Below are 56460 nucleotides of genomic sequence, written 5' to 3'. Positions count from 1 at the left end.
GCGTGATGCTGGCGCTGTACACGCTGCGCTCGGAGATCGCGTTCGCCATCCCGACCGGGGAGATCGCACGGCAGTTCGCGGCCGCCGCCGCGATGGCCGGCGTCGTCGTCGGGGGCGAAACCGTCGTTCGGACGGTGATCGGTCTGAACCACAACTTCGCGACCGTGGTCCTGCTCGTCGCCGTCGGCGCCGCGACGTACTTTGCGGTCCTGTTCGGAATCTCCGAAACCTTCCGCTCGACCGTTTTTGATAACAGCCCTCTCTGACGCCCCCGGTGTGCCACGACGGCGTCGTCGCTCGGGTCACTGCTGGGCCGTCGTGGGTGTCTTATTGTTCTTCCTGACCAGGGACGTCCCGAAGCACCGTCTCACCCGGCCGTATCCCCGCGCCGCTTGCGACTTTCACGCCCGCGTTTAGACTCACGTTGATGCCGGTTTTCACGCCGTCTCCGAGCACGACGCCCAGTTTCCGCCGTCCGGTATCGACGCGCTCGCCCTTCACGGTCATCTCCACCGACGCGTCGTCGTGTCGCAGGTTCGCGACCTTCGTTCCGGCACCCAGGTTCACGTCCCGTCCAAGTATCGAGTCGCCGACGTAGGAGAGGTGCGGCACCGCCGCGTCCGACATCAGAATCGAATTTTTCACTTCGACACCGTGACCGACGTGTGCGCTCGGTCCCACGACGGTCGCCCCCCGGACGTACGCGTTCGGGCCGACCTCCGCGCCGGACATAATCACTGCCGGCCCCTCGACGTGGACGCCGTCGCGGACGGTCGCACCCTCCTCGACGACGACATCACCGCCCAGTTGCGCTCCTTCGGCGACTGTCCCTCGCACGTCGCCGTCGACCTCCGCCAGCAGCAACTCGTTCGCCCGCAACAACTCCCAGGGGCGGCCGACGTCGAGCCACCGACCCTCGTACTCGACGACCGAGATGTCACGCCCGGCAGAGAGCAACAGATCGAGCGTGTCGGTGATCTCGTACTCGCCGCGCTCGCTCTTTTCGGTCCCGTCGATGTACTCGAAGACCTCCGGTTCGAAGGCGTAACAGCCGACGTTCGCGAGGTTCGTCGGCGGATCCGACGGCTTCTCGACGATCGCCGAGAGCGAGCCCACAGAATCCACGGAGACGACGCCGTAGGAGCGCGGGTCCTCCACGGGTGTCGTCGCGATCGCGTGGCCCTCCGCGGTTGCGAGCGACGCCGGTAGTTCCGGGTCGACGAGGACGTCGCCGTTGAGGACGATGAAGCGGTCGTCGACGACTTCCCGGGCCTGCTCGATGGCGTGGGCGGTCCCCGCGGGGTCGGCCTGCTCGACGTAGCTGATCGGCGTCCCCCGATAGGCGTCGCCGAGGCGGTCGATCACGTCTGCCCCGCGATAGCCGATCACGACGACGAACTCGTCGACGACGTCGACGCAGGCGTCGAAGACGTGTTCGACGAGCGGGCGGCCGGCGGCGGGAAGCAGCGGTTTGGGTCGGTGATCCGTCAGCGGTCGCATCCGCGTTCCCTGTCCGGCCGCGAGCACGACTCCGTACATACCGAGGGGAAACGGGACACCGGCGTATAGAATCCTCGGTCGTGGCAGAGACTCACGGTATTGCGAATTCGATCGTCAGCGTTGGCCGTCTTTTGTACTGCTTCGATCACCAGTCCCGCCGCGTTCCGGTACCACTTTTATGCGCCCCCGACGCACTGCCTGCAATGGCATCGCTCGACGACGTCACCGTCCTCGTGCCCACCTACGACGAGGCCGAGACGATCGGCCGGGTGGTCGACGACTTCCACGAGGCCGGGTTCGACGACGTCCTCGTCGTCGACGGCGGCTCCGAGGACGGTACCGACGACATCGCCGCCGACCGCGGCGCGCGCGTCGTCTATCAGACCGGGTCGGGCAAGGGACAGGCCGTCCGCGAGGGCGTGCGCGAACACGTCCCTCGCGAGTACGTGCTGATGCTCGACGGCGACGCGACCTACCGAGCCGACGACGCCGAAGCGATGCTCGACCCGCTTCTCGAGGGCGAGGCCGAGCACGTCATCGGCGACCGCTTCGCGGACATGCGCGAGGGCGCGATGACGCGCTTCAATCGGATCGGCAACCGGCTCATCAACCGCGGCTTCGCGTACGTCCACGGCGAGAGTTTCGGCGACATCCTCTCGGGCTATCGGGCGTTCACGCGCGAGTCGTTCCTCCAGATGACACTCTCGGCGGACGGGTTCGGCATCGAAACCGAGATGGCCGTCGAGTGCGCCAAGCGCGACATTCCGACGGCTGTTGTCCCGATCACGTACCTGCCGCGGCCCTCCGGATCGGACACCAACCTCCGCCCGATCCGCGACGGCGGGATCATCTTCCTCGAACTGTACCGCCGCGCGAAGACCAACAACCCGCTCTTTTACTTCGGCAGCCTGGGCGTGCTATCGACCGTCACCGGCCTCCTCATCGCGGTCTACGTCGGGGTCGAGTGGATCACGGTGAACGTCTCCCACGAGGTGCTCGCGGTCGTCTCCGCGTTCGGGATCATCGTCGGCGTCCAACTGCTGATGTTCGGTGTCCTCGCGGACCTGATCCTGACGCTCCACCGCGACACGCTGCAGAAGATCGACGAGGAAACCTGATCGGGTCCCCTCGGTACCTCGACTCCAGCGCGGTGCAGTGGCGGGAAAGCGACTGGTATCACCGCCGACGAGCGGCCGGAGGCCGTGACGTCGGCAGCCTTTTTCCCTCTAGGTTTTTGCGCGGTGGGTTCCCGCAGCGAACGCAGTGAGCGAGGAAACCCACCGTGGAAAAAGGTAGATGGGACTTAGAACGGCAACAGCGCCCGCAGTTGCGAGAAGATCCCGCCGCCGGAGGCGCGATACTCCTCGAAGACGGGGTGCAGCGCGTCGAGCAGCTCCCGCTCGCTGTCGAACTGGCTCGGGCCGACCGCCGCGAGCGCCTCCGAGAGCGCGACCGAGTTCCCGTTTGCGTCGTAGGGAATCGCGGGATCGTTGAGCTCGCGGACGATCTCGTCGGTCGTCGCGGGGAAGGAGAGATCCGCCTCCGAGAGGTAGGGAGTGAGCGCCGCGATGCCGAACTCCAGGGAGTCGGGGTCGTCGCCGCCCTGCTGCGGTGGTCTGACAGCCATCGGAGACCGCTACGGCTCGGGGGATGGAAAAACCCCCGGCTCCCGTTCGAACGCGGAAGCGGCGGAGCCGCATCGCGGTGTCGACGCCGACTCCACAGGGTTTTGTTCGCGTGACGCCTCACACCGTCCAGACGATGACCGAGTACACGACCGTCTCGATCCCGAAGGACCTCGCCGAGCGGGTCGACGAGACCATCGAGGGGACCAGCTTTTCGAGCACCAGCGACCTCGTGCGCTTCCTCCTGCGGAGCATCGTCATTCAGTACCAGCGCGAGGGCGAGCTGACCGAGGCGGAGTTCGAGGACATCGCCGAACAGCTCGCGGACCTGGGGTATCTGGATCGGTAGCACTCCTACCCGGCGACGGTCTCCTCCGGCGGCTCGACGTCGAGCACGTCGAGGTCCAGTTCGCGGTCGTTGCGGTCGAACGCCGCACACGACGCCTCGTCCCACGGCGGCACCGCGACCACGAGCGCGGCGGCGAAGGTGTCCTCGCGCGTCGCTTCCAGCGGTCCCTGCGGATGCGAGACGAACCGCGCGCGCCCCCGACCGGCGGGCGTCCCGAGGTCGACCCCGAAGACGGCCGTCACGGAACCGCTCGCCTCCGGGAAGTAGAAATGGGTCAGGACCGGTGTCTCGGGGTCGAGCCCGAGGTCCGCCTCAAACTCGCCGGCCGGCGTCGACGCGAGCACGACGCTGACCCCCGACGGTTCCTCCGCGTCGGCCATCTCCAAGAGCGCGTCTAGGAGCCCGCGCGTGATGTAGACCACGACGGGGCTAACGGCCGCACGGGTCAAAACGCCGTCGGACGTCTGCGGTAGGTCCCTCGCGTCGTTGGCGGCCGACGAACCGTCGCCGGGGGAGCGTTCGCCTGCCTGAGCGCGACACTACGACAGCAACTCCCGCAACGCCCGACCGTACGCGCCCGGCAGATTCGACCGCGCGTTATCGAGCGCGTCCCGGAGCGCCGCTCCCGCTTCGGTGGACACGCCCGCCCCGTGGCCGACGAGGATCCGCTCGGGGTCGTATCCCGAGAGGGCGCGTCGGGGCGGGACCGGACGCAGCATCGGATGGACGCCGAGGCGTTCCCCGGGCGCGCAGAAGTACGAGACGGTCCCGACGGCCTCCGGAACCACGAGCGTTCCCTCGTCGGGGTGATAGAGACCGACCTCCTGCCACGGCGGGAGGTCGGAGTCGCGAATCCGGAACGCCTCGTAGCCCGAGTCGGCGAGTTCGCTTCCGAAGCGCTCGACTGGGGCGTCGAGTTCCGCCGCCACGCCGGTCATCCACTGCGGAACGTAGACGGAGACGTCGTGACGCTTCGCGAGCGCCGCCGCGTCGCGTTTGTGTCGGTCCAGACCGACGACGACGCCGGCGACGTCGCCGAACTCCGAGAGCAGCGCGTCGAGGTCGGGCGCGTCGACCGGATCCACTACCCAGAGGCCGCCGTCGTCGCCGAGGAGCGCGTGGCTGGCCCGTTGCATCGTCTCGCCGGGATGGGCGATCCAGCCGACGCCTCGCTCCCACCGGTCGATCTCGCGGTATCCGTCGGTGTCGCCGCCCTTCATCGGCATACCCGACACTCCGGGCGCGAACCGGATAAAACTCCTCGCCGAGGTGGATGTGCCTGGCAGCGGGGAACCTGATCGGGAGCGAGTCCGGCGGGGACGAATCGGTCGGGACGGGACCGACTGGAGCAATCCATTCCCCGAGGGTCGTGTAGCCGGGACATCTTTCAGGGGATCAGTCATACCTTGGGCCTGCACTATGTCTGACGCACGCTCTGATTCCCCCTCGATGCGTCGGGTTCACCGCTCGATGTACGACGTCGTCCGCGAGGCGTTCGTCTCCGGGCTCGCCGTCGTCGTCCCGCTCGTGATCACGATCGCGGTCTTTCTCTTCCTGTTCAACGCGGTCTATGGATATCTGAACCTGTTCTCGGAGGCCATCGTCGCGCTCCCAGTCGTTTCCCTCATTCCGGAGGTGCTGAACGTGAGTCCCGCGACGGTCATCGAAGCGGCGGCGCCTGTCGTCGTCTTCGGTGCTACCCTCGGAATCGGTCTCGTGGTGAACAGCTCGCGGTACGGCGAGCGCGCCGTCGAGTACTTCGACTACGTGATGGTGCAGATCCCGGGGATCGGCTCCGTCTACGAGAGCTTTCGCCGGATGAGCGACGTGGTGCTCGAGTCCGACGCCGAGAACTTCCAGGAGGTCAAACTGGTCGAGTTCCCGCACGAAGGTGCGTATACCATCGGCTTCGTGACGACGGAGACACCGGAGGTGCTGCGGTCGGCGGCGGGACACGAGGAGATGTACACGCTGTTTCTCCCGCTCGCGCCCAACCCCGTGATGGGCGGACACCTCGTCCACCTCCCCGAGAGCCGGGTGATGGACGTCGAGATGAGCGTCGAGGAGGGCGTCCAGGCGATCGTCACAAGCGGCGTCGCGATGACCGGGAGCGGCGACGACGGGCTCTCTCCGGAGGAGCTGAACTCGCTGTCTCCGGCCGATGTCGGAACCGCCGAGCGCGGCGCGGAACCGGCGGGTCGATACGACGACCGGGTCGATCCCGAACACGCCGAGACTCCGAGGGACCTGGTTCGCCGAGAGCGCTCCGACGAGGCCGACAGCGAGTGACCGGAAGACCCAGGCCCTCCGGACTCCCCTCGATACGTATGCCCTTCGAACTTCGCGAACACACCGCCGACATCGCCGTCGAGGCGACCGCTTCGACGCTCTCGACGCTGTTCGGCTCGGTCGCGGACGGACTCGCCGCGGCGTCTTGTGACGCCGTCGCCGAGCGCACCGCGGGATCGCCGGCGGACGAATCCGACGGTGCCGAGCCGACGCTCCCGGAGATCGACGCCGAGACGTTCGAGATCTCGGTCGCGTCCGAGGGACTGGAGGCGCTCCTGTTCGACTACCTCGACGAACTGATCTACGAACGGGACGTGCGCGGCGTCCTCCCGGTCGAAAACCGGGTCCGAATCGAGACGCCGGAGGGCGCGAGTGGAGACGACGAACCGATCGCAGACGTCGAGACCGACGGAGCGGACGTCGAGTGGCGGTTAGAAGCTGCCTACCGCGGTATCCCGCTGTCGGAAATCGACGCGAGAGAGGTGAAGGCCGTCACCTACTCGGAGATGAGAGTGGAGCGGACCGAAACCGGCGGCTGGGTCGCGTACGTCGTCTTCGACGTGTGAGTCGCCCGAACGTCGCACTTCGATCGACGAGTTTTCCCCGGCACGTCGCACTTTGTGTGAGTCGGTCTCGCCGTCGCCCGTTGATGCGTGACAGCTCTCGGCGAGTCGGACGTCCCGTCTCGGAAGTTGTTTGTGCCCCCCGCGTCGAGATGGCTACGAGATGACCGCCCGCGCAGCGCGCCTCGTCTGTGTCGCCCTCGTCGTCGTCGCCGTCGTCGGGGGCGTCGGTGCGACCGCACCGGGCGCGTCGGCGCAGACCACGGAGACGATCGCCGGGTCGCAGATCGCCCCGGACGACGTCTCGATGCGCATCGAACTCCGCTCGGACGGCTCCGCGGCGTGGACGGTCGAGTATCGAGTCCGCCTCGACGACGAGAACACGACCGAGGCGTTCGAGTCGCTCCGCGGTGACATCCGGGCGAACGAGTCCCAGTACACCGCCCAGTTCCGCGACCGAATGGCGTCGACGGCCGCCACCGCGGAGAACGCGACCGGGCGGGAGATGTCGGTCCGGAACGTCTCGGTCACCGCGACGCGACAGCAGCTCCCCCAGGACTACGGCGTCGTCACGTACACGTTCGAGTGGACGAACTTCGCCGTCGTCGAGGACGGCGAAATCCGCGCCGGCGACGCGCTCGCGGGGCTCTTCCTCGACGAGGAGACGTCGCTGCAGTTCGCGTGGCCGGAGGGATACGCACTCGACGCGGTTCAGCCCGACCCCGACGACACGCGGCTGTCCTCCCGCATCGTCGTCTGGAACGGCCCGCTGGACTTCGGGCCGAACGAGCCCACGCTCGTCGCTGCGGAACAGCCCTCGGGCGGTGACGGAGCGACCACGTCTCCCCCCACAGATGGCGCAGGGGGAGACGGCGGGGCGAACGACGCGCTCTTGATCGCCGCGCTCGTGCTCCTCGGGGGTGTCCTCGGCGCCGGCGGCTGGTTCCTCTATCGACGACGCGACGCGGGCGGGCGAGAGACCGCTTCCGATCCTGATACCACCGACGGAACCGCGGCAGGGGCGAGCGCCGGGACGCCCGCGGCGGACACAGACGCCCAGACGGCCCCGTCGGGAGCTGGCTCGGATGCAGGCGGTGTGACCACGGAATCCGCCGAATCCGACAGCCGGTCGGCTGCGGCTTCCACGTCGGCTGTCGGTGCCGGTGCGGACGCCGGAGCCGACGAGAGCGCCGCATCCGATAGCGCCGATGGCGACGGAGACGGAACCGCAGGTAGTGACAGGGCTGACGAGGGAGCGGCCGGACCGGGAACGGCCGTCTCCGAGGAACGGCCGTGGGAGGACGAACTCCTCAGCAACGAGGAGCGCGTGCTCGCCCTGGTCGAACACGAGGGCGGTCGGATGAAGCAACAGGAAGTCGCCGGCACGCTGGAGTGGACCGACGCGAAGACGAGTCAGGTGGTCCGGAAGATGCGCGACGAGGACAAGCTCGACGCGTTCCGACTCGGTCGCGAAAACGTGCTCGTCCTCCCGGGCGAGGGGCTCGGGCCCGACGACTCCGACGACGAGTAGGGGTTCGGACGGTCACCTCGCGATCTGCGCGAGTCCCGACGGCGTGGTGCGATACAATCCGGCTTAAACCGGCGAAAACCGGCGAAAGGATGTCGGAGGTATATGTGGATCGGGGATGTACCGACAGGTGAAATGCGACCAGCATCCACGCTCCTCGTCGCGCTCGTCGTCGTCGTCGCGGCCGTTCCGGTCGGCGTCGCTGCGACGACCGCCACCGACGGGTCGCTGTCGGCTACCGAGGGTTCGGTCGCGGCCCAGGTAGCGGACGACAGCACGGCGACGACGAACGCCACTGAGACGACGAACGGAACCGAGTCGTCGCCGACGGTGACGCCAGGTGAGAACACCTCTGCAGAGGCGGATTCGACGACGAACGACTCGACCGAGATCGCGCCGGGAGCGAAGCTCGCCGGCGTGGTGGCGGTCCAGCGGACGGAGATCGACAGCGAGGTCGACTCGCGTGCGTTCGGACAGCGAGTCGCCGCCGCGGCGACGAACCAGTCGAAGGCGGCGGTCATCGCAGAGAACGTCAACGACAGCCGAGAGCGGATCGAGACGCTTCGGGACCGACTCGCCGAACTGGAGCGCGCCCGGGAGTCCGGCCAGATCTCCGAGGGTCGATACCGCGCGCAGACCGCGCAGCTGACCGCGGAGATCAACTCGGTGGAACGCCGCCTCCAACAGGCGAACGAGTCGGCGTCGTCGGTACCGGAGCCGGTGCGGGAGTCGAACGGTATCAACGCGTCGAACATCGAGCGGCTCCGGACGGACGCGCGGAACCTCTCGGGGCCCGAAACCGCCGAGATCGCCCGGGAGGTCGCGGGCGACAACCCGGGACAGGGGATGGGCGGTCCGGGCGGCGCACCGGGACGGAGCGGTGAAGCACCGGGACGGAGCGATGAAGCCCCCGGACGAGACGGCGATTCACCGGGACAGAGCGGGGATGCGCCGGGGGAGGGAGACGGGCCAGCGGCGGGAGACGAGCCAGTGGCGGGAAACGGATCTGAGGACCGACCGCCCGAGGAAGCCGGGAACGGCGATGCCGCCCGACCGGACGGCTCGAACTCCGGCGCCGACGGTGACGGTGCTCCGGGTCGTTCCGGCGATCCCGCCGGGGACAACGATCGTCGTGAGAAGAACGAGGCCCGGAACGGGACCGATGATTCCTCTGCGGACGGATCCGACGGGTCTGGCGACAGCACCGCACACGACGGTGGGGGTGGCACGGGCGAGGGGCCCCCTGACGGCGCCTCCGGACAAGGCGAAGACGCGCCAGGACAGAGCGGGGACGCCCCCGGACGGGAGCGTGACGCGTAACATGAATTCCCGATGTTGAATGCGGCGGTCGACTTCACGGATTCAAATCTGATACTGAAGGGGTAGGGTTATCCCGATCCGGCTGGATTAGCCGACTGATGGAGTACGCGTACCCGATCGTCGGGTTCTTCGCTGGGATGGCGCTCGTCGCCACCAGCGTCTTCACGGCGTTCGTCTACACGCCGACGACGACCTCCACTGTCGACACCGTCATCACGGCCTTCACCGGCGTGACGCTCCAGGTGGGTGACTTCCTCGCCGTTGCCTCGGTGACCGCGCTCGTCTTCGACCTGCTCGCGACGCAGTTCGGTGTCCAATTCTCGCTTCCGATTCCGTTCGGTGTCGGCTATCTGTTCACGCACGTGATCATCTACTACTCGTCGCTGCGGATCACCGATGTCCAGGGCCAGCCGCTCGATCCGAATTTCGACATCCGGGAGAACCCGCTCCGGCTGGCCACCCTCTCGATTCCGGGCGCGTTGATCCTGCTACCCGCATCACGGCGTCGCTGAGCCGATAAGTGAAACAGCTCTTTGAGACAAGGTCGCCTTTACGTTGATCTCCCCCGTAGTGTCGAGTGCCCAGGTTGGGCCGCCCGCGATTCGGTCCCCGCCGACGCGATCACAGTCCGATTCCGGCTGCCTCCCCACCCCACCCCCTCCCCCCACCGTCGGATCGGTGGCCCACCGACTGGGCACCCCCGCTGACGCGTTCCCTCCCTCGCTTACGATACCCTGATCCGTGAGCCGTACGCTCGCGTCTCGGTGAAAGGGCGGACAATTCGAGATCTGCCGGGAGAGACATCGCACACGGTCACAATCGTGGCGGAGCGTCAGGGACTCGAACCAGAAATCACCAAGCCATTGCTCCGGCTCGGGTGTATGGCCCACAGTGATCCACGCGAGTCGGTCGACTGTGTCCGCGAATGACTCCGGACTGACGATCGCGACGCGTGCGCCGGACGATCGGCATCAGCGTGGTATCCGCGTAGACTCGCTCGGCGACGGCGTCGTAGCGGTCGTGCAAACCCACGCTGGGGATCCCCCGCCGCGTGGATCAGCGCGTACAGGACGGGGTGGATCGACAACGATTGGCGGTTGAGCCGGCGAATCCGTGACTGCACCCGCTCGAAACAGGCCTCCATATCGGGCTCAACCATCTCGCCGTCGAGCGCTGGCTTCCACGGCCGGAGCAACGACTCGACTTCGTGCGCCCGATCAGCAGTGTCTCGACAGGCCCGTCGGCGAAGAGGCTCGGGTCGACGATCACCCACGAACGGTGACGCAAACGGGAGATAAAAAAGGCCTGCCTCAGTTCCGGCTTGCTCAGAAAAGAGAGATGTCGTCGCTCAGACGCCGTCGGAGACCGCCCACCCGTCAGTATAACGCGACTGACCCGTTCCGAACTCTCCCCACGTCTGTGTGTGTCTGTTTCCTACGGTATGATGCGCCCGTGCCGGCGAGTGCCGAGACAAATGCGGGAACCCCGGCGTGGTCAGCGCCGGTGACTGGAGACAACAGTTTCCCGCAGGAGAAAATGGTTGTTGAGCGAAAAGAGCCTTGTGCTAGTTGACATCACGCCAAAAACACGAGTTTCTTGGTAGTACTCAGCTGTCGTAGCCGGGGTCACAGTTGAGAGCCGGGCGTCTGTGAGTCGCCCCGGTACGGGAACGGTATCGATCCCCGTTCCATCAATCACTCAGTTTTAGTTACTGCACGGTGAGTAGTTGTTGATGTTCTCGGTGATAGTTCCCTCTACTTTCCCACCATTATTTACAGTCACACTCCCACCAGCAGAGACATCACCGGTTACCGTTGTTCCTTGGTTAACGATCACCGAGCCACCTGCCTGAATATTTCCGTCTACCCCACCTCCTGAGTTCAAGGTTACACTACCCCCTGCAGTAATATCTCCAGTCACCTTTTTGTCGACATTGACGCTACCAGTGACAGCAATATCCCCGTTCACTTTTTCATTGACGTTTCGACTTCCAGTCTCACAGACCGGGTCTGGGGTCGGCTCTGGGGTCGGATCTTCATTATTTCCACCGGAATCCCCGGGAAGACCCGCACCTACTCCCTGCTTTGCAGCTGTTTGGCTCTCCGGGGCAGAGTCTATCCCAACAGTATTGAAATTGAGGGCATCGGCTTTGACAGTCAGTTCCACCCAGTAAATGCCTGACTCGCCAGGATATGGCTCAGTTCCACCGTACCACAGCGTGTCCGAATCCGTTGTATCGATTGCTTCATCCCAATACGTAGAGCCGTTTAACCGGCTGGGTATTTTGATCGTCACATTCCCCTCAAGGTCACTAGTATTGATGCGAGCACTCTTAGTTGGATATAGATCTAACGTCACTCTGCCAGTAGAGGAGACTCTGAAGTCGTTCTGTAATGCGGTCACACGGGCCGTATCGTTTCCAGTGACGATGTTTTGATCTTCATAAATTGCTATTCCTCCGCCGCTGTCCCGTTCATCAATATAAACAACTGAGTGTTCATACCATACCGGCCCGATATCTATTTCATTATACCCGTTTTGATATTCGAGAAATCGAGTTGAGACTGTCTCTAGACCATCACCGGATTGGTTTTCGATGGTAATATTATATGCTTGGCTCGTCTGTAATGTCCCAGAAGGCGGAGGAGGATTGACTGTGAATATCCGAGCCGGATACGTTGTTCCAAGTTTCACTGTTGGGTATTGGGACACGTCTGCTTGCCCCGCTGTAGAAATAGCACTCCGGACTTCCAGCATATCATTCCGCAGTTCTTGGAAATGCTGAAATTCAATTTCACTATTTTGTTGGGGAACCACCTGAGCTTGATAGCCTGCGAGTGCAACAATAAGAAAACCAAACAGTATGATGAATCCAATGAGCGGGGCGACCCCTCGATCGTCGTCGCTAAATGATGAATTAGACGGTGAGATCTGCATTTCAAATCGCCCCGCTATCTGCTGGTCTTTCCGCAGCGGTTAGGGCTACCCGGAAGTCTGCAGGACTCGGAAAGATATATAATAACCAATTGATCCCGATGAGGAAGTACAGATAGTATGGGTCAGCGTGCCGGAGTTGCTGCCAGAGGCCACTTCGGACAGCAACGACTGCGGCGATACCCCCGACAAATACTGGGGCAAGCGCAACGATTCGAAGTGCAGCCAAGGAAGGAGTCTCTTGAAAATCAAGACGGAGTCGAAATGGGACGTACGAAGTGCACTCAACTGACACTGGAGAGATAATTCGCGCAGCGACTAAATGCGTCATTTCGTGGAGTCCAAGCACAAGAACGGGCAAGCCAACAGTCAGAAAGAGGGCCTGGACGGTACCCATCATTATCGCTGTTTTAGTTTTCGCTTATTTAAATCCGATGTTGAAATATCACACACGATACAGATACTAGTGATCGGTATCAGCTGCCCGTGCCACTTGCTTCGTCACGCTGCTACGTCACCGTACAACTGGGGCAGTATCGATAGTGATTCTCTCTCAGCACCTTTTTACGCTACGGGGGAGACCGATCACGCATCGCGGGACCGCTGGGTGATACCATTGAGACGGGTGACTGACGGCCGGCTGCACACAATCGTGGTTGTGTTCGTCGGCGCGATAGTTCTGCTGTCAGTCAGTGCGCCCGCAGTTGCGGCCACAACAACACCGACGGAGCCGAACGTCACGTTCGTCGAATCCGGAATTGCGACGGACACAACGTGGACGCCGGCCGATGGACCGTATCGGATCATCCAGGACATCGAGGTCGAACCCGGTGCGACGCTAACTGTCGAGCCGGGAACGAGGATCGAAATCGCCGAGAACATCACCGTCTCCGTGAGCGGGTCGTTCCGAACGAACGGGACAGCCGCCCGCCCGGTGGAGATCACGCGGTCCGACGGTGCAGCAGCGGATCGTCGGTGGGAAAGCCTCCAGTACAACGGGACGGACCGGAGTTTCCTCAAACTCCATCACACAACGCTTGAGGGCGGTACTGCGGGAGTCACTGTGGCGAGCAGTGAGGGGACGGTCGAGGTTGTCGACTCCACGATGCGTGATTTCACCACGGCCGGCCTCGAAGTCACGGAGACGACCGCCTCACCGCGGATCACGGTCAGGCGCTCGACGTTTCGTACCATCGGAGACCACGCAATACAGGCAAGTCCGGGCGCCGGGACGACTGATCGGGTCTCGCTGACAGCCACGCCGGACACGATCGGCGCGAACGCAGATCACACGCTCACATTACAGCCCGGTGCTGGCGTTTCGCTGGATTCGATCCACGTGGAGTATCGTTCTGATGGATCCGTCGCGTCGGTCGGCAGCGAAGACATCGAACGGATCGGCCTCGACCGGGATCGAGACGGTAGCATCGAGCGGTCGTTCGCCGGGTCGGTGGCGTCCGTGTCGGCGACGGAGGCTCAGTTGGAGATCTCCCTCTCGGGATCCGTCGAGATTCCAAGTGAGGGACAGCTGATCGTCGAATACGGGAACGCGGTAAACCCGACGACACGCGGGATCTATCCCGTCGAGGTCCAACTCCGAGAAGAGTCGGTCTCGCAGCTCTCCGCGGGTGTCGAAGCCCCGTTCGTCGTCGGAGACGTGACGTCGCCGACCGACGTGGATATGGGGCCCGACCAGCCCGCGACACGGGTGCGCGGACTCGCGGTTCTGGACTCGACGTTCCGTGAGATCGATGGCGCAGGAGTGTTCGTCGACGCCGACCGCGTCAGGCGGATTCAAGCGTCTCGAAACCGAATCGACGGGACCGCCGGGAGCGGTATCACGGTTCGAGCCGAGAGAAGCGAGAGCTACTTCTGGAGCAACGAGATAACGGACGCGGAGGACGGCATCCGAGTTAGGACCAGCGGAGCCACGTCGGTAACAGCCAACGAGAATCGTATTCGGGACACGCAGACCGGAATCCGGGTACGGCAATCGGACAGAGACCGGTATCCCGACGGAGACATCACACTCCGGAGAAATACGCTCGCGAACAACGCCGTCAACGGTGTCGACATACGGGGCTGGAGCCTGGACGTGACGGTCGAGATGACCAACAACTCCGTTCGTGAGAACGGTCGCGAAGGGATCTTTGTCTCAGGGTGGATGCTTCAGGGCGGGGAGATCAGTGGTAACGAGATCGTCGGGAACGCCGACACTGGCGTGTCGATCCGGACCGACATTGCCGCACGCACCCTCACCATCGACAACAACACGATCACCGACAGCGGTGGTCACGGGCTCGACGTGCAGTCGGGCCTCCTCGTGTACGGGAGCGACCTAACCGAAAACCAACTCACGAACAACGCCGGTGCGGGACTCGTCGTGTCCAGCCCCGTCACCCATCGGGCGAACCTCTCCGTTGCGAACAACGTCGTCGCCGCAAATACGTATGGGATGGTCCTCCAGGGGGTGATGGGCACGACGGTTCGCGACAATGCGATCGTATTCAACACCAATCGCTTTGCCGATCCGGTTCGGCTTCCGGACGTCGAGCCGGGGACGGGAAGCTACGTCGCAGCGGGCGAAGCCGGTGTGATCCTCAATCAAGCAAACTCCGAGGTTCCACCCTCAGAACTCGTCTCGAATCCGGCGATCGACGACCAACTCAGTGCGGTGACCGTCAGAGACGGAATCGTGGCTGTCCTCCGGACTGACGGCGCGAGTTACACACGAACCGACGAAGCGAGTGCGCTCACGATCCGCCAGGTGAGCGACGATATCCCGACCGGAATCGGGATCACAAAAACGGGGACGGAGAACAGCAGCTACCGGTTCACAGAGAACGGCCTCTACGGTCAACACCGGGGCCTGACGGTTGATGTTGCGCCGTTCATCACGTCGAATACGACGGCGGCCATCCTGACCGAGTCGACCCGTACCGTCCACGCCGAATCCAATTACTGGGGAAGTCGACACGGGCCCTATCACTCCTCGATCCTCCCGGAAGGCGAGGGCAACTCGGCCGTCACAGAGCGGGGATGGGTCGACTTCGTTCCGTTCCGGGACACGCCTCCCGACCCCGAATACACCCGCCCGACTGCGGCAATCGACACCCCGACAAACTCACAGCCAGGCGAAGATGTGCAACTCTCCGGGCGCAACTCGACGAGCACGCACGGATCGATCGTACGGTATCGATACCAAATCGATGGCACCGCGCAACCGGTTATCGACCGCCCGAGATACACGTTCGAGATGCCGGATCAGCGCGTCGAGGTGGGGCTCATCGTCGAAGATAACCTCGGAATCGAGAGCAACAGCACCAAAACGACGATCGAACCGCAACCCGCAACCCCATCCACGGCGACCCCAGTGACAACAGCTACAACCCCGGCATCGACACCGCCGCCGGACGACTCGAGCCCGACACTCCTCGGCAGCCTGGGTTCGATCTGGGGCCTCCTCGGCGGTGTCTGCTATCTCCTCGCACTGGTTTCCGGACTTCACGGTATGGCACTGACCGTCACGAACCGCTCTCCGCCCATCGATGGACTGCGAATCCAAGCGCTCGCGGCTCTCGGGGTCCTAGTCTGGATCGTTGCCGGACTGTTCGGTTCGGGCCCGTTATTGACCATCGGAATCACGGCTGCAGTCGCCTGGGGCGTCTTGACAGGCCTCGCATACGTCATCGCCACACGCCGTTTGCTCGGGGACGTCCTCAGGTGAGTATGGCGGTCTCTTGATGTGACATCACTCACACACCGGACGAACGGCCGCGCTCTTCCCCGGACGGCCGAACGGGTCGTGGCCGAGACAGGCGGGATCCCGGCGACGCCGAGCGACAGCGTGCCCGCCGCCGCCGGCGACGCTCGGCGGCTCCTCGGCTCCTGGACGCTGAGTGTCTGCGCGCCGGCTTTCCTCGCCGTCACCGGCGGCCTTACGCAGGAGCGTGTCGCAGTGGGGCGCTCGACGAGCCACTCGAGGACGTCGTGGCCGTCGATGTGCGCGCTACAGACTGTCCGGCGACCGTGCTCCGGGTGTTCGATAACACCGACGGCGTCGTCCGTAGAGACGAAGAAGCCGCAGCCCTTCGTGCGCTCGTCTCGATCCCCTCTCGCCTCGGAGCGGGTGATCGGGATTCATCAGATCGCCACCCCTCTGCGTCCCTGGGGAGATATCGGGTGACTGCGTCGGCTCGATCGTGTCACGCCGGGAAATATGTGAAAAACCGGTCACGAGCCAGGGGTGGGATTCGAACCCACGAAGTCTCGATTACAAGTCGAGTGCATGAACCGCCCATGCTCCCCTGGCGCGGGTCGACCTACTCAGTCCTCCTTTGAGTGTGTGTCGTTTTCGGCGGGAGCATCGACGGCGGCCACCTCCCCGCTGTCGGCGGGCTTCTCAAACTGGATCCGGTGGGGTTCGTAGCCCCGCTCGAGATAGAACTTTTGGGCCTCTCGGTTCGCGGCCATCGCCTCCAGCGACAGAACGGTCGCGCCGGTCCCGCGCAGGGCGGACTCGGCGGCGTCCATCAGCGCCGTTCCGATACCAGCACCCCGGTAGGCCGGTTCGACGTAGACGTTCCGGACGACGCCGCGTGTCTCGTCCTGCTCGTACGCACCACTCTGGATACCGAACGTGACGAAGCCGACGATATCGCCGTCGCCGCGCGCCACGCGGATCCCGCCGGTGACCGCGTGCCGCGCGAGCGTGTCGCGGACGACGGCCCGGTTCTCGTCCGGCAGGATGTGTGAGTCGTGCGCTCGCTGGTCCGATGCGAGCGCGACCCACAGGTCCACCAGCGCGTCGACGGCGTCGAGGTCCGGACTGTCGATCGAGACGCTCGCGTGCTCGGATCGAGTGCCAGTTTCGACCGGGTGCGTCCCCGTCTCGCCCGGTCGAGCTCCCCTCTCGGATCCCTCCGAGTCGTCCGGGTCAGCCATACGCTCCGTTCGGTCGAGCGGCGGATATATCGTCGGGTTCGCCGACCCGCTACCGTTCGGTCCCACTACTCCGAACGACGCGTCTTTGTCGGTCGGACCCCGACCACGTGGCGATGGAACCGCTGCGAAACGATCCGGAACTGGGACCGCTCGTCGAAAGGCACGGGGAACTCCCGATCGGCACGGCCGACGACGAGTTCACCCGCCTCGTCGTCGCGATCGTGAACCAACAGCTCTCGGTCGAGTCGGCGGCGGCGATCCGCGAGCGGCTGTTCGACCGCGTCGAAGTCACGCCCGCCGGGGTACGCGACGTCGAGGAGTCGACCCTCCGCGACGTCGGCCTCTCCGGACAGAAGATCGGGTACGTCCGCAACGTCGCCGCGGCGTTCGAGGAACGGGACCTCACCCGCGACGGACTCGCGACCGAGAGCGACGAGGCGGTGATCGACGCGCTGACTGAGATCCGCGGGGTCGGCGTCTGGACGGCGAAGATGTACCTCATATCTACTGAAGTTTATAGTAAAATCCTTGAACACATTTCGCTAGCTAAAGTGCGAAAGTAGGAGGGTATCCATCCCCCCAATAAGAAATCCAAAGTGCCAATCCACGAATGTCCGAACCCAACACACCGGAGAAGGTGTGTTATGACTTGTAGACGGGAGGGTTGACCCTCCCCGAACAGAGGCATCGAAGCTTACTGTTCCATCCTCCGAAGAGGACGTTTGGACCGAGCCGATATACATCGGATCGGAAGAAGGGCGAGGATATCGCCCTCACTAATACTTGTCGCTCTAGTTACTTAAGAATTGTGAATTTGCATAGAAAATAACCTAAATTACTTAAAGATTTGGGAGAATATCCTTTGAGAAATTTATTTCTGTGAATTTTAACCAAGATTTTTTGAAGGGGAAACTCCGTTAAACCTGACAAGGGATTATGAAGTGTTTAGTAAGAAGTCGAAAACAAACCATCAAATGCCTCAGTGTGGAGAACCGGAGTCACTAACGGAAGAGGTCATTTTACAAGTAGCTGAATCTGAAGATACCTCTCCGATGGAGCTATCGCCGCTTGCCGAAGTAATTGATCCGGATGCTCTTGAGACGGTGGTATCCTCTGATTCAGTTATTGAAGTGAGCTTCAGATATGAGGGATATACAGTCATTATAGATCGAAATGGGAATGTCACCCTACAGGGGTAGGAGAGGGACCAAATGTGCCTCTGACTTACGGCATTGAGGTGTAAAACTCCTGAAGGTATAAACAGTCTCCCTTGATGTATAGGGACAATCCCTGAAGAAAGAAGAGGGGGAGACTATAGAGGGGGAGTAGATAGTAGTATAATATAGTATATTGGGAATTTCCCTTTGTATATTTTGTATGTATAAATTTTAGTGGTGATTTAGACCAACATACTACGGTTTTCTTTGCTCGAAAACAACATATTCTAACCTAACCCTAAAGATTTCTCTAGTGTAATTAGACTCTCCAAACTCTTTATTTCTAAACGATCTTAATGATCTAAACAATATTAAGTTACAATTCTACAAAGATAACTCAATTCTTTATCTTACTTTCAATTAAGCCATAGAACGAAAGCTATGGCTGTCTAGAGCGATTCTTTGATCCTTGAGTAGTTATCTTCATATATCCCTGTAAAATCCCGTGAGAAGGATACTATGCTATCTGTGTGTATCTACAGGAGACTCAGACACTCTCCTTTGATCGATCTAGACTTACTTATCGTAAAACCGATACAAAACAGTCAAGATATTGAACTATCCTTTAAATACCCCTGACTTCTATTCACAGATATATATCTTGTAATTTGTCGATAGTAGTAAGGAGAAGCCCCAAGTGACTAATATCCATATTGTACTAGTAGATATACGCATAAGTAAGGTTATCTGTGTATCTACAACATAGATCCGGATTCTCTCTCAAAGGGGTTAAGTTGCTTTGGCTCTTAGTACAACTGTGTTCGATGGCCTTGAAGCAGATTCAAGGTGAAAGGTAGTGTCGGTCTTTACGACACTATCAAATTTTTGAGGTAGGGAAATAACCCCCCCAAGAGAAATCGCTATACACGATGGGATTGGTCCCATAACCTCGCATCATTTTTGACACCGGGATTGGATTTTCAGTCAGATTCCTTAGTTATTTTTAGGCCTACCTAAAACTAAATAGAAGTATCAATACCTAGAGGGGATAGGGGCAAAACCTCGGTAATGATACCAAGATATCCGGGGAGGCATTCAAATCCTTTCATCCCCTGTTATCCCTACTCTCAACACCTGTATTAACAAAATAGAAATCTCGAATTGACCTATCCCTACTGATCAGGGTAAAACACGATATTGTAAGTACAAGCTCTCTTCTCCCTGAAAACCTTAGAATTCACGGTATGTCTATCTGTGTCCATACGAAAACCCATTGAATCTTTCCTATACCGGGACTTTTCACCTTCAGAAAGAGCTAGATCTAGATCAAGGTTCCAAAACTTACGAAGATATCTTTTGCACTTGACCCAAACTTACCCTTCTCAATTCTTGGTATAGTGTTAAAAATTTCAACCTTAGAATCGATTTGAATGGGTAGATGATCCAAACCCCTTACGATGATTAAAAATCTCTCAGCTTTTACTCTATGGGCATACAAGATATCTGAGAGTGATCTGATACCCCTCCGGGGGGTTGAAACGAGAATCAATCAGAGAAGGGAGGGGGTATTGAAGGATCGAACGAAAGAAGAGTCAAAAAAGGAGATGGTTAGAGATGTCTTGCATTGATAACAGTATTAGACTTCAAAACCAATCCTATCCCCATAGTAGGATTCTACTATGCCCTTTGTATCTCCTTGATAGCCGAATCTGAAAGCGGGATATAATTACGATGATCCTCGAAAGGATTGGAACCGATCTTGTGCGTTTTTGAATCACACCTATCTAATTGACAAGGTACACGTCCGGTTCTCTTCGATGCTCGAATCACCTCAGGTTCGTCTGAGCAATCCGGGCAAAATCCTTCGTGTCGGTATATATAATCATATTCGGATTTTAGATACTCAATTGTATCCGAACTAAGCTTCTCTGATAGATCTTCGTCAATGTCGTGGTATGACCATTCTGAATAACTCATGCAAGCATTAATTACATTAATCCATTCGTCCGTCTCAATATGGGTATTCTCATCAGCGTGACTATACTTATATTCGTCTCTCACGACCGCCGTACCACAATCCTCACAGACGATTACTACCTCTCCTATGGTTTCTTTCTTGGCCCATATTTCGTGATTGTCGAATAGCAAATTCATATCGGGTTTGGCTGACTGCCATTTGCCACGGAGTCGATAGCGAATATCTGCTGCTGTTTGTGGATCAAACGATTCGGGATCTTTCAGAAATTCTCTTTCTCTGTCTGAAAGCAGATCGAATTTTTTGCTGGGCATACTATAACTAAGTGATTGTCAAACTTAACCCCTTCGAGGCTATAGTAGAATTTTACTATACGCTAAAACTCGAAGACTGAAGGGGAGTGATCGACTGGGCAAAACCATTCTTCTGATTAATTCAATTGAAGAGCGGATCTAGGTTCCAAATCAAAAGGGCAATCCGGATAACAATTAGCGCGGTCACAATGGCACTAACCCAGAATACTATATCTAATCTTTCAGGGGGCCATTCAGTAACAATTGTTCCGATAATGATAATCAGTGTCGCATATAGGACCGCGAGATTAGTCCCACTATCTGTATCCATATGAGGGACATATCAAGTATCTATGAGTAATATTTTTCGCCCTCGTATCGAATCCATTCAGCCTCGGAAGGATCGGTCAATATACCCTTTATATAGGTGGGGAGGGTTGTCATACCCGAAAACAGTCGAAAGAAGTCTTCTATTCCCAATCCCCGCAGTATAACTAATTCATTCTCTCTCTTTCTTCTTTTTCTTTTCCTTCTATATACTATACCTAGTAACATTACTAGGAGTGTATTCAGGTAGATTGGGGTATTTCTGACAGAGTGACCGGAGGAACTTGTTGGTCAACTCCTCATCGTATTCATCACCGTACTGCTGCTTGAACCAGTTTCGTGTTTCATTGACTCCGTTGATCCGTAGCAGTCGGTTTGCTACTCTGAGTCGTTCATCGTGTGAGAGTTTCTCAATGTTACCGTTCTCTGCTTGTCGTTGGAGCTTGCCTGCTTCAGTTTCGTTTGGTTTTCCGGAGCTGTTCTCTGTTTGGATTTTAGGAGTAGAGTGATTCCCGGATGCTCCGGTTTCATAATCTAAGGATTTTAATACCTCTATAGCCTCGGTAAAGTTCTTAGATTCCGCTATAAGTTTAGCATCGAATGGACGGGGTTTGTGAATGATGCTCTCTCGTGATTGCCCTCCGATCAACACGAAAAGATCACCCTTCTCAATCCCCCTGTCGTTGTACTTCGGATAGTCAGACTTCGAGAGTCGAAGCGGTCGGTATTCCCGTCGCTCTACCTGATATTCTCGGTCGCAAGAGAAAAATTGGAGAATCTGACAGGGTAAAATAATCTGCTGTTCCTCATCCTTCTCATCATATAACGATTCTCGAATCTCGCCGTAAGCTCCATCTACAACTTTGGCAACGACAAGACTCCGTTGCCCATTCCCGGCATTACGATAGGGGCTTACAGGATGGGAGTAGTGGGCATTCCATTTTGCGTGAATGGCTTGTCCCTGTCCGGGAGAATGATACTCCCATTCGTTCAATCCGGCATCGAATGGCTCTGGTTCCTCTTCAGGTTTGGATTCGGTGAGAGGTTGCCACAGATAGTTTTCAGGTTGGGAGAGTACGTCTCTGTCGAAGGTATCAAGCAGTACCTCTCGGAAGGTATCTGGTTTCGTTACGTCCTTCGTAGCTTCTCGGATAATCCTCTCACGACTCCAATCTGGTTCGATTTTGACCTTCGAGAGTCCTTTGTCGTGGGTTATTCCGGGGAGTCGGAATTGACGCTTTTGGGAGTAGATTAGTGGATCTAGATCGTAATCAAAATCCTTAGCCAAACCCCTGAGAGTCGTTATCTGTCGTTCGTTCGCTAAATAGGGAGTATGAACATGGATCGATCTACCCCCCGAGAAGTACCAAGTACATTCGCTTGGAGCAATCCCAAGCTCTTCTACTAGGAATTGACGTATCCAATCAATTTGCTTTTCTAAGTTGACTTCAGCATCCGATTCAACGTAGATCGGATAGTAAACACGTCCCTCTGCCTCTGCTAAGTCTTGAATCTCTTTTGCGACACAGGTATCAGAGGTTTCGTATCCCGTAGGGAGTCGGTCTTGTCGCTTTTTCTCCTTGTCTGATAGAAAGTAGATCGGAGAGGCAAAACGTGCATCCTCCGGGATTGGGTCATTGATTGACCGGAGCTTTGGTTTCTGTTTTGTAGCATCCTTTGCGAACCGTATAAAAGGCTCAGAGACGCTATTAGATTCTATAGACGGTTCTACACTTCCGAAAGGCTTATAGTCGCCAGCGACTTTAGTATTATATGTTGACATTGTGGTTTCTCCTCCCGATGTGTTGGTACCACACCGGGATTTTTACAGATCGATTAGAAACATCGATTCAGATTTTATTTCGTTTGATTTTGCGCTTAATTACTTTACGTTCTACACGTATTTAAATCCTGAAGTATCAGGTAGTAATCAGGTAACAAAATGAAACCTAGTTACATTATGTTACTAGGTTACTCTTAGTAACTACCCCCTCCGAGACTGATTGATCCGTCTTGGCTCTGACTCCAATAGCTATGTCTACAGGTTCGACCGACTCCTTCGATTTCCAAATCGGTTGCTCTGTTCCGTCTGGTTCGATCACAAGGTATGAAAGAATCTCTGAATCGTCGGACCCTACAATGTGTGTAACAGTCTCGAATCTGGTTGATTCGACCGTAACAGTATCAGTATCAAAATCTCTTTCGAGGATCTTCGTCCTTCGATCCGGTTTATCCAAAAATCGAAATGATGGGGAGATATTCATAATCTTATCCTAAGTTCTTTGTCATATATGTGTGATACTCTGATTCCTCACCACATTCGGAGCATACTTCTGTTAGGGTCATACGGACCTTTGCCCTCCCGTGACGGTCGAAAGATACGTTACTCTCGATTGGTCCGACTCCGCATTTCAGACACCGGAAATTAGTGTCAATATCCATCTACATAGCCTCCTCAAGTTCCTCGATTGCTTCGTCCGGATCATCAATCTCGACTGTAAGCTCTCCCTCTACGTCGCTAATCTGACGCGCTACGTCGCTCTCACTCATGAGAGATTGCAATTCTTCTCGGACGCCTTGATGCTCCGTCTTTACCGTCGCTGATCCGTCTGTGTGGTGTGTGACGGTTGATCCTTCTAGATCGGGGAAAACTTGAGTCTCGACATTGGTAGATTTCTGTTCAAGTTCCTCTGCTACTTCCTCCCAAGCGTCCGATCCGTCCGGGGAATTTGCCCGGTCCCTGAAGGCTTCAGCAGCAGCTTGTGCCATTTCAACATTGACCGATTCATCTTTGATCTTATCAGAGGGATGAGAATCGTCGGCTTCGTCAAGGAGTCGGGAAGCCTTTTCCTCAAGATGCTCCGCAAGGGCAGTTGAGTTGTGACCTTTGCCCTTACGCATTCGAGAAGCCTTCTTCAAGTCCTTCAATTCGCGCTTAGTGCGAGAATCCATTTCACCGACAGAGACATTATTTTCTCGCATTCTTACCTTAAAATCGGACCAGCTTTCGTCTTGCCTCAAGCCGACATTCGAGGATTCAGATTCCTCTTCGATGTCTGACAAATCGTTGTTCTCTTCGATTTCGTCGGCAAGTTCCTCAAAAACGACCGATGATGGGGAATTACTCCGTTTCGCGTGATCTCGAAACGCTCTCGAAGCCTCTGCTAGTTCCTCTTCCTTCCGATCCTCTTTGATCGAATCAGTATCAATTGGTCCGGAGTCGTCGGATTCATCGGGGAGGGGTTGTACATTAGGGCCTTTTCTCTTAACTTCGGTTTTCCCGACGTATCGCCAAAGTTCCGCTTCTTGGAGTCGTTGAAGCTCTTCTACTTCCGACTCTTCTACTTCTTTCGTGATTGGTCCCACTTTACTCTCGAATTTATGTTTCTTTTGTGCCATAGTAAATCACTTCAATTAGCTAAAAACGATTGCTCAATCAGAAATTGCCGCAGTAATTCATCATACGTCGATACTTCTCGAAGATCTTTTTCTACTGCTAAGGCCTTCCTCGTCTCTTTATCAAGAGGAATCGTTGTACGTTCCATATGCATATACTCTAAGAGCTACAAACTTAAAAACCCTATGATTTTACATACAATTAGTATATGATTGTCCAATTCTGAAGTCAAAAGTAGTAGAATATGAGAATCCAATCTAAGATCACTCAGTAGGATATATGCCCGTTCTATCAGATTCTTTTTCGAGAAGGGTTAGGGGACGTAGATCAATGGGGACTCTAATCATCTGCATTATATGACGGTGTGTACACTCAGATTGCGAAATTATTCGGGGGGAGGGAGACGGAGCGAAAACTAGATCTAGAATTGAATACCTTCGATCTTGTCTGAAGTATCCTCCGGAGAAATTGGGAGGTATTCCATCGTCGTTTCTAGCTTGGCATGACCCAATCGCTTCTGAATTGTCCGAAGGTCAACATCGTTCTTCAGTAAGTGCATTGCATGCCCTCTTCTGATAGCGTGGGAGGTGATCTTGTGTCGCGTTTTCCCCGCCTTATCGATTTTCAGGACACCCTGAATGCCAGCGTTATCAGCGGCCTTCTTGATGATCTTGTTAGGTCTATCGTCGGGCATTTTCTCCGAACGATTGGTCAGAAAGAGGTATTCGGACTCCTTAGCAGTAGGATATGAGTCTCTGTATCCTCCCTGAAGCCATTCAGATAACCACCAATTCAGGGACTCCTTGAAGGTGACTGTCCTTTCCGTCTGAATCTTTGGCGACCAAAATTTGTCTAGTTTGTTTTCTTCAAGGTTTACGTCCTCAACTCTCAGATTAGCCACTTCTCCCTCCCTGAGTCCGGTTTGCCACATAAGCCGGATCATCAACTCATTTCTGAAAGCCGGGGGAGTCACATTTTCGCAAAGTAGATTCTTGTCTTCGAGAGTGACGTATGGCTTTTCGCTCTTGGTTTCATCTCTGGTTTTGTCGGGTAGGTAGTTCGATTTTTTATATAACTCTTCAAAAGGAGTCTCTTCAATCTCGTCTTGAAACCCGGCTAAGTCGTCGTATAGCATCCTGAGTGTATCCCATCGTCCAAGGATCGTATTGCGAGCATATCCGTCGCTCTTCAAACTCAGAAAGTACCTATGGAGAAGCTGCTTATGTCGTTCTCTGTCGATTGGATCAAACGACTTGTCGTTATCCTGTAGCCACCCTACAAATTGCCTCACGTCACTCTCACGCTTCTTGTACGACTTCTCAGAGTCATACATCATCTCCCTATCCGATAGCCAATCGTCTACAACCTGAGGGTAGCTCATAGGCTGTCACCCTTCTTCGAGTACCTGATTGTTCTCTCCCCATCCTCTTCGGAGAAGAATGATTCAACTTGTCCGGTTTCAGCGGCTAACTCATCAAGTACGTCAGATACGGACTCAGCATCAACCGGACCACCGATCTTTGCTGCTACCTCTTCGGGAGTGTCCGCCTTGTGTGATCCTATCTCTGTTTCGGGGAGGGCAGCGAAAACCTCACTTCGTAGGTTTTGATTGGTGGGAGTCTGTGCCTGAATGATTCCCTTCAATTCCTGAAAGTCACTACCCATACCCTGAATTGTGTTCTCTAAGGATTCGATCCGGTCCTTTAATTCGGCTACGTCTTTGCCTGAGTCGTTCGTATTGTCGTGACTCCCGCTAATCTCTCGGGATACCGCAGTACGGATCAATTGACTCATCGAAGAAAATCGTCCGTCCTCTTCAACGACTCTCTCCCATGTCTCTTTGCGCTCCGGGTTGACTGCTACGTTGATTTGGGGCTTTCTCTCTCCCATACTTCTGTGTTCGTAGCTATTCGTGATAAGCCTTTACAGAAATTACTTGAAAGAAGAATATTGATGTACCTCATCTACGTGCTCGGCCGCCCCGACGTCTTCCCGGTCGAGGACCTCGGCGTCCGGAAGGCGATGGCGGAACTGTACGGCTACGACGACGGGGACAGAGACGGGATGACGGCCCACGCCGAGCGGTGGCGACCCTACCGCAGCTACGCGAGCCGGTATCTCTGGCGAGTCGTCGATTGACGACTCGAGGGGCCCAAAAACTCTGATTGAGTTTATTTTCCGGGCGAAGGAAACGTTGAAACACCGAGGCTCCGACGATGCGGTATGGACATCGACGACGTCAACGCTATCGCGGTTCTCGGAGCGGGAAGTATGGGACACGGCATCGCCGAGGTGGCCGCCCTCGCCGGCTTCGAGGTCCGCCTCCGCGACATCGAGACGGAGTTCGTCGAGGACGGCTACGAACAGATCGAGTGGTCGCTGGGCAAACTCGTCGAACAGGGGCAGATCGAGGAGGCGGACGCCGACGCGACGCTCGACCGCGTCTCGGCGCACGTGGACCTCGCCGAGGCGGTCGAGGACGTCGACGTCGCGATCGAGGCCGTCCCCGAGAAGATGGCGATCAAGAAGGACGTCTACGCCGACCTGGAGGCGGCCGCGCCCGACCGGACGGTCTTCGCGACGAACACCTCCAGCCTCTCGATCACCGAACTGGCCGGCGTGACCGAACGGCCCGAGCAGTTCTGCGGAATGCACTTTTTCAACCCGCCGGTTCGGATGGACCTCGTCGAGGTCATCGCCGGCGCGGAGACGAGCGAGTCGACGCTGGAACTGATCTCGGCGCTCGCCGAGCGGATGGGTAAGACGCCCGTTCGCGTCCGCGGGGACAGTCCGGGGTTCATCGTCAACCGCGTGCTCGTCCCGCTGATGAACGAGGCGGCCTGGATGGTCGAGACCGGCGACGCGACAGTAGAAGAGGTCGACTCGACGACGAAGTACGGACTCGGCCTCCCGATGGGCAGTTTCGAGCTGGCCGATCAGGTCGGTATCGACGTCGGGTATCACGTCCTCGAATACATGCACGAGGAACTCGGCGACGCCTACCGCCCCTGCCCGCTGCTCGAATCGAAGGTCGACGCCGAGGAACTCGGCAGGAAGACCGGCGCGGGTTTCTACGACTACGAGACCGGTGAGGGTGCGCAGGTCCCCTCCGATCGGGTGCGAGAGGACGTGGCGGATCGACTCCTGGCCGTGCTCGCGAACGAGGTCGCCGGCCTGATCGAAGACGAGGTCGCTGACGCCGAATCGATCGACACGGCGGTGAAGCTCGGCGGCCGCTGGTCCGACGGCCCCGCGAAGATGGTGGACGAGGCCGACGTGGAACACCTCCTCGACGTCCTCGACGAACGGTACGAGGAGACGGGTGAGGAGCGCTACGAGGCCGTCTCGTACCTGCGCGAACTGGCCGAGACCGGCGGCGGCTTCCACGCGGACGAGAGGGCCGCTGGCGGCGCAGACGAGGCGAGCGGTTCGGGAGGCGACGGCGGCTACGACTACGAGGACCTCTCGGTCGAGATCAGAGAGCGCGTCGGCCACGTCGAACTGGACCGTCCGCACCGGATGAACACGATCACCGACGGCGTCTTGGAGGAGCTCCGCGACGCCGTCGAGTGCTTCGAGGACGACGAGGCGGTCCGAACGATCCTGATCACCGGGACCGGCGACCGCGCGTTCTCCGCGGGCGCGGACATCCAGGCGATGGCGGGCGGCGCGGGCGACGTCAACCGGGCGGCCGACCTCTCGCGACTCGGTCAGGAGACGTTCGGCCGCCTGGAATCTTCGCCGCTGCCGGTCGTCGCCGGGATAGACGGCTACTGCCTCGGCGGCGGGATGGAACTCGCGATGGGGGCGGACCTCCGAATCGCGTCGGAGCGCTCGGAGTTCGGGCAGCCCGAACACGATCTCGGCCTCCTGCCCGGGTGGGGCGGCACCGCCCGACTCCAGCGCATCGTCGGTATGGGTCGGGCGAAGGAGATCATCTTCACCGCCGACCGCTACGACGCCGAAAAGATGGCCGACTACGGATTCGTCAACGAGGTGACCGCGAACGACGAGTTCGACGAGCGAGCGTTCGAGTTCGCCCGCGACCTCGCCGCCGGGCCCCCGATCGCCCAGCGGTACACCAAGCGCGCGATGCACCGCGGCTGGGACGACGTCGACGCCGGCCTCGACGTGGAGGCGCAGTCGTTCGGCCTGCTCTTCGACACGGACGACCTGATGGAGGGAATGACGGCGTTCATGGGCGACGGCGAGCCCGAGTTCGAGGGGAAGTGACGCTGTCGCGCGTGTGCTGAACAGCCTTCGGTTCCGACGGGCGATCGGCACGTTCGCGCCGTCTAGACTTATCCCCGAGCCGTCCGACCGTGTAGGTATGGTGTCACGAGTCCTCGTCGCGATGGACGACTCGGAGATGGCGGCGGAAGCGCTGCGCTACGCGCTCGATATGCACGGGGACGCGGAACTCACCGTGTTGGCCGTCGTCGGCGAGCCGTCACAGCTGATGTGGAAAGCGACGTCCATCGCGATGGCCGACGACCCCCGGAAGAAGGCCGAGGAGATCGCCGCACCCGTGCTCGATCGCGCCCGAAAGATCGCCGACGAGCACGGGCGCGAGATCACGACGACAGTGGGGTACGGCGCGCCGGCGCGCGAGATCGTCACTCGGGCCGAAGAGTTCGACGCCGTCGTCATCGGCAGTCACGGCGGCACGCTCCGCGACCGACTCATCGTCGGCGACGTCGCGAAGACGGTGTTCAACCGCTCACCGGTGCCGGTGACCGTCGTTCGGTGACCGGTAATCTCGATCAAGCGCACCGCCACCGAACGTACGCGAATCAGTGCCGCACCGCCCCCGTAACGGAATCTTTAAACGAGTATATCCGCCACGTGTGAATGCAGGCTCGGTTGGTGTAGTCCGGCCAATCATCTTGGCCTTTCGAGCCGAGGACCAGGGTTCAAATCCCTGACCGAGCACTTCTCCCGTAGCAAATCATCGAGCGACAGCGAGGTAGCTCGCGCGAACTGCTCTCACTTCGATAGCGGACCGAACCCCCTCCGCGACCCGCGGGCGTCCGACGGTCGGACGCACCACCGACGGGAACTATACGTGACGCTGCGGAAACATCTTATAATGGAATCCCGGCATCGCATCCGCGCCGGCGACGCGATCGATATGTCGGACGTCGAGGACGGCGCGGTCGACCTCGTCGTCACCTCCCCGCCGTACCCGATGATCGAGATGTGGGACGACCAGTTCGCCGGCCAGTCGGCGGCGGTCGCGGCGGCGCTCGAAGACGGCGACGGCGAGCGGGCGTTCGAGGCGATGCACGAGTGTCTCGATGCCGTCTGGCACGAGGTCGCCCGCGTGCTCGCCCCCGGCGGTATCGCGGCCGTCGTCGTCGGCGACGCCACTCGGACGTTCGGCGGCCGGTATCGCGTGTACCCGAACCACGTGCGGGTGATCGAGGCGCTCGAATCGGTGGGATTCGACCCGCTGCCCGACGTCCTCTGGCGGAAGCCGACCAACGCCGCGGCGAAGTTTCTCGGGAGCGGGATGGTGCCCCCGAACGCCTACGTGACGCTCGAACACGAGCACGTCCTCCTGTTCCGAAACGGGCCCGCGAGTCGGGAGTTCGATCCGAGAGCGACTCGCCGGTACGAGTCGGCGTACTTCTGGGAGGAGCGAAATCGGTGGTTCTCGGACGTCTGGACCGACGTCCGGGGGACGAGACAAGAACGCGACGACGCGGGCGACAGCGAGCGGGCAGGCAGCGGCGACGAACGGGGGGAGGGTACCGACCGAGCGGGCGACGACGTCGCGTCCGGGGCGGGCAAGTCCGCGACGGTCGATCGCAGCCGGACCGGCGCGTACCCCTTCGAGATCCCGTACCGACTCGTCTGTATGCACTCGATCTACGGCGACACCGTCCTCGACCCGTTCTTGGGCACGGGAACGACGACCCTCGCGGCGATGGTCGCCGGTCGCGACTCCGTCGGCTACGAACTCGACCCGGGCAACCTCTCGGCGCTCGACGAGCGGGTCGTCGACGTCCCCGAGCGGTCGCGACGCGTTGTCTCCGAGCGCCTCGCCGCGCATCGACGGTACGTCCGTGAGGCCCGCGCGGACGGAACGGCGTTCGACTACGAGGCGACGCACTACGACTTCCCGGTGCGGACGCGACAGGAGCGAGAGATCAGGTTTCGGGTCGTCGACGACGTCGAGAGAGTCGGATCCGGCGAGGACGCCGGCGACGTCGAGGAGAGCCAGACGGAGTACCTGGTACAGTACGCCCCCGTCGGCGACGCGTAGCGAATCCGAACGAAGCGGCGGTCAGTCTCGAAGCCCGTCTGCGACGCGGCGCGCGCGCTCGCGGACGTCGTCGGCGTCGCCGGTCTGGAGGCCGCCGAAGGCCTCGTCGTAGACCACGTCGCCGTCGACCATGGTGAAGGTCACGTCGTCGCCGTGTGCCGAGAAGACGAGATGCGAGAGCGGGTCGAAGAGCGGCGTCGCGCGCGTCAGGTCGGTGTCGAGGGCGATCACGTCGGCTTTCCAGCCCTCCCGGAGCGCGCCGACTTTCTCGAATCCCGCGGCGCGGGCCCCGCCGAGCGTCGCCATCTCGAAGACGACCTGTGCGGGCGTGACCTGCGGGTCCAGCCGGTCGACCTTCTGGAGGAGGCTCGCCTGCCGCATCTCCGTGAAGGGGTCGAGCGTGTTGTTGCACGGCGGGCCGTCGTTGCCGAGCGCGACGTCGATTCCGCGATCGAGGTAGTCCGCGATCGGCGCGATTCCGGAGGCGAGCTTCATATTCGACGAGGGGCAGTAGGTGACGTGCGTTCCGGTCCGTTCGAGGATGTCGCGCTCGCGCTCTGTCGTGTGCACGCAGTGGGCGAGCACGACGTCCTCGCCGGTCAGGCCCACCTCGTCGAGCCACGCGATGTTCCGCATTCCCGTGTCGGACTCGACGGTCTCGATCTCATCTTCGTTCTCGCTGGCGTGGGTGTGGATCCGAACGCCGTCGTAGCGATCAGCGATCTCCCGCGAGCCGCGGAGGCACGCCTCGGTACAGCTCACGGCGAACCGCGGCGTGACCGCGTACCGGATCCGCCCGTCGGCCGCGCCGTGGTACGTTTTGAGCAGCCGTTCGGTCGTCGAGAGCGCCTCGTCGGTGTCCTCCCGCAACCCGTCCGGCGCGCGTTTGTCCATCAGCACCTTGCCGAGTCGGCCGCGGACCCCGAGGTCGATCGCCGCCTCGAACGCAGATTCGGCGTGTCGAACCGACAGGTGGTCGATCGCGGTCGTCGTCCCGCTCTCCAGCAGCTCCAGGTAACCGAGTTCGGCCGCCGTCCGCATCTCCTCGCGGTCGAGCGACGCCTCCATCGGGAGCACGTGTTCGAAGAGCCACTCCAAGAGCGCCGTGTCGTCGGCGATCCCGCGTCCGACGCTCTGCACCGAGTGGACGTGGCCGCCGACGAGGCCGGGCGAGAGGAGGTCGAACTCCCGGACCGCGTGGTCGGGGTAGGCGTCTTCGAGGTCCGACCGCGGCCCGACGGCCTCGATCGTCTCCCCCCCGACGACGACCGCGCCCTCCTCGTAGACGGTCTCCGGATCGGCGACGACAGTCCCTGCCAGTAGCATCCCACCGCTCGGAGTGTGCGCGTCGTCAAGTGCCTTGCGCTCGTGCGCTCCGGATCGGCCATAACACCCCTATCCGAGGAACGCCGGCGTCGCCGTCGGCAGCGAGATCAGCCACAGGCTCGCGACGGTGTAGCCGATCATCACGAAGACGAACGGGTACTGACTCCGGATCGCCTGCAGTCGACTGGGGAACAGTCGATACGCGATCGAGTGCGCCACCCAGATGGCGACCAGGTGACCGCCGAGGACGAAGCCGATGTTGAGCGCCGACACCCACGCTGGGAGGGTGAGCACGATCGGGTTCGTCGGCGCGGACAGCGGCGTCGCGAGCACGGCCGAAAGCGAGGGGGACAGCGACAGGAAAAACGCGAAGTAGTGCGCCAGGTGGTAGCCTGCGGCCACGACCAAGAGCGACGGCGCGAAGGCGATCGCCAGCTCCCGGGACGTCCGCGTCGTCAGGATCCGCCGGACGGAGACGCGCGCCGCCAGGAGGAACGCGCCGTAGAAGAGCGCGAAGCCGCCGACGAAGAGCAACGCGTAGACCGCGATCGGCGGAACGCCGGCGCTGACGACGCCTCTGACGGCGGCGGCCCCCTGCTCGGTCGTGACGAAGCCGCTGAACGTCAGTTCCCAGACCAACGCGACGGCGACGGCGACGTCGTCGAGGCCGGTCACGAGTCGGTGTCGGTCGACGTTGCCGCCGTCGGTTCTCTCGCGTTCGTCTCCCGCGGCGTCTGCCCCGCGGTCGACCTCGACGAGTCGCATCGCCGGGAGCGAGGCGCGGAGCCGTCCGCCCTCCCAGGCGAGCGGGGCGGCCCGACCGTAGAACCGGAAGAACGTCGAGAGGGGATCGACGTTCCGGAACCACGCGTCGCCGCCGACGAGGACGGTTCCGCCGACCGCGACGACGCCGTAGACGGCTGCGGCGACCGCGAGCGCCCGGGGAGTGTCGGTGACGCCGGTCGTCGTCTCCACCCAGACGAGAAGCAGGATACCGGCGACGGCGGGCCACCGGCCCAGTCGATCGGGGTAGTCGACGAACCCGTTCGGGAGGCGCGAGCCGACCGAGTCGAAGGGGTTCAGCGCCGGCCAGACGTTTCCGATCGCGTAGGCCGCCATCGTCAGTCCCGCGCGGCCGCCGGCGAAGACCACCACGACCGCGAAGTTGACCGTCGCGAGCTGTGGACCGGTGAATCCGCGGTAGACCACGAGCGCGAACAGGACGACCCCGAGAAGCGCGGCGAGGGTACTTCCGACGGCGTAGAACCGGTCGCCGGCCCCGGCGTCCCGTCGCCACTCGTGGACGCGTTCGACGAACGCGCGGTCGGTCACGAATCCGGCCAGGAGCGCCGAGGCGCCGATCGCCGCCCCGCCGGTCGCGACGTAGAGCCAGCGGGGCACGGCGAGGCCGTCGCCCGACGCGTCCGAGAGGCCGACGGCCGCGTTGCTGGCGGCGACGCCACGAGCGAGCAGCAGTACCCCGATGGCGGCGAGGGCGAGCGTCCCGATTCTGGCTGCCAGTCGGCTCCACCGCCACGTCTGCGGGCCGCGGCTGTCGGGATCAGGACGCATAGAACACGTAGAGAAAGAGGAAGCCGAAGTACAACGCTACGAGGATCCCCAGCGCGCGGATGCGGAACGAGCGGATCGCGCGCTCCTCGGCGGCGTACGCCTTCCGATACGCCTCCCGCTCGGCGTCGTCGAGCGCGTTCGGGTGCGCGACCCCCCGATGGAGAACGAGCAGATCTTCGGTGTAGAACCGTCGATCGCAGTCCCCGCAGACGTATTCGGGGGAGTCACCGACGTCAGACGCGGCCCTATCGCTGGGGTCGCTGGGCGTTTCCTCGCGGTCGCCGGCCGTCACGGCGGAATGGGTATCAGTCATCGTGGTCTCGGTCGGCGTGTCAACAGCCGGGCAGTCGGGTCGCCTTCGACTCGAATCGGCCTACGTCCAGGGAACTGAGCGCTCCTGCAACTCGCCGGCGACGGAGCGGCGCATCGCCTCGGCCGGGTCGTCGCGGTTCGCGAGCGCCCACATCAGCTTCACCTTCGCCGTCCCGGGGAGCGTGTCGCCGGCCTCGACGACGCCGGCGTCGAGCAGGTCGCGGCCGGTGTCGTACACGCGGTCGCAGACCCGACCTTCGAGACACTGGCTCGTCATCGCGACGACGACGCCCTCGTCGACGAGTTCTTCGAGCACCGGAATGAAGTCCGTGTGGACGTGTCCGAGGCCGGTACCCTCGACGACCACTCCGTCGAGGTCTGCCGATCGAAGCATCTCGGCGTATCTATCGACGTCCATCCCGGGCGTGAACTTCAGCAGGTCGACGTTCTCGTTCAGCTCCGTCCGAACGTCGAGATCGACCGCGTCGCGCTCGGCGTATTCGCGTCTGAATTCGACCGTCTCGGCGTCGTAATCGACCGCTCCGAGCGGCTCCGCGCCGACCGTCTCGAACGCGTCGCGCCGGGAGGTGTGGTTCTTTCGGACGCGCGTGCCGCGGTGGAGCGCGCAGACGTCGTCGGACGTCGAAGCGTGCATACAGACCAGCACCTCGGCGGCGTCGGCCTTCGCGGCCTCGACGGCGCAGACGGCGTTCATCACGTTGTCCGAGGAGGGACGGTCCGCCGAGCGCTGACTGCCCGTGAAGACGATCGGGACCGGCGTGTCGAGCATGTACGACAGCGCCGAGGCGGAGAACTGCATCGTGTCGGTGCCGTGCATCACGACGACGCCGTCCGCGCCGGCGCGGATCTCCTCGGCGACGGCCTCGGCGAGTTCGCGCCACACCGCGGGCGTCATGTTCTCCGAGAGGATGTTCGTGACGACCCGGCCGCGGTAGTTGGCGCGGCCGGCGAGATCGGGGACGGCGCGGAGCACGTCCTCGGCGTCGAACTGAGCCGTGACGGCCCCGGTGCGGTAGTCGACTGTCGACGCGATGGTCCCGCCGGTCGAGATGAGCGAGACGGTCGGGAGGTCGTCGTCGAAGGCGATCTCGCTCTCGTCGGAATCGGACTGGGCGGCTTCGACGTCGTAGGCGTCCGATTCGAGGACGTCCACGTCGGCGTCTTCGCGGTCGATCCCGACGTTGTACCCGCCGTCGAGCTTGACGACGAGGTGGTCCGGCGTCGAGGAGGGCATCAGGACGCCCTCGTTCGTGACGCCCGCGCGCTCGACGCGGACGCGGTCTCCGGCGTTCATACTCGGCGATACCGGTGGCGCGGACTTGAATCCATTCGTTCGCGGCGCGCGGGGGAAGCGGTCCGCCGCGGTCGCTCCCGACCGGCACAAGAGTCAGGACCCGCGAGACCGATGTATCTCTATGCAGCGCTCCAGCGAACGGGACCGAGGAGAGGCGGTCGATCCCGCCTCGCTACTCGACGACGACGGGGACGACAGGGACGCGGTCGGGGAGGCGTCGCGCCCGACGGCGGGATCGGACCGCGCCAGTCGCGACCGGTCGACGGGCGTCGGCCGTCTCCGCGGGCTGCTCCCCTCGCGGCCGCGACCGTTGCGGGGGTCGTTTTCGGCCCGATCGTTCCTCGTCGTCCTCGCGCTCTCGCTCGTCGGGGTCGTCGCGGGCGGATCGATCCCGCTCGTGGGATCTGTCGGACAGTTCTTCGGCCTGTTCCTCGTCGCCTTCGTCGTCGGAGCCGTCGGTTCGCGACGGCGGTATCTCGAAGTCGGCCTCGCGGGCGCGATCGCCGCCGGGATCGCGTTCGTCCTCGGGACGCTCACGAGCGTCTTCGCGCCGGTAGCGGTGCAGGTCCTCGCGGACTACGGCGTCGCCATCGCCGGCGTCGGAACGGGAGCGGGGCTGCTCGCGTCGCTCGCGGGCCATTACTTCGGTCGCGACCTCCGGGACGGACTCACTCGGGAGGTCTGAGAGAGTGGGTGCGATCTCCGGTGGGGTCAGACGATCCGCCAGCCGGTCCCGTCGTACTCGACGAGTTCCTGCTCGGACAACCGGTCGAGTGCCGTCTCGACCCGCTCGGGATTCGCGTTGAGCTCGCGAGCGACCTCGCGGGCGCTCTTCGACTCGTGAGCGATAGCCGCGAGGAGTTCGGCGTAGAACCGACTGTCGGCTTCGGCTCCGATCCGCTCTGAGAGATCGTCGAGGACGTCGGTCACCCGACCGTGAACCCACCGCTGTGCGAGCGAGAGTTCGCTCTCGACGTCTTCGAGGTAGGCGTACTGCCGGGCGAGTTCGGCCACGTCGTCCGGCTCGTCGACCGCCGGTCGCTCGACGGACGAGTCGCCGACGTCCGAGTCCACGGCGTCCGGTCTGCCGGCCTTTCCGTCCGTCTCGTCGTTCCCGCAGGGGTCGATCCGCTGTCGCGAGTCCGACTCCCCGTCCTCGCTGTCGCTCTCAGCGTCCTGATCTTCAGCGTCCCGGTCGTCCTCGCGCGTTCGACCGTTCGGCGCGGGAATGTCGAGCGAGATGTGCTGACAGCGGCCGCGCATATCGAGGCTCCGGCTGGCCGGGTAGGCGCTCTTGGCACCGAAGCGGTACGGGGAAACGCTCACCTCCAGCCTGAGGTTCCGCGCGATGTGAAAGTACTTCCGGCGCTGATCGTCCGTCCGGCTCTCGACGAGGCCGGCCTCCTCGAGTCGCCGCAGGTGGTCGATGACGGCCTTCGGACTGACCCCGAGGTACTCGCTGATCTCGGTGACGTAACACGGTTTGTGCGAGAGGAGCCGGAGGATGCGCCGCCGGTTCTCGTTCCCGAGGAGATCAAGCAGTACCGCAGAGTCCATAACCGAAGGTAAATCGCCGAGACGTAAGACGCTGACGCATCGATAGACGGGAAACTGCCGGACGACACCGGGACGCGTGGCGGACGAACGGTGTGCCGCGGCTGGAGAACGACAGGTGCGCTGTAGGGGCAAACAGCCGGCACACCGCCGGCGACGACGCCCGCTCTCGAGGTCCTCACTGTCGACTCTCGCGTCGTCGCCATCGCCTCCCGCGTCGACGTGCCGAGCAACCGCGGCCCGACGCGGGGTGATGCTCACGTCACGGCGGCTCTGGTCCCGTCTCGATAGATAAATTATCGCCTCCCCACGAGGGTTGTCGTCACTCCGCCGTTCCGTCGTCGGAACTCGAACCGTGCCGATCGAACGCCCAGGCGGCGTAGGCGATCACCGCGAACGACAACGAGACGGTGATCCCCGCCAGCAGCGGGCCGGCCTCGTACCGGAGCGGCGGATACAGCCCCAGTCCGTAGTCGAAGGCGTCGTTGAGGAGGAGGAAGACGAGCGCCGCGGCCAGCGCTTCCCGCGTCGTCTCGCCGTAGTACGGGATCACCGCCGCGTGCAGGAGGAAAAAGAGATGCGTGATCAGGATGCCCCAGTACTCCCACAGCAGCGTCGGCGTGAAGCCGACGTAGAGGTCCGGCCGGAGGTTGAGCGCGATGGCCGTCCAGAGGCCGTACTTCGCGAGCCAGACGAACGCGAGGGTGTGCAAGAGCGCGAGCAACCGGTTCGAGGGGGCGTCGGTGACGCGGCGGCCGAGATTCGGGAGCAGCGTCGCCACCGAGAGCGTCGCGAGCGCGAGCGCGGTCGGCGAATCGCCGAACAGCGGGTACGCGAGCGAACTGAGGTCGCCCAGCGAGGGGTCCGAGTGCACGTAGAAACTGACACCGAGGAGAAAGGCCGCGCCGTCGACGACGAGCAACCACCCGAGGCTCGCGCCGTTGCCGAGGTAGTACTGCACCCAGCGCTCGGGGAAGGGCCGTCGGAGGCGCGCCTGCCATCCGTGTTTTCCCGTCGATCCCTCCGAGGACTCGACCATCGGTTCCGACGACGACGGGGACCCGAAAGAAGGTGTCGCGTTCGAGCGGTGGGTCTCGGAGCGCCGACGGGGTCGGAGCGCCGACGCGTGCCGACCGAAGCGAAGGCTATTCCCTCCCACCTCGCCTCGCCTCGGGTATGCAGGCAGCGCTCGTCATCCTCGACGGCTGGGGCCTCGGGGACCACGACCGACGCGACGCGGTGAAGGCGGCGTCGACGCCGAACTTCGATCGGCTCGCCGAGACCGGCGCGTACGGCACGCTCGACGTCTCCGGGCGGAACGTCGGCCTCCCGGAAGGACAGATGGGAAACAGCGAGGTCGGGCACCTCAACATCGGCGCGGGCCGGGTCGTCAAGCAGGCGTACACGCGCATCGAGGACGCCATCGCCGAGGGCACGTTCCGGACGAACGACGCCATCGCCTCGGCGTTCGACCACGTCGAGGAGACGGGCGGCCGCGTGCACTGTATGGGCCTTCTGAGCGACGGCGGCGTCCACTCCGAGCAGGGCCACCTCCACGCGTTGATCGAAATCGCCGCCGACCGCGGCGTCGACGCCGTCACGCACGCGTTCACCGACGGCCGCGACACCGACCCCTACGGCGGCGAGGAGTACCTCGAAACGCTCGGAGGCGTCGTCGACGAGCACGGAACGGGCGACGTCGCGACGGTGTCCGGGCGGTACTACGCGATGGACCGCGACCGGAACTGGGAGCGGACGAAGCGCGCCTACGACGCCGTCGTCCACCGCGAGGCCGACCACGAGGCTCCCTCGGCCGTCGAGGCCCTCCGCGACTCCTACGAGCGCGGCGACACCGACGAGTTCGTCGAGCCGACGCTCGTGTCCGGTGCCCCGGCGCTCGACGACGGCGACGCGGTGCTGTTCTTCAACTTCCGGCCGGACCGCGCGCGCCAGCTCGTCCGACTCCTCGGCGACGTCGAGCCCGAGTGGCCCTTCGAGACCGACCCGCCGGAGACCCGCATCGTCACGATGACCGAGTACGACGAGACGTTCGACTTCCCGGTGGCGTTCCCGCCGGAGGAGCCGACCGACACGCTCGGCGCGACGCTCTCGGCCGCCGGGAAGACCCAGCTCCGGATCGCCGAGTCCGAGAAGTACGCCCACGTCACCTACTTCCTCAACGGCGGCCGCGAGGTCGAGTTCGACGGCGAGATTCGCCGGATCGTCGAGAGCCCCGACGTGCCCACCTACGACCTCGAACCGGAGATGAGCGCCGTCGAGGTGACCGACACGGCGCTGGAACTCATCGACGCCGAGGACCCCGACGCGCTCGTGCTCAACTACGCGAACCCGGACATGGTCGGTCACACCGGCGACTTCGAGGCGGCGATCCGGGCCGTCGAGACCGTCGACGAACAGCTCGGTCGGTTGGTCGCCGGGGTCCAAGACGCGGGCGGCCACGTCCTCGTCACGGCCGACCACGGCAACGCCGACGACATGGGGACCGCCGAGGAGCCGCACACCGCGCACACGACGAACCCGGTTCCGCTCGTCTACCTGACGCCCGACGGCGACGACGGCGGTCGGCGGGTTCGTTCGGGCGGCTCGCTCTGCGACATCGCGCCGACGCTTCTGGAACTGATGGGCGTCGAGAAACCCGCCACGATGACGGGCGAGTCGCTCTTGGAGTAGCCGTGCTGGCTCTGCGGCGGCCTCGTTCGCGCCGCTACGCATATACGACAGCGCCACGTACCTCCGCATCGGAAGGGTGGCTCAGTGGTAGAGCGTTCCGGCAGCGACCGTCACTCGGTCGCTCCGGCTTACGGCTTCGCGTGGTTCGACTCCCGCCCCTTCCACTCCGCCCGCCGGATTCGAGCGGCAGTATCGTCACCAGTCGAAAAAATCGACGCCGAAACGCGCCGGAACTTCGATGAACGTTCGTCCACTTTCGAGAATACGCCGAATAGAAGCGATATATAGCCGGATTTATCTCTCAGTTGTTTCGACGATCGTCGTGGATGGGTTTTATTATCGTCGAAGCTAAGGGAAAGACAACGACAATGCAGAGTACGATGCACTCACGACCGACAGCCGGGATCGAAGCGCCGTCGATTCCGTCCAGCCTCGAATCGCCGCGTGCGAAGCTCGTCTATCTGTTCCTTTCGACACACGGGGAAGCGACTCTCTCGGAGCTCGAATCGGGCCTAGATATGAAGAAGATCTCGCTGTACAGCATTCTCTCGACGCTGTGTGAACGCGACCTGATCGACCAGGACGCCGAACGCTACCGCCTCTGCTGAGGGTCGACGACGCCGACAAACGCGTTCGACAGCGTCGCCGCTACCGTTTTGGCGGAAGCGTCGCTCGACTTCGTGTGTGGCGTCCGAAGATCGGTTCCGCGCTCTCCGGTGTTGGGCTAGACCTCGTCGCCGCCGTGGAACAGCGTCAGCTCCTCGGCCTCGTAGATGTTGATGAGTTCGGTGACGAGCTCGTCGTAGTCCTCGTCCTCCTGTCGGAGCGAGTCCAGCCGGGCCACCGTCTCCTCGTCGAGGTGTATCTGCGGCATACCCGAAGAAACGCCGCGTGGAGACTTAAACTCCGGGGGCGCGTCTTACGCGTACCGGCTCTGTCCGGCGGTTCCGGAGACCTCGGTGAGCTCGGCGTGGACGTCGGCGATACGCTCGCGGATGTTCCGCCCGGCGACCCGCGGGTCGAAGACGTCCTTGTTCGGCGACCAGTCGGTGTCGTTGAAGAACGTGTCGCGGTCGGCGTCGACGCCCTCCGGCGGGACGATGTTCGTCGGGTCTTCGCTATAAAGGTCGTAGGCCGTCCGCGTGTACTCGTACTGGTACCGGGTGTCCTTGTTCACCTTGCAGATGCCGTGCTGGAGCATCCGCTGGAGCTGGTCGGGCTGGACGCCCGAGGAACCGTGGAGCACCAGCGGCGTGTCGAGGCCGTGATCGCGGAGCGCCTGCCGGATGTCGGCCGCGAGGTCCGGCCGCAACTCCAGGTCTTTGCCCTTCGCGACCCCGTGCTGCGTTCCCACCGAGATCGCGAGCAGGTCACAGCCGGTCCGGTCGACGAATTCGACGGCCTGCTCGGGGTCGGTGTAGAACGCCTCCTCGGATTCGATCTCGTCCTCGACGCCCTTGATCTGGCCGAGTTCGGCCTCGATGAGGACGTCTGCGCCCTTCTCTTCTTTCATCTCGACGACCTCCTTGCTCCTCGCGACGTTCTCCTCGAAGGGCTCGTGGGAGGCGTCGATCATGATCGAGGAGGGGATTTCGAGATCCATCTGCGCCTCGATGAACTCCAGGTCCGTCTGGTGGTCCATGTTGAGGAAGACGCCGATGTCGTACTGGTCGGCGATCGTGTCGATGTACGCCCCCATCGCTTTCAGCCCGTCCACCGGGTCTTCGTTGCCGGCGAACGTGCTGGCACCGCCGCTGAGCTGTAAGAGGAGGTCCGAGTTCTTCCGCGCGGCTCCCTCCATCAGCCCCATCATGATGTTCGGTTCGGCGATGTTCGACGCGACGAGGCCGAATCCCTTCTCCAAGGCGTCGTCGTAGACGTTGGCGAGTTCACTCCCGCCGTAGAACGGCACTGTGTGTCACCTCGCCTCGGACTTCTCGCGCCTGCGTCATAAGATATACGGAGACTGTTCGTCTCTGCACGGTATTGCGCGTTCGATGGGCGTACCGCTCGTCGGACGACGGGACTCGGGCGAACGGGACAGCGACCGATCAGGAGAAGAGCTTCTTGAGCCGCGCGAACAGTCCCTTCTCACGGTCGCCGCCGCGTCGACTCGGCTCCGACGCGCCCGACTCGGTGTCGTCGCCACCGGCGTCCGACGCCTCGCCGTCGACCTCGACGGCCTCGGTCTTGCCCTCCTCGACGAGTTCGGCCGCCCGCTCGAAGAGGCTCTCCGGGTCGTTGACGCCGTCCTTCACGGTTCCCTTCACGAGGGGCTTGCCCTCGAAACGGTCGCGGCTGACCGCGGTGTCGGAGGCGATGATGACGGCCTCGGCGTCGGCGATCTCCCCGGCGGTGAGTTCGTTCTGCGCGCCCATCGCGCCCTGGACCTCGACCTTGATGTCGTGACCGAGTCGTTCGGCCGTCTGTTCGAGGTTTTCGGCCGCCATCTGGCTGTGTGCGATTCCGGTCGGACAGGATGTGACTGCGACGAGTTTCATTGTGTGCTCTCTGTTAACACGGCTTCGACTTCAGCTTTCGTACTGGCGGCGAGCGCGCGCTCTGCGAGGTCGCGCGCCTCCGGAACGGTCGTTTCGGTCACCGCTCGCTTCACCTGTGGCACCGTGACCGCGCTCATACTCAGTTCGTCCAGGCCGAGGCCGACGAGCAGTCTCGTCAGATCGGGGTCGCCGGCCATCTCCCCGCACATCCCGACCCAGACGTCCGTTCCCTCGGTCGCGTCGACCGTCGCGCGGATCGCCCGCAGCACCGCGGGCTGGCGGAAGTCGCCGAGGTCTGACACCCGGCTGTTGCCGCGCTCGGCGGCCATCACGTATTGCGCGAGGTCGTTCGTCCCGATGCTGAAGAACTCGACGTGCTCGACCAGGTCGGGAGCGAGGAACGCCGCCGCGGGCGTCTCGATCATCACGCCGAACTCCGGGACGGCGTAGGCGACGCCCTCGTCTTCCAGATCGGCCGCGACCGACTCCAGTATCTCGCGCGCCTCGCGGACCTCTTCGACGGTCGAGACGAGCGGCAACATCACCGAGAGCTGCCCGCCCGCGTCGTCGCCGGCCGCGCGCAGGAGCGCCCGGAGCTGCGTCTCGAAGAGGTCGGCGTCGGGGCCGAGCGAGCGCCGGATGCCGCGCTCGCCGAGGAAGGGGTTCTCCTCGTCGGGCAGGTCCAGGTACTCGATCGGCTTGTCGCCGCCGATGTCGAGGGTCCGGACGACGACCCGCCCGTCGGGGAACGCCTCCAGGGCCTCGTGATAGGCCTCGTACTGCTCGTCCTCGTCCGGCGGCGATTCCCGGTCGAGAAAGAGGAACTCGGTTCGGAACAGCCCGATACCGTCGGCCCCGCGCTCGGCGGCGGGCGCGAGGTCCGCCCGCGTTCCGACGTTCGCGGCGACCTCGATCGGCGTCCCGTCGGCGGTCTCGACCGACTCTTCTCGAATCTCGACCTCCTCGCCGCCCGCCGCGGCCTCCCGCGTCTCCGCGTCGGGGTCGACGACGAGCGTGCCCTCGGTGCCGTCGACGACGACCTCGGCGCCGTCCGCGACGTCGCGGAGGTCCTCGCCGACGCCGACGACCGCCGGCAGCGCCAGCGAGCGCGCGAAGATCGCCGCGTGCGAGGTGCGCCCGCCGGTGGCGGTCACGAACCCGGCGACGCGCTCGGGGTCGAGCTGTGCCGTGTCGCTCGGTGTCAACCGTTCGGCGAGGACGACGCTCCCCGCCGGGAGATCCGCGAGGTCGACGCGGTCGCCGCCGACGAGCACGCGCACGAGGCGGTCGCGGACGTCCCGCAGGTCGTCGGCGCGCTCGGCCATCCGGCCCTCCATCCCCTCGAACTGCTCGACGAACCGATCGAACGTCCGGGAGACCGCGTGTTCGGCCGGGAGGCCGCCCTCGATCTCGTCTTCGACGCCCTCGGTGATCTGGGGGTCGTCGAGGAACTGCACGTGCGCGTCGAAGACCTCGGCCTCGGCCTCGCCGACGCGCTCGGCCGTCCGCTCGCGCTCGGCGCGGATCTCCGCGCGGGCCTCGTCGCGGGCGCCCTCGAACCGATCGATCTCCGCGTCGGCGTCGACCGCCTCGGGCGCCGGGGGCTCGTCGAGTTCCGCGTCGGGCGCGTACCAGACGACGGAGCCGACGCCGGACAGCGGCGTGACGCCGATGCCGGAGAGTCGTCGCTCGGTCATCGGCTCAGAGCTCGTCCTCGGGCGTCGTCAGGATTCGCTCCAGTTCGTCCAGCGCGGCCTCGGCGTCCTCGCCCTCGGCGGTCAGTCGGACCTCGTCGCCGGCGGCGGCCCCCAGTCCGGTCACCGCGAGCATGCTCGCCGCGTTCACCTGGTCGCCGTCGACGTGCCCGACTTTCACCTCCGAGTCGAACTCGTTGGCCGCCTCGACGAACTTCGACGCCGGCCGCGCGTGGAGGCCGTCCTCCGGGACGATGGTGACGATTCGTTCGGGCATCAGTTCACGGCCTCCCGAACGGTCTCTTGAACGGTCTCCTCGTCTTCGGCCGCCAGCAGCGTCTCGCGGACGTCTTCGTGCATCAGTGCTCTCGACAGGGCGCTCAAGATCTGTAAGTGTTCCTCGCCGCCCTCCGCGGGGACGAGGATCATGAACAGCAGGCGAGCGGGCTTGTCGTCCATCGCGTCGAAGTCGATTCCCTCCTCGGAGCGGCCGAACGCGATCGAGGGCTCCTCGACGGCGCTCGTCTTCGCGTGCGGGATCCCGATTTCCATTCCGACCCCGGTGGTCGCCTCCTTCTCGCGCTCCCGGAGCGCGTCGAGGGCGGCCTCGCGGTCCGTCACGCGGCCGTTGTCCGCGATGAGATCCAGGAGGAACTCGATCGCGTCCGTTTTGTTCGCCGGCGGCTCCGAAAGCGAGATGTGAGCGAGCGGCAGCAGCCGGTCGATGTCATCTTCGAGCATAACCAATCGAATATGTGCACGGGATTGTTAAGGAATTTTCTCTTCGGTTGGTCGACACGCGTCGACCGGAAAAGATCGGAGTTGATCGGACCGAGTGACGACGAGGCGGCTGTCCCTCTCAGTCGTCGCCGCCCGCCGCTGCGCCCGCCTCGGCCCCGCCGGCCGCGCCGACGCCCTCCTCGTAGTCGGGCTTGAGCACCGTCGCGAGCGCCGCCGTCACGAGCGATCCGATGACGATCGCTGCCAGGAACAGCAGCGGGTTGCTAGACAGCGGGACGACGAAGATGCCGCCGTGCGGGGCGGGCATCGTGACGCCGAGCGACATCGACATCGCCGCGCCGACGGCGCTCCCGACCATAATCGACGGAATGACGCGGATCGGATCCGCCGACGCGTACGGGATCGCTCCCTCGGTGATGAACGAGAACCCGAGGACGATCCCGGATTTGGCGTTCTCGTACATCTCCTCGGCGTACTTGTGCGGCGCGATGAAGTTCGAGATAGCAAGGCCGATCGGCGGGATCATCCCGGCGATCATCACCGCGGCCATCGGCTGGGTGATTCCCTCGGTGATCAGACCCGCGGCGAACACGTAGGCGACCTTGTTGACCGGGCCGCCCATGTCGAACGCCATCATCGCACCGAGAAGCGCGCCGACGAGCAGCGCCTGACTGCCCTGAAGCCCTTCCAGGTACGCGGTCAGCCCCGCGTTCGCGATCGCAACAGGGACGCCGAGGACGAACAGCACGACCGGCGAGACGATCGCCATCGTCAGCACGGGGACGATGAGGACCGGCATCATCGGCTGGATGAAGTCCGGAACGCTCCAGTTCTTGATCCAGCGGGCGACGTAGCCGACGAGGAGGCCGGTGACGAGCGCTCCGAGGTACCCGGCACCTGCCTCGCCGCCTTGCAACCCGATGACCTCGCCTGCCGCCACCAGTACCTCTCCCTGCTGGATCAGATACGACGCGAGGAACCCGGGAGCCAGTCCCGGTCGATCCGCGATCGCGTACGCGACGTACGCGCCGAGGATCGGGACCATAATCGTCAGGCCCAGCCCGCCGATCTGCCCGAGGAAGTACGCCAGCGTCCCGACCTGAGACGTATCCGGCGCACCGTTCGGACCAGTCGGCGCGACGGCGAACCCGAGCGCCAGGAAGATCCCGCCGATGGTCACGAACGGGATCATGTACGATACGCCGGTCATGAGGTCCTCCTTGACCTTCGTCAGGTGGGACCGCATCTTGCTCTCAGCTTTGCTTGACATAAGTCTCCCTCACGGATGTTTCTGAAGGAACTCAAAAATACTTTCGCTCGCGTTTGTTTCTGACTGAATATGGCGTTCTCAATACGGAAATGAACAGCGGACGCGTCAGACCCGCGTGACTGTTACCTGTTCGCGGTTCTCGAAGACGTCGTCGAAGGCCGGAACGCTCGTGCCCGATACCGACACGACGCGCGCGGCGACGACGACCGCCGTTCTGAGCGCGTCCTCGATCGGCTCCCCCCGGGCGAGTCCCGCGAGGAAGCCCGAGAGCAACGCGTCGCCCGCGCCGACCGTGTCGACGACGTCGACCGGGAGCGCCGGGGCGTAGAGCGCGTCGGACTCGGAGACCAGGAGCGCGCCGTCGGCACCGAGTGACGCGAGCACGTACCGATATCCCCGTTCGCGGAGTTCGGCGGCGGCCGACGCGGCGTCTTCGACCGTCTCGACCGCTCGTCCGGTCGCTTCGCCCAGTTCCGATCGGTTCGGTTTGCACACGAGGTACGCTCCGGAAAGCCGCTCTAGGACCGATCCGCCCATATCGACCGCTGTCTCCCAGGGTCCGGCACCGGCCAGCCGATCGACGACGTCGGCGTCGATCCCGCGTGGGAGGCTCCCGGCGACGACGAGCCGGTCGGGGCCGCGATCGCGGACCCGCTCGACCAGCGCGTCGACGTCCTCGCGGCCGACGACGGGACCGTTGTGATTGATCTTGTACTCGCCGTCGGGACTCAGTACCGTGGTGTTCAGGCGGGTTCGCCCGTCGATCTCGACGAAGTCGCGCGCGACGCCGTCGTCGTCGAGCGTCTCGGCGATCATCCGGCCGAACGGCCCGCCGAGAAAGCCCGTCGCGGGGGCCTCGACACCCAGTGCGGTGAGGTACTGCGAGACGTTGATCCCCTTTCCGCCGGCGTCGAACTGCGCGTCGTCGGTCCGAGCGACTTCTCCCTCACGAAGCGGTTCCTCGACCGTGAGCGTGTGATCGACCGCCGGATTCATCGTCACTGTCAGTACGTCGGCGTGACTCGGTGTCCCGGCACCGTCGCGGCGGGTCATAGTGTGGGTGCCTCCGGCGTCGCGACGACCACGGTGACGTCCTCGGCCTCGAACCGCTCTCTGGTCTCGTCGTCGATCTCGCCTGCGGTGATGAACATATCGATGTCCGAGAGGTCGGCGAAGGTCACGAACGAGCGTTCGCCGATCTTCGTCGCGTCCGCGACGAGGACGACACGCGAGGCCCGCTTGACCATCAGTTCCTTGACGCGCGCCTCCTCCTCGTTCGGCGTCGTGAGTCCGGTCTCGACATCGACCGCGTTCGCGCCGAGAAACAGGAGATCGAAGTTCGTCCGTTCGAGGAACGACTCGGCGGTCGGGCCCACCAGCGAACGCGTCCGGCGACGGAGCGTCCCGCCGGTCAGTTTGACGTCGTTTTCCTCCTTTCCGAGTTCGACCGCCAGTCGCGGGGAGTTCGTCACCGCGAGCATCGATCCGTCCTTCGGCGCGCTCTGGGCGACTTGCATCGTCGTCGTCCCCGCGTCGAAGAACACGACCTGTCCCTCCGTGAGCTCCTCGACGGCGCGCTCGGCGATGGCGCGCTTCGCCTCGAGGTTCTGGACCTCCTTCTGTCCGTACGCCTGTTCGTGTCCGACGCTCGTCACGGGGACTGCACCGCCGTGAGACCGCTCGATGAGCCCCTGGCTCTCCAGTTCTTGGAGGTCCCGACGGATCGTCGCCTTCGAGTACCCCAGTTCGTCGGCGAGAGCTTCCACCGACCGCCCGTCCGCGGCGGTGACGAGTTCCACGATGCGTCGTTTTCTCTCAGCGGGTAACATAAGGTTCGTCTGAGCGGACTTCGATCTGTGTATTGTTAATGGTTTGTGTTCGTATCGGAACGTATCCCGAGATTTCTGGCCGTCTAGCGATCACGAACGGACAACAGTAGGCGGATTCGACCGCCACCGGCGAAACTGACGGGCACGACTTCCGCGGAATACGAACGCATGCAGTCTCGGAGGTAACAGATGCGCGGATTCGAAAAACGGGTACGGCGGCCGTGGGGGAACCCACCCCGGCCGGCGGAGACGGATTCGACGGACCGACGACGCTACCGAGACGGCGTGTCTTGCAGCGTCGGCATCGAAATCGTGAAATCGGACAAAAGCGGACGAAACGTCAGTCCAGTCGGTCGAGGACCGCGGCCGTGACCGCCTCGGTGTCGGCGTCGCCGCCGAGGTCGGCCGTCCGGGGGCCGTCTTCGAGCACGGATTCGACCGCCGTGCGGACGTTCTCGGCCTCGTCGGCGTAGCCGAGGTGATCGAGCAGCATCGCCGCCGAGAGGATCGCCGCCGAGGGGTTGGCGACGCCCTCGCCCGCGATGTCTGGTGCGGTGCCGTGGACCGGTTCGAAGAGCGCGTTGTCGGGGCCGACGTTCGCGGACGGAAGCAGTCCCAGTCCGCCGACCAGTCCCGCCGCGAGGTCCGAGAGGACGTCGCCCGCGAGGTTCGGGCAGACGACGACGTCGAACTGCGTTGGATCCAGACAGACGCGCGTCGCGAAGGCGTCCATCAGGACCTCCTCGGTCTCGACGCCCGCCCCCTCGGCGACGTCGACGACCGCGTCGCGGAAGCGGCCGTCGGTCTCGCGCATCACGTTCGCCTTGTGGACGACCTGAAACCCGTCGTTCCCCTGTTCTTCCACGTACTCGCAGGCGTACTCGGCCAGCCGTTCCGAGGCCGACGTGGTGACGACGCGGGTGAGCGTCGAGAGATCGTCCGAGAGGCGATCCTCGTGACCCGCGTAGACGCCCTCGGTGTTCTCGCGCAGGAAGACCAGGTCCGTCTCCGGGCGCACGGCGTCGACGCCGGGGTACGCCCGTGCCGGGCGCACGTTGACGAACGAGCCGACCGCAGTCCGCAGCGGGAGGATGACGTCCGCGGCCGTCTCGCCGGCCGCGCCGAACAGCGTCGCGTCCGCGTCGGCGACGGTGTCGTAGGTCTCCTGCGGGAGCGCCTCGCCCGTCTCTTCCTTCACGGCGTCGCCGGCCTCGGCCTCGACGAACTCGAAGTCGCCGACGGCCTCCAGCACGGAGACGGCGGCGGGGACGACCTCCCGGCCGATGCCGTCGCCCTCGATGACGACGATCTCCTCAGACATCGACGTAGGGGAGTTCGGCGGCTTTCTCGGCGACCGCGTCGGCGTTGGACTTCATCAGCGCCGTCGTGTCCCAGACGCCCTCGGTGAGCGCCCGCCGCTGTGCGTCGTCGACGGTCGCCTCGACGGTCGTGTCGCCGTAGGTGACCGTCTCCTCCTCGACGTCGACGTGGATCTCCCCGTCGGGGTGCTCGTCGATCCACTCCTGGAGGTCGACGATGGTCTCGTGGTCCGCCGTGACCGTCGGAATGCCCAGCGCGAGGCAGTTTCCGGCGAAGATCTCGGCGAACGACTCGCCGACGATGGCGTCGATGCCCCAGCGCATCAGCGCCTGCGGGGCGTGCTCGCGCGAGGAGCCGCAGCCGAAGTTGGCGTTGACGGCGAGCACCGAGGCGTCCTGGAACTGCGGTTCGTTGAAGGGGTGGTCCTTCTGGTCGTCGTCGTCGTCGAACCGGAGGTCGAAGAACGCGAACTCGCCGAGGCCGTCGAACGTGACGACCTTCATGAAGCGCGCGGGGATGATCTGGTCGGTGTCGATGTCGTTCCCGCGGACGGGAACGCCCGTGCCCGTCACCGAGTCGATCTCGGGGATCTCGTCGGTCATACGGCGGTCACCTCCTTGAGTTCGCGCACGTCAGTCACTTTCCCTTCGATCGCCGCGGCGGCGACCATCCGGGGGTTCATCAGCACGGTCCGGCCGTCCTTCGAGCCCTGCCGGCCGATGAAGTTGCGGTTCGAGGAGGACGCGCAGGCCTCGTCGCCCTCCAGTTGGTCCTCGTTCATCCCGAGGCACATCGAACAGCCCGCGTTGCGCCACTCGAAGCCGGCTTCCTCGAAGATCTCGTCGAGGCCCTCGGCCTCGGCGGCGGCCTTCACGCGCTGGCTACCGGGGACGACCATCGCGCGGACGTCCTCGTGGACCTCGCGGCCCTCGACGACCTCGGCCGCCCGACGCAGGTCGGGGAGGCGCGCGTTCGTACAGGACCCGAGGAAGGCGACGTCGATCTCGTAGCCTTCCATCGTGTCCCCGGGCGTGACGCGCATGTGCTCCTGGGCGCGCCGCGCGGTGTCCTGTTTGTCCGCCGCCAGCGACTCCGGCTCCGGAATCGGCTCGGAGATGCCGATGCCCTGGCCGGGCGTGGTCCCCCACGTGACGACCGGCTCCAGTTCGGAGCCGTCGATGGTGACGACGTCGTCGTACTCGGCGTCGTCGTCGGAGCGGATCGACTCCCAGTAGGGCTTGAGCTCGTCGAACTTCTCGGGGTTCTCCCGGAAGTAATCGGTGTCTTTCATCCACTCGTAGGTGGTCTCGTCGGGGTTGACGTACCCCGCTCGCGCGCCGCCCTCGATGGACATGTTGCAGATGCTCATCCGCCCCTCCATGTCGAGGCTCTCGATGGCCTCGCCGGCGTACTCGTAGACGTAGCCGACGCCGCCCTCGGTGCCCAGGCGACGGATCACCTCGAGGATGACGTCCTTCGCCTCGACGCCGGGGCCGAGTTCGCCCGTGACCTCGATCTTTCGAACCTTCTTCTTCTCCATCGCGATCGTCTGCGTCGCGAGCACGTCGCGGATCTGGCTCGTCCCGATCCCGAACGCCAGCGCGCCGAACGCGCCGTGCGTCGAGGTGTGGGAGTCGCCGCAGACGATCGTCTTCCCGGGCTGGGTGAGTCCCTGCTCGGGCCCGATGACGTGGACGATCCCCTGTTCGCCCGTCGTGGGGTCCGAGAACTGGATGCCGGCGTCTCGAACGTTCTGTTCGAGCTCAGACATCATCTCCTCGGCCGCGTCGTCGCGGTACGGACGCGACTGGTCCGCCGTCGGGACGATGTGGTCGACCGTCGCGTGCGTGAGTTCGGGGTAGGCGACCTCTAGGTCGCGCTCCTGCAGCATCCCGAACGCCTGCGGGCTCGTCACCTCGTGGATGAGGTGGAGACCGACGAACAGCTGCGTCTGTCCCGTCGGGAGCTCCGAGACCGTGTGTTCCTCCCAGACCTTGTCGTACAGCGTTCCCTCACTCATCTACATCACCGTGGGCTTCCGCGTTCATCAATATCTCGGTCATCCTCATCCTCAGTCGTCCGCGGCCGCCTCCGCGGCCTCTTCTTCCTCGCCCCACGCGAACAGGTCGCGGAGGGGTTCGCCGACCTGTTCGACCTCGTGAGTCTCCTCGGCGTGTTTCAGCTGGGTGTAGGACGGTCGACCGGCCTGGTTCTCCGCGATCCACTCGCGGGCGAACGTGCCGTCCTGGACCTCCTCGAGGACTTCTTCCATCCGCTCGCGGGCGTGCTCGTCGATGATCCGGTCGCCGCGCGTGAGGCCGCCGTACTCGGCGGTGTCGGAGACGGAGTCCCACATATTGGAGAGCCCGCCCTCGTACATCAGGTCGACGATGAGCTTCAGTTCGTTCAGACACTCGAAGTACGCCATCTCCGGGGAGTAGCCGGCGTCGACGAGCGTTTCGTAGCCCTCGCGGACGAGCGCGGTCATCCCGCCGCAGAGGACGGCCTGCTCGCCGAAGAGGTCGGTCTCGGTCTCCTCGCGGAACGTCGTCTCGATGACGCCGGCGCGGGTGCAGCCGATCGCGTGCGCCCACGCGAGCGCCTCCTCGCGCGCATCGCCCGTCTCGTTCTGGTAGACCGCGACGAGCCCCGGCGTTCCCTGTCCGGCCTCGTAGTTGCGCCGCACCAGGTGGCCGGGGGACTTCGGCGCGACCATCGTCACGTCGACGTCCTCCGGCGGTCGGATCTGGTTGTAGTGGATGTTGAACCCGTGAGAGAACTGCAGCGTGTCGCCGGCCTCGAGTCCGTCCTTGATCTGCTCGAACACCGCGGGCTGGACCGTGTCGGGGACGAGCATCGAGACGATGTCCGCCTCGGCGGCGGCGTCCGCGGGCGTCTCGACGCGGAGTCCGTCCGCCTCGGCGGCCGCGCGCGAGGACGAGTCCTCGCGCAGCCCGACGATCACGTCGACTCCGGAGTCGGCAAGGTTCTGCGACTGGGCGTGGCCCTGGCTGCCGTAGCCGAGGACGGCCACCGTCTTGTCGTCGATGTAGGAGCGATCCGCGTCGTCGTCGTAGTATACCGTCGTGTTCAGGTCTTCGTCTGTCATTTTTGAGATGTTATTGTGCGTTCGTCGGTCGCGTCGGTTCGTCCGCGGTGCCCGGTTTCTCCCCCGGGACGGTCGCCTGATCGCCGCGCGCCAACGCCGTGTAGCCCGTGCGCGCGATCTCGATGATGCCGAACTGGCGGAACGCGTCGATCGCGTCGTCGATCTTCTGCTCGTCGCCGGTGAGCTGGACCGTGATGGTCCGCGGGCCGGCATCGAGCGTCTGCCCGTCGTACATCTCCGTGACCGCGTGCACCTTGTCGGGTTCGTCGCCCTCGACTTTCAGGAGGACGAGTTCGGTCCGCACGGCGTCGTCGTCGAGTTCACCGACGGCGATCACCGGCTTGAGTTTGGCGAGTTGCTTCTCCGCCTGATCGATCCCGGGGTCGGGCTCCTCGATGACCATCGTGATCCGCGAGTGGTTCTCGACGGTCGTCGGCCCGACGGTGAGGCTCTCGATGTTGAACTGCCGGCGGGAGAACAGCCCCGCGATGCGCGAGAGCACGCCGGGATCGTCCTCGACCAGCGCCGACAGCACCGCGCGGCGCTGTTCGGGCTCGGCCTCGGCCTCCGGATCGATTCGAATCCCCTGGGAGTTGCGGCGTCCCTCGGGGTGCGGCCGCTCCTCCGGCTTCGGTCCCTTCAGTCCGTGCTTCGGCAGATCGTCGGTCTCGTCGGTTTCCTGCGAGCTCATAGCTGATCCTCCGTCAGTGCGAACTGTCCGTTTGCGCCGCCGGAGGGGACCATCGGGTAGACGTTCTCCGCCGGGTCGATGTGGAAGTCGATGACCGACGGTCCGTCGTATGCGACGGCCTCCTCGACGGTGTCTGCGACCTCGTCGTAGTCGTCGACGCGGAAACCGCGCGCGCCGAACGCCTCCGCGAGCATATCGAACTCGGGACACCAGTTGTACTCCGCGGCCATCCGCCGGCCCTCGAAGAAGGCGTCCTGCCACTGGCGGACCATCCCGATGTACTCGTTGTTCAGCACCGCGACGGTGATGTCCAGTTCCTCGCGGACGGCGACGGAAAGCTCCTGAATCGTCATCAGGAAGGAGCCGTCGCCGTCGATGCAGACGACGTCTTGGTCGTCGTCGGCCGCGATTCGAGCGCCGATCGCCGCGGGCAGGCCGTAGCCCATCGTCCCGAGGCCGTGACTCGACACCCACGTCCGCGGCTCGGTGAACGTCCAGTACTGGGCGGCCCACATCTGGTGTTGGCCGACTCCCGAGGTGACGATGGCGTCGTCGCCGGTCGCCTCGTCGAGGATCTCGACGACGAACTGCGGCTTCAGCGGCTCGTCGTCCGGCGTCGCGTAGTCCATCGGGTACTCCTCCTTCCAGGTCTGACACTGTTCGCGCCACTCGTCGGCCTCGGGCGAGGCGTCGATCGCGTCGTCGACCTGATCGAGGACGATGCCCGCGTCGCCGATCAGCGGGTAGTCCGCGTGGACGTTCTTCGATATCTCCGCGGGATCGATGTCGATGTGGACGACCTCCGCCTCCGGCGCGAAGGTGTCGATGCCGCCGGTCAGGCGGTCGTCGAAGCGCGTCCCGACCGCGATCAGCAGATCCGTGTGCGTGATCGCCATGTTCGCGTAGCCGGTGCCGTGCATCCCCGCCCACGAGAGACACAGGTCGTCGTCCTCGGGGAACGAGCCGATGCCCGGCATCGTCGTGACCACGGGAACCTCGTGTTCGTGCGCGAACGCGCGGGCCTGCTCGGTCGCGTCGCCCTTGATGACGCCGCCGCCGAAGAGCAACAGCGGTCGTTCGGCCGCCTCGATCGCCTCGGCGGCTTCCTCGACGTTCTCCTCGTCGGCGACGTACTGCGGTCGCGTCGTCGCCGGCGGCTCGGCCGGACCGGGTTCGGCGTCGGTCCCGTCGAGGGTGACGTTCTTCGGGAGGTCGACGAGCGTCGGGCCGGGTCGACCCTCGCCCGCGAGCGCGAGCGCTTCACCGACCGTGTCGCCGACGGTGTCGGCGTCGCTGGCGAAGTAGTTGTGCTTCGTGATCGGCGCGGTGACGCCGGTGGTGTCGGTCTCCTGGAACGCGTCGGAGCCGACCATGTCCGAGGGGACCTGCCCGGTCAGCGCGAGCAGGCCGTCGGAGTCCATGTTCGCGTCGGCGATGCCGGTGACGAGGTTCGTCGCCCCCGGTCCCGACGTCGCCAGACAGACGCCCGGCTCGTTCCGGACGACGCTGAAGGCGTCGGCGGCGTGGGCCGCCCCCTGTTCGTGCGCCATCGTGACGTGGCGGATGTCCGAGTGGTACAGCGCGTCGTAGACGGGCATGATCGCCCCGCCCTGAACGCCGAACGCCGCCTCGACGCCCTCGTTTTCGAGCGCGCGGATGACGGACTCAGAGCCGGTCGTGACGGGGGTTTGCTCCGTCTCTTCCTCCGGGTCGGCCTCGGCGTCGGTCGTCGCGTTCGGCGACGACGGTGCCTGTTTACTCATTCTCGCTCACCTCCGCAGTCGGCTGACGAGCGGCGTTTCGGCCGCGTACGGGACGCTTCGGCGTTCGGTCCCGCGTGGGTCGGCGTGGTCTGCGTTCGATACGTCGGCATCGGTCGTGCGGATCGGGCGTGGTACTCCATAGTCGGTGTGTGACGGTCGCTGGTCGGTCGGACGGCGGTCGCGAACGGGATCGAAACGGCGAGAATAGGTAATGACGGGGCTATAGCGCCCCTACAATGATCTGCGCGTCGACGCCGAGCGTCTCGGCGTCGATCGACCGGCGCACGCGAGCGAGCGACGCCGCTGTCGGCGCGGCGGCCGTCGCGTCGGTGTGCCGTCGTCGCATCGTACCTGAAAGATGCGTCTCGTCCGTATTGAACGTTTCGCGCCGCGGGTCCGGTTCGAGCGGTCGGCCGGCGGCGCACCCGTGGCTCGTCGGATCGAGCAACCGGGGCGCGCGCCATCAGGCGCGGACCTCCCCCTGTTCGTCGTCTTCGTCCTCCCGGTTGACGCCGACCTCCCGGGCGAAGCGCGTGAGCACGTCGACGGTGACGCGCTCCTTCTCCGCGCCGTAGTCCTTGACCCGTCGGGTGACGTCTCGGACCTCCGTGTCGGTCGGCGTGAAGCCGGACTCCTCCAGTCGCTTGCGGACCGAGTGAGTCCCGGTGTGCTTGCCGAGGACGAACTCCCGCTGGGCCCCGACCATGTCCGGCGTCATCACGCCCGGCTCGAACGTGTCCGTGTTCTCGAGCACGCCCGCGGCGTGGATGCCGCTCTCGTGTGAGAAGGCGTTCCGTCCCACGACCGGCTTGTTCGCCGGAACCGGGATGTCGCTGGCCTCCTCGACCATCCGCGACAGTTCGGTGATTCGAGTGGTGTCGATCCCCGTGTCGACGCCGTACAGGGACTCGGCCGCCATCACGACCTCCTCGAACGCGGCGTTGCCGGCGCGCTCGCCGATGCCGTTGACGGAGACCTGCGCCTGCGACGCGCCCGCCTCGAAGCCGGCCATCGCGTTGGCGGCGGCCAGTCCGAAGTCGTCGTGCGCGTGCACGTCGATCCGGGCGTCGGTGTGCTTTCGCACTTCCCGAACCATACTGGCGAAGCGCGTCGGCGTGGCGACGCCGGTGGTGTCGGGGATGTTGACCCAGTCGACGCCCGCCTCGTCGACGGCGCTCAGGATCTCGGCCAAGAAGTCGATGTCGGTCCGGGTGGCGTCCATCGGCGAGAACATCGCCTCGACGCCGGCGGCTTTCACTCGTTCGACGCTCTCGACGGCGCGCTCGACGGCCTCCTCGCGGGAGGCGTGCATCGAGTCCGCCAGCTGGACGTCGCTCGTGCTGACGAAGACGTGGACCAACCCGACGCCGGAGTCGAGTGCGGCCTCCACGTCCTTGTCGACGACGCGCGCCAGTCCGCAGACGGTCGTGTCCGTCGCGGCGGCGATGTCACTGACGGACTCGAACTCGGCGTCGGAGTTGACCGGGAACCCCGCCTCGATGACGTGCGTCCCCATCTCGTCCAGCGTCGCCGCGATGTTACGCTTCTCGTCGTAGCTGAACGAGGTGCGTGGCGACTGCTCGCCGTCGCGGAGCGTCGTGTCGAAAATCCGTACGTTCTCGATCTCGGATTCAGTTATTTGGGCTAATGTGCCCTGGAAGAACTCGACCAGCCGGGGTGTCCGACTGAGCCTCCATGTCGTCGTTAGACATTGTGTCTGATCACTGCCCCGGAAAGATATTAAAAGCTTTCGCTGTGGTCGGGTGCGTCGCCCGGCGTCGACTGGCCGGCGTCGACGGCCGAACACCGTGCTGAAGGCCTACATCGCTCGAATTGGTGGCCACAGGCCGGAAGAGAGTACACAGGAGAGGCAGTCGATACACCGTGGCTACCCGTGTGAACGCTATCGATTCGGCGCAATTTCCGCCGTGAATCCGGTCAGTTGCCCACCGTCGGCGCTCGCGCGCGCCCCGGAGTGGACGAACGGTCACGGAATTCTGCGGTGGCGACCCCGAGAATTTGCGGTGGCGACCCCGGGGGCCGGATGTCGTGAACGAATACGCTCGATGCGCCGAGATGAGACGAGACGGCGGGTCCGAATCCTTTTCGTCCCGCTTTGCGTGTACGTCCGTATGAGCGATTTCAACCTCAACCTCTCGGAGGCAGAAGAACACCTCGACGAAGACGTCGAGGGCGACGTCGTCCTCGGGATCCTGGACGGCTCGACCGACCCCGAGGTGTGGGTCCGCACCGTCGAGGCTGACAACGTCCTCGTTCTCGCCGTGGAGGGCGACCTCAACGAG

52 protein-coding genes, 3 tRNA genes and 3 pseudogenes (2 of these 58 running past the window's edge) are annotated in these 56460 nt (G+C 63.1%); 21 read left to right on the top strand and 37 right to left on the bottom strand.

The window, feature by feature from the left end; genetic code table 11:
- A protein-coding gene (locus NO876_RS15705) for an oligosaccharide flippase family protein (protein WP_256422611.1) crosses the window boundary here: on the top strand, positions 1 to 266 show its 3' portion. The gene continues 1156 nt to the left of window position 1, outside the view; the window shows 266 of its 1422 coding nt (coding positions 1157-1422); its start codon lies beyond the left edge, outside the window; its stop codon occupies positions 264 to 266.
- Positions 267 to 327: 61 nt separating this feature from the next.
- Here the strand turns inward: NO876_RS15705 and glmU are convergent, their stop codons facing one another.
- Entirely contained in the window at positions 328 to 1539 is a 1212-nt protein-coding gene (glmU, locus tag NO876_RS15700; protein ID WP_256422610.1) for a bifunctional sugar-1-phosphate nucleotidylyltransferase/acetyltransferase, read from the bottom strand.
- 164 nt (positions 1540 to 1703) lie between these two features.
- On the opposite strand from glmU, the gene aglJ reads away from it, so the two are divergent.
- Complete coding sequence (gene aglJ / locus NO876_RS15695) at positions 1704 to 2618, top strand: S-layer glycoprotein N-glycosyltransferase AglJ (protein WP_256422609.1); 915 nt, start codon at positions 1704 to 1706, stop codon at positions 2616 to 2618.
- Positions 2619 to 2803: 185 nt separating this feature from the next.
- On the opposite strand, the gene NO876_RS15690 is transcribed toward aglJ, so the two are convergent.
- On the bottom strand, positions 2804 to 3127 hold the full coding sequence (locus NO876_RS15690; protein WP_256422608.1) for a DUF5789 family protein: 324 nt from the start codon (positions 3125 to 3127) through the stop codon (positions 2804 to 2806).
- A gap of 134 nt (positions 3128 to 3261) precedes the next feature.
- Between NO876_RS15690 and NO876_RS15685 the strand changes: the two genes are divergently transcribed.
- The gene (locus tag NO876_RS15685) at positions 3262 to 3474 is read left to right on the top strand and encodes a ribbon-helix-helix domain-containing protein (RefSeq protein ID WP_256422607.1); all 213 of its coding nucleotides are present in this window, start codon (positions 3262 to 3264) and stop codon (positions 3472 to 3474) included.
- Between the two features lie 5 nt (positions 3475 to 3479).
- Here NO876_RS15685 and NO876_RS15680 read toward each other — a convergent pair whose 3' ends face one another.
- Together NO876_RS15680 and NO876_RS15675 are read right to left on the bottom strand one after the other, a co-directional pair.
- Positions 3480 to 3896, bottom strand: a complete 417-nt coding sequence (locus NO876_RS15680) for a JAB/MPN domain protein-containing protein (protein ID WP_256422606.1) — start codon at positions 3894 to 3896, stop codon at positions 3480 to 3482.
- 117 nt (positions 3897 to 4013) lie between these two features.
- Positions 4014 to 4700: a DUF4336 domain-containing protein gene (locus tag NO876_RS15675; RefSeq protein ID WP_256422605.1), complete on the bottom strand. Its 687-nt coding sequence runs from the start codon at positions 4698 to 4700 to the stop codon at positions 4014 to 4016.
- Between the two features lie 193 nt (positions 4701 to 4893).
- Between NO876_RS15675 and NO876_RS15670 the strand changes: the two genes are divergently transcribed.
- From NO876_RS15670 to NO876_RS15650, 5 genes are all read left to right on the top strand, one after another.
- Positions 4894 to 5763 carry a DUF502 domain-containing protein gene (locus tag NO876_RS15670; RefSeq protein WP_256422604.1) on the top strand — a complete coding sequence of 290 codons (870 nt, stop codon included), beginning with the start codon at positions 4894 to 4896 and terminating at the stop codon, positions 5761 to 5763.
- 38 nt (positions 5764 to 5801) lie between these two features.
- Positions 5802 to 6329, top strand: coding sequence for an archease (locus NO876_RS15665; protein ID WP_256422603.1), 528 nt, complete (start codon positions 5802 to 5804; stop codon positions 6327 to 6329).
- A 160-nt stretch (positions 6330 to 6489) separates the two neighbouring features.
- Positions 6490 to 7857 carry a helix-turn-helix transcriptional regulator gene (locus NO876_RS15660; protein ID WP_256422602.1) on the top strand — a complete coding sequence of 456 codons (1368 nt, stop codon included), beginning with the start codon at positions 6490 to 6492 and terminating at the stop codon, positions 7855 to 7857.
- Between the two features lie 132 nt (positions 7858 to 7989).
- Positions 7990 to 9174 (top strand): DUF7096 domain-containing protein, encoded by a 1185-nt coding sequence (locus NO876_RS15655; RefSeq protein ID WP_256422601.1) that lies wholly within the window; start codon positions 7990 to 7992, stop codon positions 9172 to 9174.
- 98 nt (positions 9175 to 9272) lie between these two features.
- Positions 9273 to 9686 (top strand): DUF8133 family membrane protein, encoded by a 414-nt coding sequence (locus NO876_RS15650; RefSeq protein WP_256422600.1) that lies wholly within the window; start codon positions 9273 to 9275, stop codon positions 9684 to 9686.
- 1192 nt (positions 9687 to 10878) lie between these two features.
- On the opposite strand, the gene NO876_RS15645 is transcribed toward NO876_RS15650, so the two are convergent.
- Positions 10879 to 12111, bottom strand: a complete 1233-nt coding sequence (locus NO876_RS15645) for a bactofilin family protein (protein ID WP_256422599.1) — start codon at positions 12109 to 12111, stop codon at positions 10879 to 10881.
- Positions 12112 to 12733: 622 nt separating this feature from the next.
- Here NO876_RS15645 and NO876_RS15640 point away from each other — a divergent pair.
- Positions 12734 to 15835 carry a right-handed parallel beta-helix repeat-containing protein gene (locus NO876_RS15640; protein ID WP_256422598.1) on the top strand — a complete coding sequence of 1034 codons (3102 nt, stop codon included), beginning with the start codon at positions 12734 to 12736 and terminating at the stop codon, positions 15833 to 15835.
- 24 nt (positions 15836 to 15859) lie between these two features.
- Here the strand turns inward: NO876_RS15640 and NO876_RS15635 are convergent, their stop codons facing one another.
- The 3 genes from NO876_RS15635 to NO876_RS15625 form a co-directional block, all read right to left on the bottom strand.
- A complete protein-coding gene (locus NO876_RS15635) occupies positions 15860 to 16087 on the bottom strand; it encodes a hypothetical protein (protein WP_256422597.1) in 228 nt (75 codons plus the stop codon).
- A 259-nt stretch (positions 16088 to 16346) separates the two neighbouring features.
- A tRNA-Thr gene (locus NO876_RS15630) sits at positions 16347 to 16420 on the bottom strand.
- A gap of 14 nt (positions 16421 to 16434) precedes the next feature.
- Positions 16435 to 17052: a GNAT family N-acetyltransferase gene (locus tag NO876_RS15625; RefSeq protein WP_256422596.1), complete on the bottom strand. Its 618-nt coding sequence runs from the start codon at positions 17050 to 17052 to the stop codon at positions 16435 to 16437.
- A 113-nt stretch (positions 17053 to 17165) separates the two neighbouring features.
- Here NO876_RS15625 and NO876_RS15620 point away from each other — a divergent pair.
- Both NO876_RS15620 and NO876_RS15615 read left to right on the top strand, forming a co-directional pair.
- Positions 17166 to 17555 (top strand): annotated as a pseudogene (locus tag NO876_RS15620) (DNA-3-methyladenine glycosylase family protein); the annotation flags it as partial.
- A gap of 471 nt (positions 17556 to 18026) precedes the next feature.
- Complete coding sequence (locus NO876_RS15615) at positions 18027 to 18251, top strand: HalOD1 output domain-containing protein (protein WP_256422595.1); 225 nt, start codon at positions 18027 to 18029, stop codon at positions 18249 to 18251.
- A 1635-nt stretch (positions 18252 to 19886) separates the two neighbouring features.
- Here the strand turns inward: NO876_RS15615 and NO876_RS15610 are convergent.
- The 5 genes from NO876_RS15610 to NO876_RS15590 all read right to left on the bottom strand — a co-directional run bounded on the left by NO876_RS15610 (position 19887) and on the right by NO876_RS15590 (position 26091).
- Positions 19887 to 20498, bottom strand: a complete 612-nt coding sequence (locus NO876_RS15610; RefSeq protein WP_256422594.1) for a hypothetical protein — start codon at positions 20496 to 20498, stop codon at positions 19887 to 19889.
- Positions 20499 to 21009: 511 nt separating this feature from the next.
- On the bottom strand, positions 21010 to 22587 hold the full coding sequence (locus NO876_RS15605; protein WP_256422593.1) for a hypothetical protein: 1578 nt from the start codon (positions 22585 to 22587) through the stop codon (positions 21010 to 21012).
- A 659-nt stretch (positions 22588 to 23246) separates the two neighbouring features.
- Positions 23247 to 24203 (bottom strand): hypothetical protein, encoded by a 957-nt coding sequence (locus NO876_RS15600; RefSeq protein ID WP_256422592.1) that lies wholly within the window; start codon positions 24201 to 24203, stop codon positions 23247 to 23249.
- Between the two features lie 419 nt (positions 24204 to 24622).
- Positions 24623 to 25582, bottom strand: a complete 960-nt coding sequence (locus NO876_RS15595; protein ID WP_256422591.1) for a tyrosine-type recombinase/integrase — start codon at positions 25580 to 25582, stop codon at positions 24623 to 24625.
- Positions 25579 to 26091 (bottom strand): hypothetical protein, encoded by a 513-nt coding sequence (locus NO876_RS15590; protein WP_256422590.1) that lies wholly within the window; start codon positions 26089 to 26091, stop codon positions 25579 to 25581. The genes NO876_RS15595 and NO876_RS15590 overlap by 4 nt, the downstream gene beginning before the upstream one ends.
- A gap of 63 nt (positions 26092 to 26154) precedes the next feature.
- Between NO876_RS15590 and NO876_RS15585 the strand changes: the two are divergent.
- The 5 genes and pseudogenes from NO876_RS15585 to NO876_RS15565 all read left to right on the top strand — a co-directional run.
- Positions 26155 to 26340, top strand: a pseudogene (locus tag NO876_RS15585) (DNA-3-methyladenine glycosylase family protein); the annotation flags it as partial.
- Positions 26341 to 26424: 84 nt separating this feature from the next.
- Positions 26425 to 28434, top strand: coding sequence for a 3-hydroxyacyl-CoA dehydrogenase/enoyl-CoA hydratase family protein (locus tag NO876_RS15580; protein ID WP_256422588.1), 2010 nt, complete (start codon positions 26425 to 26427; stop codon positions 28432 to 28434).
- A 97-nt stretch (positions 28435 to 28531) separates the two neighbouring features.
- Positions 28532 to 28951 (top strand): universal stress protein, encoded by a 420-nt coding sequence (locus NO876_RS15575; RefSeq protein WP_256422587.1) that lies wholly within the window; start codon positions 28532 to 28534, stop codon positions 28949 to 28951.
- Positions 28952 to 29058: 107 nt separating this feature from the next.
- Positions 29059 to 29133 (top strand) — tRNA-Glu (locus NO876_RS15570).
- 157 nt (positions 29134 to 29290) lie between these two features.
- Positions 29291 to 30469, top strand: coding sequence for a DNA-methyltransferase (locus tag NO876_RS15565; RefSeq protein ID WP_256422586.1), 1179 nt, complete (start codon positions 29291 to 29293; stop codon positions 30467 to 30469).
- Positions 30470 to 30490: 21 nt separating this feature from the next.
- Here the strand turns inward: NO876_RS15565 and NO876_RS15560 are convergent, their stop codons facing one another.
- From NO876_RS15560 to gatD, 4 genes are all read right to left on the bottom strand, one after another.
- Complete coding sequence (locus NO876_RS15560; RefSeq protein ID WP_256422585.1) at positions 30491 to 31795, bottom strand: 5'-deoxyadenosine deaminase; 1305 nt, start codon at positions 31793 to 31795, stop codon at positions 30491 to 30493.
- A 69-nt stretch (positions 31796 to 31864) separates the two neighbouring features.
- The gene (locus tag NO876_RS15555) at positions 31865 to 33367 is read right to left on the bottom strand and encodes a hypothetical protein (protein ID WP_256422584.1); all 1503 of its coding nucleotides are present in this window, start codon (positions 33365 to 33367) and stop codon (positions 31865 to 31867) included.
- Entirely contained in the window at positions 33357 to 33680 is a 324-nt protein-coding gene (locus tag NO876_RS15550; protein ID WP_256422583.1) for a DNA-binding protein, read from the bottom strand. The genes NO876_RS15555 and NO876_RS15550 overlap by 11 nt, the downstream gene beginning before the upstream one ends.
- 60 nt (positions 33681 to 33740) lie before the next feature.
- Positions 33741 to 34994, bottom strand: coding sequence for a Glu-tRNA(Gln) amidotransferase subunit GatD (gene gatD / locus NO876_RS15545; RefSeq protein ID WP_256422582.1), 1254 nt, complete (start codon positions 34992 to 34994; stop codon positions 33741 to 33743).
- 121 nt (positions 34995 to 35115) lie between these two features.
- Between gatD and NO876_RS15540 the strand changes: the two genes are divergently transcribed.
- Positions 35116 to 35679, top strand: coding sequence for a hypothetical protein (locus NO876_RS15540; protein ID WP_256422581.1), 564 nt, complete (start codon positions 35116 to 35118; stop codon positions 35677 to 35679).
- A 26-nt stretch (positions 35680 to 35705) separates the two neighbouring features.
- On the opposite strand, the gene NO876_RS18165 is transcribed toward NO876_RS15540, so the two are convergent.
- From NO876_RS18165 to NO876_RS15530, 3 genes and pseudogenes are all read right to left on the bottom strand, one after another.
- On the bottom strand, positions 35706 to 36224 hold the full coding sequence (locus tag NO876_RS18165; RefSeq protein WP_425601467.1) for a hypothetical protein: 519 nt from the start codon (positions 36222 to 36224) through the stop codon (positions 35706 to 35708).
- Positions 36222 to 36551 (bottom strand): annotated as a pseudogene (locus tag NO876_RS15535) (ArsR/SmtB family transcription factor); the annotation flags it as partial. The gene NO876_RS18165 and the pseudogene NO876_RS15535, both read right to left, overlap by 3 nt.
- Before the next feature lie 319 nt (positions 36552 to 36870).
- A complete protein-coding gene (locus tag NO876_RS15530; RefSeq protein WP_256422580.1) occupies positions 36871 to 37587 on the bottom strand; it encodes a DUF1405 domain-containing protein in 717 nt (238 codons plus the stop codon).
- 137 nt (positions 37588 to 37724) lie between these two features.
- Here NO876_RS15530 and gpmI point away from each other — a divergent pair, with 137 nt between their 5' ends.
- The 3 genes from gpmI to NO876_RS15515 all read left to right on the top strand — a co-directional run bounded on the left by gpmI (position 37725) and on the right by NO876_RS15515 (position 39847).
- A complete protein-coding gene (gene gpmI, locus NO876_RS15525; protein WP_256422579.1) occupies positions 37725 to 39239 on the top strand; it encodes a 2,3-bisphosphoglycerate-independent phosphoglycerate mutase in 1515 nt (504 codons plus the stop codon).
- 70 nt (positions 39240 to 39309) lie between these two features.
- A tRNA-OTHER gene (locus NO876_RS15520) sits at positions 39310 to 39403 on the top strand.
- 216 nt (positions 39404 to 39619) lie between these two features.
- A complete protein-coding gene (locus NO876_RS15515) occupies positions 39620 to 39847 on the top strand; it encodes a TrmB family transcriptional regulator (protein ID WP_256422578.1) in 228 nt (75 codons plus the stop codon).
- A gap of 116 nt (positions 39848 to 39963) precedes the next feature.
- Here NO876_RS15515 and NO876_RS15510 read toward each other — a convergent pair whose 3' ends face one another.
- From NO876_RS15510 to NO876_RS15430, 17 genes are all read right to left on the bottom strand, one after another.
- The gene (locus NO876_RS15510; RefSeq protein WP_256422577.1) at positions 39964 to 40113 is read right to left on the bottom strand and encodes a DUF7557 family protein; all 150 of its coding nucleotides are present in this window, start codon (positions 40111 to 40113) and stop codon (positions 39964 to 39966) included.
- Between the two features lie 45 nt (positions 40114 to 40158).
- Positions 40159 to 41151: a class II fructose-bisphosphate aldolase gene (gene fba / locus NO876_RS15505; RefSeq protein ID WP_256422576.1), complete on the bottom strand. Its 993-nt coding sequence runs from the start codon at positions 41149 to 41151 to the stop codon at positions 40159 to 40161.
- Between the two features lie 139 nt (positions 41152 to 41290).
- Positions 41291 to 41740 carry a PTS fructose transporter subunit IIB gene (locus tag NO876_RS15500; protein WP_256422575.1) on the bottom strand — a complete coding sequence of 150 codons (450 nt, stop codon included), beginning with the start codon at positions 41738 to 41740 and terminating at the stop codon, positions 41291 to 41293.
- A complete protein-coding gene (gene ptsP / locus NO876_RS15495) occupies positions 41737 to 43437 on the bottom strand; it encodes a phosphoenolpyruvate--protein phosphotransferase (RefSeq protein ID WP_256422574.1) in 1701 nt (566 codons plus the stop codon). The genes NO876_RS15500 and ptsP overlap by 4 nt, the downstream gene beginning before the upstream one ends.
- Positions 43438 to 43441: 4 nt before the next feature.
- A complete protein-coding gene (gene ptsH1, locus NO876_RS15490) occupies positions 43442 to 43711 on the bottom strand; it encodes a phosphocarrier protein HPr (RefSeq protein WP_256422573.1) in 270 nt (89 codons plus the stop codon).
- Positions 43711 to 44175: a PTS sugar transporter subunit IIA gene (locus tag NO876_RS15485; RefSeq protein ID WP_256422572.1), complete on the bottom strand. Its 465-nt coding sequence runs from the start codon at positions 44173 to 44175 to the stop codon at positions 43711 to 43713. The genes ptsH1 and NO876_RS15485 overlap by 1 nt, the downstream gene beginning before the upstream one ends.
- 118 nt (positions 44176 to 44293) lie before the next feature.
- A complete protein-coding gene (locus tag NO876_RS15480; RefSeq protein ID WP_256422571.1) occupies positions 44294 to 45445 on the bottom strand; it encodes a PTS fructose transporter subunit IIC in 1152 nt (383 codons plus the stop codon).
- A gap of 105 nt (positions 45446 to 45550) precedes the next feature.
- Positions 45551 to 46498 carry a 1-phosphofructokinase gene (gene pfkB / locus NO876_RS15475; protein ID WP_256422570.1) on the bottom strand — a complete coding sequence of 316 codons (948 nt, stop codon included), beginning with the start codon at positions 46496 to 46498 and terminating at the stop codon, positions 45551 to 45553.
- Positions 46495 to 47274: an HTH-type transcriptional regulator GlpR gene (gene glpR, locus NO876_RS15470; RefSeq protein WP_256422569.1), complete on the bottom strand. Its 780-nt coding sequence runs from the start codon at positions 47272 to 47274 to the stop codon at positions 46495 to 46497. The genes pfkB and glpR overlap by 4 nt, the downstream gene beginning before the upstream one ends.
- 340 nt (positions 47275 to 47614) lie before the next feature.
- Positions 47615 to 48595, bottom strand: coding sequence for a 3-isopropylmalate dehydrogenase (leuB, locus tag NO876_RS15465; protein WP_256422568.1), 981 nt, complete (start codon positions 48593 to 48595; stop codon positions 47615 to 47617).
- Positions 48588 to 49196, bottom strand: a complete 609-nt coding sequence (leuD, locus tag NO876_RS15460) for a 3-isopropylmalate dehydratase small subunit (protein WP_256422567.1) — start codon at positions 49194 to 49196, stop codon at positions 48588 to 48590. Before leuD ends, leuB begins: the two co-directional genes overlap by 8 nt.
- Positions 49193 to 50614, bottom strand: coding sequence for a 3-isopropylmalate dehydratase large subunit (gene leuC, locus NO876_RS15455; RefSeq protein ID WP_256422566.1), 1422 nt, complete (start codon positions 50612 to 50614; stop codon positions 49193 to 49195). The genes leuD and leuC overlap by 4 nt, the downstream gene beginning before the upstream one ends.
- A 51-nt stretch (positions 50615 to 50665) precedes the next feature.
- Positions 50666 to 51703, bottom strand: a complete 1038-nt coding sequence (gene ilvC, locus NO876_RS15450) for a ketol-acid reductoisomerase (protein ID WP_256422565.1) — start codon at positions 51701 to 51703, stop codon at positions 50666 to 50668.
- A 10-nt stretch (positions 51704 to 51713) separates the two neighbouring features.
- Positions 51714 to 52394: an acetolactate synthase small subunit gene (ilvN, locus tag NO876_RS15445; protein WP_256422564.1), complete on the bottom strand. Its 681-nt coding sequence runs from the start codon at positions 52392 to 52394 to the stop codon at positions 51714 to 51716.
- Positions 52391 to 54157 carry a biosynthetic-type acetolactate synthase large subunit gene (gene ilvB, locus NO876_RS15440; protein WP_256422563.1) on the bottom strand — a complete coding sequence of 589 codons (1767 nt, stop codon included), beginning with the start codon at positions 54155 to 54157 and terminating at the stop codon, positions 52391 to 52393. Before ilvB ends, ilvN begins: the two co-directional genes overlap by 4 nt.
- 220 nt (positions 54158 to 54377) lie before the next feature.
- Positions 54378 to 54503: a hypothetical protein gene (locus tag NO876_RS15435; RefSeq protein WP_256422562.1), complete on the bottom strand. Its 126-nt coding sequence runs from the start codon at positions 54501 to 54503 to the stop codon at positions 54378 to 54380.
- Between the two features lie 117 nt (positions 54504 to 54620).
- Positions 54621 to 55898: a LeuA family protein gene (locus tag NO876_RS15430; protein WP_390276925.1), complete on the bottom strand. Its 1278-nt coding sequence runs from the start codon at positions 55896 to 55898 to the stop codon at positions 54621 to 54623.
- Positions 55899 to 56289: 391 nt separating this feature from the next.
- Here NO876_RS15430 and NO876_RS15425 point away from each other — a divergent pair, with 391 nt between their 5' ends.
- Positions 56290 to 56460: the 5' portion of a DUF5779 family protein gene (locus tag NO876_RS15425; protein ID WP_256422561.1), read on the top strand. It continues 114 nt past the right edge of the window; only the first 171 of its 285 coding nucleotides appear in the window; its start codon is at positions 56290 to 56292; its stop codon lies beyond the right edge, outside the window.

The sequence above is a fragment of the Halobellus rarus genome (assembly GCF_024494595.1).
Classification (GTDB): Archaea; Halobacteriota; Halobacteria; order Halobacteriales; family Haloferacaceae; genus Haloquadratum; species Haloquadratum rarum.
The sequence above is the reverse complement of the archived record's forward strand: the minus strand, read 5'-3'. Positions and strand labels throughout refer to the sequence as shown.

Bases quoted from the DNA above. Each gene is read 5' to 3' on its own strand.
- glmU (WP_256422610.1), bottom strand. From the start codon at position 1,539: ATGTACGGAGTCGTGCTCGCGGCCGGACAGGGAACGCGGATGCGACCG.
- aglJ (WP_256422609.1), top strand. From the start codon at position 1,704: ATGGCATCGCTCGACGACGTCACCGTCCTCGTGCCCACCTACGACGAG.
- NO876_RS15690 (WP_256422608.1), bottom strand. From the start codon at position 3,127: ATGGCTGTCAGACCACCGCAGCAGGGCGGCGACGACCCCGACTCCCTG.
- NO876_RS15685 (WP_256422607.1), top strand. From the start codon at position 3,262: ATGACCGAGTACACGACCGTCTCGATCCCGAAGGACCTCGCCGAGCGG.
- NO876_RS15675 (WP_256422605.1), bottom strand. From the start codon at position 4,700: ATGCCGATGAAGGGCGGCGACACCGACGGATACCGCGAGATCGACCGG.
- NO876_RS15670 (WP_256422604.1), top strand. From the start codon at position 4,894: ATGTCTGACGCACGCTCTGATTCCCCCTCGATGCGTCGGGTTCACCGC.
- NO876_RS15665 (WP_256422603.1), top strand. From the start codon at position 5,802: ATGCCCTTCGAACTTCGCGAACACACCGCCGACATCGCCGTCGAGGCG.
- NO876_RS15660 (WP_256422602.1), top strand. From the start codon at position 6,490: ATGACCGCCCGCGCAGCGCGCCTCGTCTGTGTCGCCCTCGTCGTCGTC.
- NO876_RS15655 (WP_256422601.1), top strand. From the start codon at position 7,990: ATGCGACCAGCATCCACGCTCCTCGTCGCGCTCGTCGTCGTCGTCGCG.
- NO876_RS15650 (WP_256422600.1), top strand. From the start codon at position 9,273: ATGGAGTACGCGTACCCGATCGTCGGGTTCTTCGCTGGGATGGCGCTC.
- NO876_RS15645 (WP_256422599.1), bottom strand. From the start codon at position 12,111: ATGCAGATCTCACCGTCTAATTCATCATTTAGCGACGACGATCGAGGG.
- NO876_RS15625 (WP_256422596.1), bottom strand. From the start codon at position 17,052: ATGGCTGACCCGGACGACTCGGAGGGATCCGAGAGGGGAGCTCGACCG.
- NO876_RS15615 (WP_256422595.1), top strand. From the start codon at position 18,027: ATGCCTCAGTGTGGAGAACCGGAGTCACTAACGGAAGAGGTCATTTTA.
- NO876_RS15610 (WP_256422594.1), bottom strand. From the start codon at position 20,498: ATGCCCAGCAAAAAATTCGATCTGCTTTCAGACAGAGAAAGAGAATTT.
- NO876_RS15605 (WP_256422593.1), bottom strand. From the start codon at position 22,587: ATGTCAACATATAATACTAAAGTCGCTGGCGACTATAAGCCTTTCGGA.
- NO876_RS15600 (WP_256422592.1), bottom strand. From the start codon at position 24,203: ATGGCACAAAAGAAACATAAATTCGAGAGTAAAGTGGGACCAATCACG.
- NO876_RS15595 (WP_256422591.1), bottom strand. From the start codon at position 25,582: ATGAGCTACCCTCAGGTTGTAGACGATTGGCTATCGGATAGGGAGATG.
- NO876_RS15590 (WP_256422590.1), bottom strand. From the start codon at position 26,091: ATGGGAGAGAGAAAGCCCCAAATCAACGTAGCAGTCAACCCGGAGCGC.
- NO876_RS15580 (WP_256422588.1), top strand. From the start codon at position 26,425: ATGGACATCGACGACGTCAACGCTATCGCGGTTCTCGGAGCGGGAAGT.
- NO876_RS15575 (WP_256422587.1), top strand. From the start codon at position 28,532: ATGGTGTCACGAGTCCTCGTCGCGATGGACGACTCGGAGATGGCGGCG.
- NO876_RS15565 (WP_256422586.1), top strand. From the start codon at position 29,291: ATGGAATCCCGGCATCGCATCCGCGCCGGCGACGCGATCGATATGTCG.
- NO876_RS15560 (WP_256422585.1), bottom strand. From the start codon at position 31,795: ATGCTACTGGCAGGGACTGTCGTCGCCGATCCGGAGACCGTCTACGAG.
- NO876_RS15555 (WP_256422584.1), bottom strand. From the start codon at position 33,367: ATGCGTCCTGATCCCGACAGCCGCGGCCCGCAGACGTGGCGGTGGAGC.
- NO876_RS15550 (WP_256422583.1), bottom strand. From the start codon at position 33,680: ATGACTGATACCCATTCCGCCGTGACGGCCGGCGACCGCGAGGAAACG.
- gatD (WP_256422582.1), bottom strand. From the start codon at position 34,994: ATGAACGCCGGAGACCGCGTCCGCGTCGAGCGCGCGGGCGTCACGAAC.
- NO876_RS15540 (WP_256422581.1), top strand. From the start codon at position 35,116: ATGCAGCGCTCCAGCGAACGGGACCGAGGAGAGGCGGTCGATCCCGCC.
- NO876_RS15530 (WP_256422580.1), bottom strand. From the start codon at position 37,587: ATGGTCGAGTCCTCGGAGGGATCGACGGGAAAACACGGATGGCAGGCG.
- gpmI (WP_256422579.1), top strand. From the start codon at position 37,725: ATGCAGGCAGCGCTCGTCATCCTCGACGGCTGGGGCCTCGGGGACCAC.
- NO876_RS15515 (WP_256422578.1), top strand. From the start codon at position 39,620: ATGCACTCACGACCGACAGCCGGGATCGAAGCGCCGTCGATTCCGTCC.
- NO876_RS15510 (WP_256422577.1), bottom strand. From the start codon at position 40,113: ATGCCGCAGATACACCTCGACGAGGAGACGGTGGCCCGGCTGGACTCG.
- NO876_RS15500 (WP_256422575.1), bottom strand. From the start codon at position 41,740: ATGAAACTCGTCGCAGTCACATCCTGTCCGACCGGAATCGCACACAGC.
- ptsP (WP_256422574.1), bottom strand. From the start codon at position 43,437: ATGACCGAGCGACGACTCTCCGGCATCGGCGTCACGCCGCTGTCCGGC.
- ptsH1 (WP_256422573.1), bottom strand. From the start codon at position 43,711: ATGCCCGAACGAATCGTCACCATCGTCCCGGAGGACGGCCTCCACGCG.
- NO876_RS15485 (WP_256422572.1), bottom strand. From the start codon at position 44,175: ATGCTCGAAGATGACATCGACCGGCTGCTGCCGCTCGCTCACATCTCG.
- NO876_RS15480 (WP_256422571.1), bottom strand. From the start codon at position 45,445: ATGTCAAGCAAAGCTGAGAGCAAGATGCGGTCCCACCTGACGAAGGTC.
- pfkB (WP_256422570.1), bottom strand. From the start codon at position 46,498: ATGACCCGCCGCGACGGTGCCGGGACACCGAGTCACGCCGACGTACTG.
- glpR (WP_256422569.1), bottom strand. From the start codon at position 47,274: ATGTTACCCGCTGAGAGAAAACGACGCATCGTGGAACTCGTCACCGCC.
- leuB (WP_256422568.1), bottom strand. From the start codon at position 48,595: ATGTCTGAGGAGATCGTCGTCATCGAGGGCGACGGCATCGGCCGGGAG.
- leuD (WP_256422567.1), bottom strand. From the start codon at position 49,196: ATGACCGACGAGATCCCCGAGATCGACTCGGTGACGGGCACGGGCGTT.
- leuC (WP_256422566.1), bottom strand. From the start codon at position 50,614: ATGAGTGAGGGAACGCTGTACGACAAGGTCTGGGAGGAACACACGGTC.
- ilvC (WP_256422565.1), bottom strand. From the start codon at position 51,703: ATGACAGACGAAGACCTGAACACGACGGTATACTACGACGACGACGCG.
- ilvN (WP_256422564.1), bottom strand. From the start codon at position 52,394: ATGAGCTCGCAGGAAACCGACGAGACCGACGATCTGCCGAAGCACGGA.
- ilvB (WP_256422563.1), bottom strand. From the start codon at position 54,157: ATGAGTAAACAGGCACCGTCGTCGCCGAACGCGACGACCGACGCCGAG.
- NO876_RS15435 (WP_256422562.1), bottom strand. From the start codon at position 54,503: ATGCGACGACGGCACACCGACGCGACGGCCGCCGCGCCGACAGCGGCG.